The 41596-nt window shown below is 58.7% G+C and carries 41 protein-coding genes and 3 pseudogenes; 28 read left to right on the top strand and 16 right to left on the bottom strand.

Annotated elements, in window-relative coordinates; translation table 11 throughout:
* Nucleotides 1-278: 278 nt before the first annotated feature.
* The 6 genes and pseudogenes from CKW18_RS04570 to CKW18_RS04550 all read left to right on the top strand — a co-directional run.
* Nucleotides 279-586, top strand: a pseudogene (locus tag CKW18_RS04570) (transposase); the annotation flags it as partial.
* 73 nt (nt 587-659) lie between these two features.
* Nucleotides 660-1430 (top strand): annotated as a pseudogene (locus tag CKW18_RS31420) (MCP four helix bundle domain-containing protein); the annotation flags it as partial.
* Complete coding sequence (locus CKW18_RS31415) at nt 1422-2285, top strand: methyl-accepting chemotaxis protein (protein WP_371857611.1); 864 nt, start codon at nt 1422-1424, stop codon at nt 2283-2285. The pseudogene CKW18_RS31420 and the gene CKW18_RS31415, both read left to right, overlap by 9 nt.
* Before the next feature lie 249 nt (nt 2286-2534).
* Nucleotides 2535-3512, top strand: a complete 978-nt coding sequence (locus CKW18_RS04560) for an IS5 family transposase (protein ID WP_095187674.1) — start codon at nt 2535-2537, stop codon at nt 3510-3512.
* 113 nt (nt 3513-3625) lie between these two features.
* Nucleotides 3626-4543: a hypothetical protein gene (locus CKW18_RS29730; protein ID WP_141233069.1), complete on the top strand. Its 918-nt coding sequence runs from the start codon at nt 3626-3628 to the stop codon at nt 4541-4543.
* 43 nt (nt 4544-4586) lie between these two features.
* A complete protein-coding gene (locus CKW18_RS04550; RefSeq protein WP_095187672.1) occupies nt 4587-5210 on the top strand; it encodes a glutathione S-transferase family protein in 624 nt (207 codons plus the stop codon).
* Nucleotides 5211-5249: 39 nt separating this feature from the next.
* Here CKW18_RS04550 and CKW18_RS04545 read toward each other — a convergent pair whose 3' ends face one another.
* On the bottom strand, nt 5250-6128 hold the full coding sequence (locus CKW18_RS04545; RefSeq protein ID WP_095187683.1) for a LysR family transcriptional regulator: 879 nt from the start codon (nt 6126-6128) through the stop codon (nt 5250-5252).
* Between the two features lie 105 nt (nt 6129-6233).
* Between CKW18_RS04545 and CKW18_RS04540 the strand changes: the two genes are divergently transcribed.
* The 3 genes from CKW18_RS04540 to CKW18_RS04530 all read left to right on the top strand — a co-directional run bounded on the left by CKW18_RS04540 (nt 6234) and on the right by CKW18_RS04530 (nt 9061).
* Nucleotides 6234-7625: an aldehyde dehydrogenase family protein gene (locus tag CKW18_RS04540; RefSeq protein WP_095187671.1), complete on the top strand. Its 1392-nt coding sequence runs from the start codon at nt 6234-6236 to the stop codon at nt 7623-7625.
* 153 nt (nt 7626-7778) lie between these two features.
* A complete protein-coding gene (locus CKW18_RS04535) occupies nt 7779-8375 on the top strand; it encodes a paraquat-inducible protein A (RefSeq protein WP_095187670.1) in 597 nt (198 codons plus the stop codon).
* Nucleotides 8372-9061 (top strand): paraquat-inducible protein A, encoded by a 690-nt coding sequence (locus CKW18_RS04530; RefSeq protein ID WP_095187669.1) that lies wholly within the window; start codon nt 8372-8374, stop codon nt 9059-9061. Before CKW18_RS04535 ends, CKW18_RS04530 begins: the two co-directional genes overlap by 4 nt.
* Here the strand turns inward: CKW18_RS04530 and CKW18_RS04525 are convergent.
* The gene (locus CKW18_RS04525) at nt 8994-12020 is read right to left on the bottom strand and encodes an FAD-binding and (Fe-S)-binding domain-containing protein (RefSeq protein ID WP_095187668.1); all 3027 of its coding nucleotides are present in this window, start codon (nt 12018-12020) and stop codon (nt 8994-8996) included. The two genes, CKW18_RS04530 and CKW18_RS04525, sit on opposite strands and share 68 nt — an antisense overlap.
* Before the next feature lie 158 nt (nt 12021-12178).
* On the opposite strand from CKW18_RS04525, the gene CKW18_RS04520 reads away from it, so the two are divergent.
* Nucleotides 12179-13063, top strand: coding sequence for a LysR substrate-binding domain-containing protein (locus CKW18_RS04520; protein ID WP_095187667.1), 885 nt, complete (start codon nt 12179-12181; stop codon nt 13061-13063).
* 128 nt (nt 13064-13191) lie between these two features.
* On the opposite strand, the gene CKW18_RS04515 is transcribed toward CKW18_RS04520, so the two are convergent.
* Both CKW18_RS04515 and CKW18_RS04505 read right to left on the bottom strand, forming a co-directional pair.
* Entirely contained in the window at nt 13192-13797 is a 606-nt protein-coding gene (locus CKW18_RS04515) for a DUF6338 family protein (RefSeq protein WP_095187666.1), read from the bottom strand.
* 353 nt (nt 13798-14150) lie between these two features.
* Nucleotides 14151-14486 (bottom strand): hypothetical protein, encoded by a 336-nt coding sequence (locus CKW18_RS04505; protein WP_095187665.1) that lies wholly within the window; start codon nt 14484-14486, stop codon nt 14151-14153.
* Nucleotides 14487-14669: 183 nt separating this feature from the next.
* Between CKW18_RS04505 and CKW18_RS04500 the strand changes: the two genes are divergently transcribed.
* Both CKW18_RS04500 and CKW18_RS04495 read left to right on the top strand, forming a co-directional pair.
* A complete protein-coding gene (locus CKW18_RS04500; RefSeq protein WP_095187664.1) occupies nt 14670-14909 on the top strand; it encodes a hypothetical protein in 240 nt (79 codons plus the stop codon).
* 228 nt (nt 14910-15137) lie between these two features.
* Nucleotides 15138-15500: an NUDIX hydrolase gene (locus tag CKW18_RS04495; protein WP_095187663.1), complete on the top strand. Its 363-nt coding sequence runs from the start codon at nt 15138-15140 to the stop codon at nt 15498-15500.
* Nucleotides 15501-15503: 3 nt separating this feature from the next.
* On the opposite strand, the gene CKW18_RS04490 is transcribed toward CKW18_RS04495, so the two are convergent.
* The 3 genes from CKW18_RS04490 to CKW18_RS04480 all read right to left on the bottom strand — a co-directional run bounded on the left by CKW18_RS04490 (nt 15504) and on the right by CKW18_RS04480 (nt 17835).
* Nucleotides 15504-15746: a DUF1652 domain-containing protein gene (locus CKW18_RS04490; RefSeq protein ID WP_095187662.1), complete on the bottom strand. Its 243-nt coding sequence runs from the start codon at nt 15744-15746 to the stop codon at nt 15504-15506.
* A gap of 110 nt (nt 15747-15856) precedes the next feature.
* Entirely contained in the window at nt 15857-16756 is a 900-nt protein-coding gene (locus CKW18_RS04485; RefSeq protein ID WP_095187661.1) for a polysaccharide deacetylase family protein, read from the bottom strand.
* Nucleotides 16757-16887: 131 nt separating this feature from the next.
* The gene (locus CKW18_RS04480; RefSeq protein WP_095187660.1) at nt 16888-17835 is read right to left on the bottom strand and encodes an ABC transporter substrate-binding protein; all 948 of its coding nucleotides are present in this window, start codon (nt 17833-17835) and stop codon (nt 16888-16890) included.
* A 293-nt stretch (nt 17836-18128) separates the two neighbouring features.
* On the opposite strand from CKW18_RS04480, the gene CKW18_RS04475 reads away from it, so the two are divergent.
* The 5 genes and pseudogenes from CKW18_RS04475 to CKW18_RS04455 all read left to right on the top strand — a co-directional run.
* A complete protein-coding gene (locus CKW18_RS04475; protein WP_095187659.1) occupies nt 18129-19115 on the top strand; it encodes an aliphatic sulfonate ABC transporter substrate-binding protein in 987 nt (328 codons plus the stop codon).
* Nucleotides 19116-19176: 61 nt separating this feature from the next.
* Entirely contained in the window at nt 19177-20019 is an 843-nt protein-coding gene (locus CKW18_RS04470; protein ID WP_095187658.1) for an ABC transporter permease, read from the top strand.
* Nucleotides 20020-20066: 47 nt separating this feature from the next.
* Nucleotides 20067-20747: an SOS response-associated peptidase gene (locus tag CKW18_RS04465; RefSeq protein WP_095187657.1), complete on the top strand. Its 681-nt coding sequence runs from the start codon at nt 20067-20069 to the stop codon at nt 20745-20747.
* Nucleotides 20748-21083: 336 nt separating this feature from the next.
* Complete coding sequence (locus CKW18_RS04460; protein ID WP_095187656.1) at nt 21084-21356, top strand: hypothetical protein; 273 nt, start codon at nt 21084-21086, stop codon at nt 21354-21356.
* Between the two features lie 106 nt (nt 21357-21462).
* Nucleotides 21463-22365, top strand: a pseudogene (locus tag CKW18_RS04455) (IS4 family transposase); the annotation flags it as partial.
* 97 nt (nt 22366-22462) lie between these two features.
* Here the strand turns inward: CKW18_RS04455 and CKW18_RS04450 are convergent.
* Nucleotides 22463-22777 (bottom strand): AzlD domain-containing protein, encoded by a 315-nt coding sequence (locus CKW18_RS04450; RefSeq protein WP_095187655.1) that lies wholly within the window; start codon nt 22775-22777, stop codon nt 22463-22465.
* Nucleotides 22774-23472 carry an AzlC family ABC transporter permease gene (locus CKW18_RS04445; RefSeq protein ID WP_095187654.1) on the bottom strand — a complete coding sequence of 233 codons (699 nt, stop codon included), beginning with the start codon at nt 23470-23472 and terminating at the stop codon, nt 22774-22776. Before CKW18_RS04445 ends, CKW18_RS04450 begins: the two co-directional genes overlap by 4 nt.
* 133 nt (nt 23473-23605) lie before the next feature.
* Between CKW18_RS04445 and CKW18_RS04440 the strand changes: the two genes are divergently transcribed.
* A complete protein-coding gene (locus tag CKW18_RS04440; protein WP_095187653.1) occupies nt 23606-23992 on the top strand; it encodes a DUF2784 domain-containing protein in 387 nt (128 codons plus the stop codon).
* Here CKW18_RS04440 and CKW18_RS04435 read toward each other — a convergent pair.
* A complete protein-coding gene (locus CKW18_RS04435; RefSeq protein ID WP_095187652.1) occupies nt 23989-24516 on the bottom strand; it encodes a DUF3087 domain-containing protein in 528 nt (175 codons plus the stop codon). The genes CKW18_RS04440 and CKW18_RS04435 overlap by 4 nt on opposite strands.
* A gap of 225 nt (nt 24517-24741) precedes the next feature.
* Here CKW18_RS04435 and ppnN point away from each other — a divergent pair, with 225 nt between their 5' ends.
* Nucleotides 24742-26115, top strand: coding sequence for a nucleotide 5'-monophosphate nucleosidase PpnN (gene ppnN / locus CKW18_RS04430; RefSeq protein ID WP_095187651.1), 1374 nt, complete (start codon nt 24742-24744; stop codon nt 26113-26115).
* A gap of 205 nt (nt 26116-26320) precedes the next feature.
* On the opposite strand, the gene CKW18_RS04425 is transcribed toward ppnN, so the two are convergent.
* From CKW18_RS04425 to CKW18_RS04415, 3 genes are all read right to left on the bottom strand, one after another.
* Entirely contained in the window at nt 26321-27730 is a 1410-nt protein-coding gene (locus tag CKW18_RS04425) for an FAD/NAD(P)-binding protein (protein ID WP_095187682.1), read from the bottom strand.
* 213 nt (nt 27731-27943) lie between these two features.
* On the bottom strand, nt 27944-28279 hold the full coding sequence (locus CKW18_RS04420) for a hypothetical protein (RefSeq protein WP_095187650.1): 336 nt from the start codon (nt 28277-28279) through the stop codon (nt 27944-27946).
* 134 nt (nt 28280-28413) lie between these two features.
* Nucleotides 28414-28977 (bottom strand): helix-turn-helix domain-containing protein, encoded by a 564-nt coding sequence (locus CKW18_RS04415; RefSeq protein WP_095187649.1) that lies wholly within the window; start codon nt 28975-28977, stop codon nt 28414-28416.
* A gap of 85 nt (nt 28978-29062) precedes the next feature.
* Between CKW18_RS04415 and CKW18_RS04410 the strand changes: the two genes are divergently transcribed.
* A complete protein-coding gene (locus CKW18_RS04410; protein ID WP_095187648.1) occupies nt 29063-29998 on the top strand; it encodes a DMT family transporter in 936 nt (311 codons plus the stop codon).
* 297 nt (nt 29999-30295) lie between these two features.
* Here CKW18_RS04410 and CKW18_RS04405 read toward each other — a convergent pair whose 3' ends face one another.
* Nucleotides 30296-30658, bottom strand: a complete 363-nt coding sequence (locus CKW18_RS04405) for a hypothetical protein (protein ID WP_095187647.1) — start codon at nt 30656-30658, stop codon at nt 30296-30298.
* Between the two features lie 349 nt (nt 30659-31007).
* Here CKW18_RS04405 and CKW18_RS04400 point away from each other — a divergent pair, with 349 nt between their 5' ends.
* Genes CKW18_RS04400 through CKW18_RS04375 form a run of 6 tightly spaced genes read left to right on the top strand, consistent with a single transcriptional unit; the run spans nt 31008 to nt 37065 of the window.
* Nucleotides 31008-33926, top strand: coding sequence for a monovalent cation/H+ antiporter subunit A (locus tag CKW18_RS04400; RefSeq protein WP_095187646.1), 2919 nt, complete (start codon nt 31008-31010; stop codon nt 33924-33926).
* A complete protein-coding gene (locus CKW18_RS04395) occupies nt 33926-34270 on the top strand; it encodes a Na+/H+ antiporter subunit C (RefSeq protein ID WP_007910763.1) in 345 nt (114 codons plus the stop codon). The genes CKW18_RS04400 and CKW18_RS04395 overlap by 1 nt, the downstream gene beginning before the upstream one ends.
* The gene (locus tag CKW18_RS04390) at nt 34267-35946 is read left to right on the top strand and encodes a monovalent cation/H+ antiporter subunit D (RefSeq protein ID WP_095187645.1); all 1680 of its coding nucleotides are present in this window, start codon (nt 34267-34269) and stop codon (nt 35944-35946) included. The genes CKW18_RS04395 and CKW18_RS04390 overlap by 4 nt, the downstream gene beginning before the upstream one ends.
* Nucleotides 35943-36431, top strand: a complete 489-nt coding sequence (locus CKW18_RS04385) for a Na+/H+ antiporter subunit E (RefSeq protein ID WP_095187644.1) — start codon at nt 35943-35945, stop codon at nt 36429-36431. The genes CKW18_RS04390 and CKW18_RS04385 overlap by 4 nt, the downstream gene beginning before the upstream one ends.
* A complete protein-coding gene (locus tag CKW18_RS04380; protein WP_007910754.1) occupies nt 36428-36706 on the top strand; it encodes a K+/H+ antiporter subunit F in 279 nt (92 codons plus the stop codon). The genes CKW18_RS04385 and CKW18_RS04380 overlap by 4 nt, the downstream gene beginning before the upstream one ends.
* Nucleotides 36703-37065, top strand: coding sequence for a Na+/H+ antiporter subunit G (locus CKW18_RS04375; RefSeq protein ID WP_095187643.1), 363 nt, complete (start codon nt 36703-36705; stop codon nt 37063-37065). Before CKW18_RS04380 ends, CKW18_RS04375 begins: the two co-directional genes overlap by 4 nt.
* A 159-nt stretch (nt 37066-37224) precedes the next feature.
* Here CKW18_RS04375 and CKW18_RS04370 read toward each other — a convergent pair whose 3' ends face one another.
* Nucleotides 37225-37665 carry a DUF3995 domain-containing protein gene (locus CKW18_RS04370; protein WP_095187642.1) on the bottom strand — a complete coding sequence of 147 codons (441 nt, stop codon included), beginning with the start codon at nt 37663-37665 and terminating at the stop codon, nt 37225-37227.
* Nucleotides 37666-37758: 93 nt separating this feature from the next.
* On the opposite strand from CKW18_RS04370, the gene CKW18_RS04365 reads away from it, so the two are divergent.
* Both CKW18_RS04365 and CKW18_RS04360 read left to right on the top strand, forming a co-directional pair.
* Complete coding sequence (locus tag CKW18_RS04365) at nt 37759-38145, top strand: DUF2946 domain-containing protein (protein ID WP_095187641.1); 387 nt, start codon at nt 37759-37761, stop codon at nt 38143-38145.
* Between the two features lie 92 nt (nt 38146-38237).
* Nucleotides 38238-40370, top strand: coding sequence for a TonB-dependent siderophore receptor (locus CKW18_RS04360; protein WP_095187640.1), 2133 nt, complete (start codon nt 38238-38240; stop codon nt 40368-40370).
* Between the two features lie 89 nt (nt 40371-40459).
* Here CKW18_RS04360 and CKW18_RS04355 read toward each other — a convergent pair whose 3' ends face one another.
* Nucleotides 40460-41476 (bottom strand): ABC transporter substrate-binding protein, encoded by a 1017-nt coding sequence (locus tag CKW18_RS04355; RefSeq protein WP_095187639.1) that lies wholly within the window; start codon nt 41474-41476, stop codon nt 40460-40462.
* Nucleotides 41477-41596: the final 120 nt, after the last annotated feature.

The following is a 41596-nucleotide window of genomic DNA, read 5'->3' as shown; positions in this document are numbered from 1 at the left end:
GGCGAAGTTGCACAGATTTTGGAGGCCGAGGACACTTGGAAATATTGGAGCGGGCTCTGCGTGATGAGGTAAGCCATCAAGCGCAGAGTTTAGGGTAAATTTGTGGGGATCCCTCAGGGTCTGTCCCGTTTTCATCAGTTCCTTAGGGACACTCTGAAGAAGACTTCCTGATTTTGGCAAAACACAGACTCCACCCGCCGAGTTTTCCGATGAAGCAAATGACTTTCGCCGATGCCGAGTACGCTGGCAAACGCAAGCGGACCCTTAAAGAGTAGTTCCTGATCGAGATGGAGCGGGCGGTGCCGTGGAAGAGTTTGATTGCTTTGATCGAGCGGTACTACCCGAAGGGTGATGGTGGTCGTCCGGCCTATCCGCTGATGGCGATGCTACGTGTCCATCTGATACAAAACTGGTTCGGCTACAGCGACCCAACGATGGAAGAGGCACTGTACGAGACTACTATCTGCACCAGTTTGCTGGGCTGAGCTTGGAGCGCGTCCCCGACGAAACCACCATCCTCAACTTCCGTCGCCTGCTGGAAAAGCACGAGCTGGCGGCAGAGATTCTGGGCGTGATCAATGGCTATAGTTCTATGACTTTCAGTCGATAGCGTGGTATGACAGCTACGAAGTACCGATAGTTTTTATAAGAGAGTAAAAATGAACGTCAGGACAATGAACCTCGCTCCAAGGGCTGCGGTATTTTTCTCACTCATTATCCTGGTGGTTTTTGCACTGGGCATTGTCGCTGTGCTGCAAATGGGCAAGCTCCGAGAGTCCGAACAAGATGTAGAAAACAACTGGATGGCGAGTATTCGTGAGATCGGTAAGATGAAGGCGGGTACCTTGCGGCTGCGTTTGGAAAGCATCCGCATTACTGTGACAACCGATGAGCAGAAACGGCAAACCCAAATCGCTGCCTTGAGCGGCTATCGAAACGCTCTCCAGAGCACCCTCACCAATTACGTTCCTTTGATCTCGGGGTCGGCGGAGCGGGAGCTGTACCAGGCGGTCGCAACCGATGCGCAGGAGTACTTCAAACTGCTGGATGGGTTGGAGCCGCTGCTGCGAAGCGGTGATAATGCCGCTGCAATCGCTTTGATCAATACCCGCATCGCCCCTATGACCAACGCCCTGCAGGAGACGATGGACAAACTCTCGGACTTCAACGACGAGGGGGCCAAGCGTGCGGGTATCAATGCCTCGTCTGTCTACGGCGGTGGCGTGACGCTGGTGATTGCCCTGCTGGCGGCTACCGTGCTGCTCACCATCGTGCTGGCCACCGTGCTGACCCGCAGCATCACTTCGCCGATCAGTGATGCTCTGGCAGTGGCTGAACGCATCGCCGGCAGTGACTTGTCCAGGAACATTGAGGCCAGTGGCCGCGATGAAGCCGGTCGCCTGTTGGCAGCACTGTCGAAGATGCAGGCGAATTTGCGGGAAACCATCGCCCACATCGCTGACTCCTCTACCCAACTGGCTTCGGCCTCGGAAGAAATGATGGCGGTGACGGAAGACGCCAGCCGCGGGCTGGTACAGCAGAACGACGAGGTCAATCAGGCGGCCACGGCGGTGACTGAAATGAGCGCCGCAGTGGACGAGGTCGCACGCAATGCCGAAGCCGCCGCGCAATCTTCCCGCGAGTCCATGGAGTTCACCCGCTCCGGTATCGAGAACGTGGCGCAGACCTTGAAAGCCATCGAAGGCCTGGCCGGCAACGTGTCCAGCACCGGTGAGCAGGTCAAGGCCTTGTCCAGCAGGGCGCAGGACATCAGCAAAGTGGTTGAAGTGATTCGGGCCATTGCCGAGCAAACCAACCTGCTGGCACTGAACGCGGCCATCGAAGCCGCGCGCGCTGGCGAACAAGGACGCGGGTTCGCGGTGGTGGCCGATGAAGTACGGGCACTGGCCCACCGAACCCAGCAGTCGACCCAGGAAATCGAGAATATGATCACGGCGATTCAGGCGGACTCGACCCAAGCGGTGAGCGCGATGAACATCAGTACGGAGATGGCCAACAACTCGATCTCAGTGGCGCAGAATGCGGATGTTTCGCTCAAGCAGATCGCTCAGGCCATTACCCAGATCAACGAGCGCAACCTGCTGATCGCCACCGCCTCTGAAGAGCAGGCCCAAGTGGCCCGTGAGGCCGACCAGAACCTGACCAGCATTCGCGAGCTGTCCATCCAGAGCTCGGCGGGCGCTAGCCAGACCGCCAGTGCATGCGGTGAGATGGCCAATCTGGCGATTGAGCTGAATCGCTTGGTTGCGCGTTTCAAGGTTTAACAGCCGCTTCAGTCTTGGCCTGCGGCCGCCCGACGTTAATCACCCTGACGTCGGTCGGGCCGCTGGCCTGTATCCGATCAATGCACAAGACCGTTGGAATCTTGAGCGGTTATTGCCCTTGCCCTGTCCGCCACTGAATGACCTCCAACACCGCACAACTCTCCCGGGCGAGCAGGTGGCCCCAGTCTGAAAAAGACTTCCATCTCTGGTGAAATACCCCTTCTCACACGAATCGAACGGTTGAGTCTGATGAAACAGATGTCCTTCACCGATGCCGAGTACGCCGGTAAACGTAAGCAGACCCGCCGCGAGCGCTTCCTGATCGAGATGGATCAGGTGGTGCCCTGGAAGGGCCTGATTGCCTTGATCGATCCACACTATCCGAAGGGCGAAGGTGGCCGTCCGGCGTATCCGTTGATGGCTATGTTGCGGGTTCATCTGCTGCAGAACTGGTTCGGCTACAGCGATCCTGCGATGGAAGAAACACTTTATGAAACGACGATTCTGCGCCAGTTCGCGGGGTTGAGTATGGATCGGATTCCCGATGAAACGACGATCCTCAACTTCCGGCGTTTGCTGGAAAAACATGAGTTGGCGGGCGGGGTTTTGCAGGTCATCAATGGCTATCTGGGGGATCGTGGTTTGATGCTGCGCCAAGGCACCGTGGTCGATGCGACGATCATTCATGCACCGAGTTCGACCAAGAACAAGGACGGCAAACGCGATCCCGAAATGTATCAGACCAAGAAAGGAAACCAATATTTCTTCGGGATGAAAGCGCACATCGGCGTCGATGCCGAGTCGGGTTTAGTCCATAGCCTGGTGGGCACGGCGGCCAATGTGGCGGACGTGACGCAGGTCGATCAATTGCTGCATGGCGAGGAAACTTATGTCTGCGGCGATGCGGGTTACACCGGAGTCGACAAGCGTCCTGAGCATCAGGATCGCAAGATGATCTGGTCGATTGCCGCGCGTCCGAGCAGCTATAAAAAGCACACCAAAAAGAGTTTGATCGGCCGTATGCGACGCAAGATCGAATACGCGAAAGCGCAGGTACGGGCCAAGGTTGAGCATCCGTTTCGCGTGATCAAGCGCCAATTCGGCTATACGAAAGTGCGTTTTCGTGGTTTGTCGAAAAACATCGCGCAGCAGACGACGTTGTTCGCGTTGTCGAATCTGTGGATGGTGCGAAAACGGTTGATGGGTATGGGCGAGATGCGTCTGTAATGCAGGCTGATCGCCCTGAAGCAGCGCGTTTAGAGGAAAGAACCATGAATTAAGGATAGGAAAGGCCTGTTTTTCGACCGCCTCATGTTTTTTAAACCTCAAGTAGCGAGGGCATGAAAAATCGGTGGGTACTTCAGACCTTCCTTAGACGGTCGTTTATCGATTATAAATTCTCTGTAGACCTTCCTGAGGCGCAACTGTGTACTCGAAAATTCACTCTAAAAACAGCCAAAGCTCTTTACGCTCTATATGACAGTAAAGCACAATGTTTTTCGCACATCGACAATTTCCGAAATAAAGCCAACAAAGCACTGGGATCCTGCCCCTACTGCGGACTCCCGAGCAATGTCACCCTTGATCATTATTTACCGCGGAACATAGAAGCCTTCCCCGAGTTCTCTATACTAACTGAGAATCTTATTCCCGCTTGCAATAAATACCAATCGGCAAAGGGGGAGTTCTTCAGCAAACTAAAACCTTCCCTCAGCACGAGAAAAAACTCCTTCAAAAACAAACTAACACAAAACACCAGAAAAAAATTTATTTCTACCAAATTTCGAAAAATCATTAGAACACGCCCTACTTTCAAACAATATCCTCCACGCCTAATCCACCCATATCTAGACTGCTTTATTGGCGCACCGATAATAAGGGTCAAAAAGGAACCAACCACACTTGACTTTGTAACATCTGCAAGTGGAAAGCTCAGCCGTAGAGATCGTCGAAATCTAATCTTTCATATTAACAAACTTAACATTTCTGACCGAGCAAGCTCCTACGCCGAAAAATATTGGCTAGCCCTGATATCAGACTTCAAAGACCGAGCAATAACTAGTACAGCTTTAGCGAAGGCCGAATTAGACCACCAGCTGAACTCAGCATATGAAAGATCAGGAAAGCCAATTAACTCAATTGAAATATCACTTATAAGGTCAATAAGAGAAGATGAAAAATCAATCTCTCACCTTGTTGATTCATCCATGGCCCAGCCCCCAACTAAAATATTAATTTCCAAAGCTATTCGATTGTGAAGCTTTATATATTTCATGCCGCGTTTTTCTCAACGGACATACTATGTTGCGAGTATTGGGTAAAGCTTCATCGATCAACGTGCGTAAAGTGCTGTGGACGTGCGCCGAATTGCAGATTCCTTTCGCGCGGGAAGACTGGGGCTCGGGCTTCAAATCCACCGATACGCCTGAGTTCCTCGCATTGAACCCCTGCGCCATGGTGCCGGTGATTCAGGACGGTGATTTCACCCTGTGGGAATCCAATTCGATCATCCGTTATCTGGTGGTGCGTTATGACGGCGCGCACCTTTACCCGACTGACGCGCGAGACCGGGCGCGGGTCGATCAGTGGATCGACTGGCAGGCGTCGGAGCTGAACCGCTCGTGGTCGTATGCGTTTGTATCGCTGGTGCGCAAGTCGCCGGACCATCAGGATCGCGCGGCGTTGGCCAACGGTATCGAGCAGTGGTCCAAAACCATGAAAATCCTTGACCAACAGCTGGAGAAAACCGGCGCCTACATCAGCGGCGAGCAGTTTTCGCTCGCGGATATTCCTATCGGGCTGTCGGTCAATCGCTGGTTCGAAACCCCGCTGCAGCATCCGCACCTGCCGGCGGTTAACGCCTATTACGAGCGCTTGAGCCAACGGCCCGGCTATCTGCTGCACGGGCGCAACGGCACGCCGTGAGTCGCGTCATGTCCCCTTATGCCTCGCCGAAGCCTGGCGTCAATCGCCCGCACGCACGACCCCACGCGCCTCAAGCAAGCGCACAAACATGCTCAGACTGCGCGACACCGTGCCCCGCCGCCACACCAGCCAAGTGGTCAGATAGCGAAAATCCGCCGCCAATGGCCAGACACTCACCGTTGCGCTGCCGGGCATGCTCTGCAGCATTTTGCGCGGCATCAGCGCCAGCCCGGCGCCCGCGCTGACGCAGGCGAGCATGCCGTGGTAAGACTCCATCTCGAAGATTTTGCCGGGCACGGCGGCGTCGGTGCTGAACCACTTTTCAAAGTGATGCCGGTAAGAGCAATTGGAGCGGAACGCGTAAATATTCTCGCCATTCACATCCGCCGCGCGCTGGACTGCAGCGTGATTGAGCGGCGCTATGATGACCATTTCTTCTTCGAACGCCGGCACGCCTTCCAGCGCGGGGTGCAACACCGGGCCGTCGACAAATGCGGCAGCAAGGCGCCCGGAAAGTACGCCGTCGATCATCGTCCCGGACGGCCCGGTGGACAGGTCCAGATCGACTTTCGGATGGAGCTGGTTGTACGCCGCGAGCAATTGGGGGATGCGCACCGCCGCCGTGCTTTCCAGTGAGCCCAAGGGAAACGCACCTTGCGGTTCTTCCCCCGCCACAGTGGCCCGGGCTTCCTGCACCAGGTCGAGAATGCGCCGTGCGTACTCGAGAAAACTCCATCCGGCCGGTGACAGACGCAAACGGCTTTTCTCGCGGATGAACAGATCGACGCCCAGATCCTGCTCAAGCTGTTTGATCCGCGTGGTCAGGTTCGACGGCACGCGATGGATCTGCGCCGCAGCGGCGCTGATGCTGCCGTGCTCGGCAACGGCTTTGAAGATTTCCAGCTGCACCAGATCCACAGTCATTCTCCAATCGTGAAAGAAACACTCTTTATTATTCAGTTTCCAGAAAACAAACACCACCCTACTCTAGGCCCATTCACTGAACACGCAGGATGAAAAGCCATGAGCCAGATTTCCAGCCAGACCCACGCCATTTCGATCAACCCCGCCACCGGCGAGCAGATCGCTGCCTACGCGTTTGAATCCGCAGAAGCCCTCGACGCTGCGCTGACCCGTGCCGCGTTCGGCTTTGGCAAGTGGAAACGCAAGCCGCTGCAGGATCGCTCCCGGGCCCTCACTGCGCTGGCCGGCGCTCTGCGTGAAACCGCCGAAGAAATGGCCACCATGATCACCCTGGAAATGGGCAAGCCGATTGCCCAGGCTCGTGGTGAGATCGAAAAATGCGCCAAGCTCTGCGAGTGGTACGCCGAACACGGCCCGGCCATGCTCAACGCCGAACCGACTCAAGTCGAAGGCGGCAAGGCGCGCATCGAATACCGTCCGCTCGGCCCGATTCTGGCGGTGATGCCGTGGAACTTCCCGATCTGGCAAGTGCTGCGCGGTGCAGTCCCGGCGCTGATCGCCGGCAATACTTATGTGCTCAAGCATGCGCCGAACGTGATGGGCAGCGCCTATTTGCTCCGTGACGCGTTTACCCGCGCAGGGTTCGCAGCAGGCGTGTTTGAAGTGCTCAACGTCACTCCGGAAGGTGTTTCCAGCGCCATCGCTGACCCGCGTATCGCCGCCGTCACCTTGACCGGCAGTGTCCGCGCCGGTATGGCCATCGGCGCCCAGGCTGGTGCCGCGTTGAAGAAATGCGTGCTGGAACTCGGCGGCTCCGATCCGTTTATCGTGCTCAACGATGCCGATATCGATGAAGCCGTGCAGGCCGCCGTGATCGGGCGTTACCAGAACTCCGGCCAGGTCTGCGCGGCCGCCAAGCGTCTGATCATCGAAGAAGGCGTAGTCGAAGAGTTCACCCGCAAATTCGTCGAAGCCACACGCAAACTGAAGGTTGGCGATCCGTCGTCCGCCGACACTTACATCGGCCCGATGGCGCGCTTCGATCTGCGTGACGAACTGGATCAACAAGTGCGCGACACCCTTGAAGAAGGCGCGACCCTGCTGCTGGGTGGCGGCAAGGTTGAAGGTGCGGGCAACTACTACGAACCCACCGTGCTGGCCAACGTCACCGACCGCATGACCTCGTTCAAACAGGAACTGTTCGGCCCGGTCGCCTCGATCATCACCGCCCGCGATTGCGCGCATGCCATCGCTTTGGCCAACGACAGCGAGTTCGGCCTGACCGCAACGATCTACACCGCCAACGTGCAACTGGCCCAGCAATTGACCAGCGAACTGGAAACCGGCGGCGTGTTCATCAACGGCTATTCCGCCAGCGACCCACGCGTGACCTTCGGTGGCGTGAAGAAAAGCGGCTTCGGCCGTGAGCTGTCGCACTTCGGTGTGCGCGAGTTCTGCAACGCGCAGACTGTTTGGCTGGATCGCAAATAATCCAAGCCTTTGCACCGTCTCCTGCAGGAGCTGCCGCAGGCAGCGATCTTTTGATTTTGTTTTTCAAGATCAACTGATCGCAGCCTGCGGCAGCGCCTACACAGGCATCAGCGTCTATAGTGAACGGGTTCCTGCCCTGAAGGCCCGTTGTCCATGGTCAACACCGAACACCTGATCATCTGCGAGCACTGCGATTGCGTGTACGAAAAAGTCGCGCTCGCCAAACATCAGAAGACCCTCTGCCAGCGTTGCGGCGGTGTACTGCAGCGCTTCAGCGGGTTGACGGTTGAACAGCGTCTGGCCCTGACATTCACGGCTGCGGTGCTGTGGCTGTTCGCCAACTTCTATCCGGTGATGAGCATCAGCCTCAAAGGCCTGAAAAACAGCGCAACGCTGTGGGATTCGGTGCTGGCGTTGAGTCAGGGACCAATCACCTTCATGGCGATGGTCGCGGCGATCTCGATCATCATCGCTCCGGCCTTTCAACTGGTGCTGCTGATCTGGGTGCTGAGTTACGCCCTCAGCGCCCGGCGCGCGCCGGGATTCAAGGTGTGCATGCGCTGGCTGGAAACGTTGCGCCCGTGGAGCATGCTTGAGGTGTGCTTGCTGGGGGCTATGGTGGCGGTGTTCAAACTGGCCGGACTGCTCGATGTCTTGCCCGGCATTGGCCTGTTTGCGCTGGCCGTGCTGAGCCTGATGATGATCCGCATTGCCGGCCGCGATATCCGTGACCTCTGGGACATCTCATGAAGCGACCACCGACCGCCAGCGAACTCGACCTGTGCCTTTGCCACAGTTGCGGCCTGGCCTGCGACATGAGCGACGAACCGCACGAATGCCCGCGCTGCGACGCCCCGTTGCATCGGCGCAAGATCAATTCCCTGACCCGCACCTGGGCCTACTTGCTCGCGGCGCTGGTGTTCTATATCCCGGCCAATCTGCTGCCGGTGATGAACACCACCATGCTCGGCAGTGGCTCCGACAGCACGATCATGAGCGGCGTGCTCGAGTTCTGGCAGCACGGCGCCTGGGACATCGCGCTGATCATCTTCATCGCCAGTATCGCGGTGCCGGGGGTCAAGTTCGTCGCCCTGACGCTGCTGCTGATCACCGTGCAACGCGACAGCGGCTGGGCACGCCGCGAGCGGTCGAAGCTGTACCGCTTCGTCGAGCTGATCGGCTACTGGTCGATGCTCGACGTGCTGGTGGTGGCTCTGGTCGCGGCGCTGGTGAAATTCCAGGCGCTGGGCGATATCGAACCGCGCCCGGGCATCCTGTTTTTCGGCATGGTGGTGGTGTTCACCATGCTCTCGGCAATGAGCTTCGACCCGCGCCTGATCTGGGACAACGCCCCGGACGACGAACCGCTCAGCGACGCAGAACCGCCAGCAGCACCTGCAACGGATGGCGCAATGCCTGATCCGACTGGCGCTTGACCTGACTGCGGCACGAATAGCCGGTGGCCAATGCCTCGCCCTTCTCTGCGGGCGCATCGATTTGTCGGGCCCAGGATTGCTCGTAGATCACCGCCGACGTTTGGCGATTACGCGCCTCGTGGCCATAGGTGCCAGACATCCCGCAGCAACCGGTGGCCTGAGTCGCCAGTTTCAACCCCACTCGCTCGAACACTTGCTCCCATTGCCGAGTGGCAGCCGGGGCATTGGTTTTCTCGGTGCAATGCGCCAGCAACCGGAACGTCTCGGCACTGCTCTGGCGGGCCTGTTCCGGCATGACCTCGAGCAACCATTCCTGCAGCAAAGCGACTTCCGGGCATTGCTGCATGCCGGGCACTTTCTGATATTCCTGGCGATAAACCAAGGTCATTGCCGGATCCAGTCCCAGCAATGGCACGCCAATGTCCGCCAGCTCACGCAACTGCCGCGCGTTGCGCAACGCCGCACGGTTGAACGCCGACAAAAAGCCTTGCACATGCAGCGGCTTGCCGTTGGCGCTGAACGGCGCCAGATAAACCTGGTAACCCAAACGTGAAATCAGTTCGACCAGATCTGCCAGCAGCGGCGCTTCGAAATAACGGGTAAACGCATCCTGTACCAGCACCACGCTGCGTTCGCGTTGCGCCGGAGTCAGCGCAGACAAGGTCGACACTGTCGCCGGTTGCACCTGCCAACGCCGCATCGCCGCGTGGAAATCGAAACGGCTGAGCAACGGCACATCGACCATGCCGCCGACGCGTTCGAGCATGCCGCGAACCAACGAGGCGCCCATCAAGCCGTTGTACAGCGCCGGAATCCGCGCCATGTGCGGGATGGTGTATTCCAGCGAGGCGATCAGATAGTCCCGCGCCGGACGCAGATAACGGCTGTGATACAGCTCAAGAAACCGCGAACGAAACTCCGGCACGTTGACCTTCACCGGGCATTGCCCCGCGCAGGATTTACACGCCAGGCAACCGGCCATGGCGTCGTAGACCTCATGGGAGAAGTCCGCCGCTTGTGCGCGGCTGTTGCGCCAGCGCTGCCAGAATGTGCTGAAAAATGCCGGTCGGCGAATCGCATCCGACAACACATCAACCCCCGCCTCACCTTGCAGGCGCAGCCACTCGCGGATCAACGACGCGCGGCCCTTGGGCGATTGCGCGCGTTCGCGGGTGGCTTTCCAGGACGGGCACATCGCATCGTCCGGGTCGAAGTTGTAGCAGGCGCCGTTGCCATTGCAGTGCATGGCGGCGCCGTAGCTCTGCCAGACTTTCTCGTCGATCTGCCGATCCAGTTCGCCGCGCAGGGTCACCTCATCGATCTTCAACAACGCCGCGCCGGTGTTGGCTGCTGTGGCGATCTTGCCTGGGTTGAACTGGTTGAACGGGTCAAACGCCGCTTTCAATGCTTGCAGTGCCGGATACAGTTCGCCGAAAAACGCCGGCGCATATTCCGAACGCAGGCCTTTGCCATGCTCGCCCCACAGCAGGCCGCCGTAACGTTGGGTCAACGCCGCGACGCCATCGGAGACCGGGCGCACCAGCGCCGCTTGCTGCGGATCTTTCATGTCGAGAATCGGCCGCACGTGCAGCACGCCGGCATCGACATGGCCGAACATGCCGTACTGCAAACCGTGGCTGTCGAGCAAGTCGCGCAGTTCGGCGATGTACTCGGCCAAGTGCTGCGGCGGCACCGCGGTGTCTTCGACAAACGGCTGCGGCCGCGCTTCACCGGCAACGTTGCCGAGCAGCCCGACCGCGCGTTTGCGCATGCCGTAGACCTTGTTCACCGCCGCATGACCAACGGCCAGGGTGTGGCCGAGTCGCTCGACAGTGCGGTCACTGGCCAGGTGCTCGATGAAGGCTTCGACCCTGCGCTGCAGATCTTCGGGATCATCACCGCAGAACTCGACAAGGTTGATGCCCAGCGTCGGCCGCCCGGCGCTCTCCGGGAAATACTCGGCCACGCCGTGCCAGACGATGTCCTGCATCGCCAGCAGTAACACTTTCGAATCCACGGTTTCGATCGACAGTGGCTTGAGCGCCATCAGTGCGCGGGCATCGCGCAAGGCGTCCATGAACCCTGCGTAACGAATATTGACCAGCATCGTGTGTTTGGGGATCGGCAGCACATTCAGCTTCGCCTCGACCACAAAGCCGAGCGAGCCTTCGGCGCCACACAACACGCTGTTGAGGTTGAAGCGGTTGTCGGCTTCACGCAGGTGCGCCAGGTCGTAACCGGTCAGGCAACGGTTGAGGTCGGGGAAACGCTGTTTGATCAGTTCGCCCTGCTCATCAATGATCTGCCGCGCACAACGATAGACTTCGCCGACCCGATCCTCACGGGCGCACTGTGCGGCCAGCTCGTTTTCCTCAAGCGGCAAACCGTGCAGGCGCTCGCCGCCACGCAGGATCATGTCGAGTTCGAGGACGTGGTCACGGGTCTTGCCGTAGGTGCAACTGCCCTGGCCGCTGGCATCGGTGTTGATCATGCCGCCAACGGTGGCGCGGTTGGAGGTCGACAGCTCCGGGGCGAAAAACAGCCCGGCGGATTTCAATGCGGCGTTGAGCTGATCCTTGACCACCCCGGCCTGCACCCGCACCCAGCGCTCTTCAACGTTGATTTGCAGAATGCGGTTCATGTGCCGCGACAAGTCGACGACGATGCCGTCGGTCAACGATTGGCCATTGGTGCCCGTGCCGCCACCGCGCGGGGTGATGACCACTTGCTGATAGGCCGGTTCAGCGATCAGTCGTGCAACCCGCGCGACGTCATCGGCGTCCATGGGAAACACTGCGGCCTGCGGTAAGCGCTGATAGATCGAGTTGTCGGTGGCCAGCACCACACGACTGGCGTAGTCAGCGCTGATCTCACCGCGAAATCCACTGGCCTTCAGGGCTTTGAGGAACTGCTGATAATCGGTGGTCAGAGCGGTAGCGGGCGACAGCTGGGCAATCATCGGTCAGGGTATCTCGGTCAAAATCGGGCCGTGCGGCGGTGAACAGTTGTACGCAACGAATGATTGCGTCAGGCTCCGCCATCTCATGCCGCCCATGTTCATTGCTGAAGGACAACGGGACAAGCATAAATTCGACCCGCTATTAATGACTTTTACGAATGAATCCGCGAACGCTCACCCCCTCCATGTCGTTATTGCTGGCCTTTGAAGCCGCCGCGCGCCACGAAAGTTACACCCGCGCCGCCCATGAACTGTCGCTGACACAAAGTGCGGTCAGCCGTCAGGTGCAGATTCTGGAGAAGATGCTGGGCATGCGCCTGTTCAATCGGGAGGGACGCAAAGTCGTCCTGACGGATGTCGGGCGCATGTATCAACGCGAACTCGCCGAAGCCCTCGGACAGATCCGCAGCGCGACCCTGCAAGCCATGGCGTTTGGTTCGGGAATCCACAGCTTGCGGCTGGCGACGCTGCCGACTTTCGGTTCGAAGTGGTTGTTGCCGCGACTCAAGGACTTCTACACCGCCCACCCGGGCATGACCGTACACCTGCATTCGCGCATCGAAGCCATCGACTTTGATACCAGCGAAATCGACGCGGCGATTTGTGTCGGGGGCGGTGAATGGCCGGGGCTGACGGCCCTGCCCTTGCATACCGAAGAACTGGTGGTGATCGCCAGTGCGCAGCTATCGGCCGCCGAGCGCAACAATGCCGAGCAACACATCACCGGCCAGTTGCTGCTCAACGTCAGCAGCAACGCCCAGGCCTGGGCCGAGTGGTTCACTTATCACGGCCTGCCGCACCGCAGCATGCGCATCGGCCCGAGCTTTGAAATGACCTCGCACCTGATTCAAGCCGTGCGGGCCAACATTGGTGTCGGCCTGGTGCCGCGGATTCTGGTGGAGGATGAACTGCTTAATGGCGAACTGCTGCAACTGGGTGAGCCGATCACCAGCCGTCGCAGCTACTATCTGGTGTATCCGCCGCGTAACGAAGCGTTGCCGTCACTAAAGGCGTTTCGGGATTGGTTGGTGGATACGCTCTGATACGTATCAGCGCTTTAGCGGTGGAGGCGCACTGGGCCCCTTGAAAAGTGGTTTTTCCAAAGGTTTTCCGTCGGGCCCAAAGAATAGATATTCGTATTTCTTTGGCATTAACTGCATAGCTCTGGCGGTCATGACGAACCCTCTGATGCCGGGCTGAATTCAACCCATTTAACCTTCGCGGAATCTATCAGCAAAAACTCAGCACCAAAAGGCGTCGTTTGGCCACTGGCATCGAGCCAGCGCGGATTATGGATCAGGAACGGCCCATTGGCTGACTCCGGCGGCCACTCGGCCGGCCAGCCAGCGACGCGCCTTTCGTCATGCAAATGCAGGGTGATGAGCCGATCAAATTGCGCAAATGCGCAGAACCATTCACTCGGGTAGGAAGATTGTTTCGTTACGTTTCTGCGACGCAACCAGCCATGCAACCTGTCATTGGTAGCCAGACAACAGGACAGCAATCCAAGTATCAGCGAAGAAAAGAATGCCCATGACGTCTGCGCCTTTCCATCCCATATCCCTACAGAAAGCCCCTTCGCCCCCACCCACAGACAGACCACACCAATACCTGTTACTGCCCCGTGAATCACAAACGTAAATATCAACGCCTGCACAATCTGCCCAAACGTGTCAGGTCGTTTGAATGCAGTGAGCGTATAAAAAATCCAGGTAGAGACAAATCCGGGTATGAGGTACTGCAGCAACGGAATAACGTCTTTGACCAGATCATCCATGATCTGCGGCTCCTTGAAAGACCTGCCGCCCCCGTTTGAGGGCTGGCACTCAAAAGCCTAGTGCACGCTGAAAAAATGCTCGTAGCCAACTGTCACAGGTCATTACCCGAGACCAAGAACCAGAGGCCCTCGCCAAGCCAACCATTCTCGACATCGCAAGAAAGGTCGGGCGCAACGCGCCGCCGCAATTCGGCCAGCAAGTGCAAGACTGGATTCAGGATCACCGCGAGAATAAAGGCAACTTCGCGACCATCGCGCTGACCGACATTTCAGACTGACCACCCCTGAAAAAAGTCAAAAAAAAGCAGAAACCGTGAATCCGGTTTCTGCTTTTTTTGCGTCGACAACGGGGGTTACAAGCAATCGCGTACCGATTTGCGCAACGACCCGGACTTGGCCCACGGCGGCCCCTGATACAACGACACCCGGCTGCCATCCTTGTATTTTACGATGTCGAGGATCTCGTCAGCCGTAACAATGCTTGGCGCAGTAATGCGGTAACCATTGGAAATCGATGTCTGCGTGGTTTTGGCAACATCCTGCTGCCATAGCGGCAAGACACACGCGGCATAGTCTTTGGGCGCTTTGCCGCTGGTCTTGCTGACATTCGGCTCACCCGGCACCAACGAAGTCGGCAACGAGCACCCCGCCAACATGGCCAACGCCAGACCCCCGATCCATATCCGCATAATGTTTTCCTGCTAAAAAAAAGCGAATGTACCGCCTAACCGGGCACACATCCATCGTGGCATCACGCCTGCGGTCAAGACTGGACAATTTTTTACAACCCTTAAGCGCAATGACGACGAGCTACACGCGCCCGGCAAAAATTCCGACTACTCTGTTTTACCGAGAATGCTCCGGAGGTGATCATGCGGCTCAATGAATACGAACACGAACTTCAGCGCGACCTGCAAAGCGTCGCATCGGATCTGCGCTGGTCGGCAGTCGACCTCAAGCGCATCGCCGAACAACTGCGCAAGTCCGGCAACGAAGCGGACGCCCAGGCAGTGCTGAGATCCTGCGAAGTCTTGCAAAGCGATGAAGAACGGCTGCAACTGTATGCCAAGGAAGTGAAGGCACGCGCCATCAGCCGAATAAAAGTCCACTGACACTGACCAGGCCCGCCCACCCACAAGAGCCCCGGTACAAACCGGGGCTCTTTCATTGCACGCCGATTTCGCCAAAGTGCCGACAGGCACCGCTGCCCTCGCCCGCCAAAGACCCGGCACTTTTCTTAAGAGCACAAGCTCCAACCCCCAAGGAACCTTTAAACAAAGGCCCGGCTCGAATATTGCAGTTTTATTTCTATTTTGTGACAAGCAGTAAACAGGTAACAGATGAAAGTACGCGCGACCGTCATTTGCGAACAGGATCGACACATTCTCCTGGTGCGCAAACCCCGATGCCGCTGGACCTTGCCCGGCGGCAAAGTCGAGCCAGGGGAAACCCGAGCGGACGCTGCCGTGCGCGAGTTGCAGGAAGAAACCGGACTGGATGCCGACGGTGTGTTGTATCTGATGGAACTGCAAACCGGCGGCACGCGACATCACGTCTATGAGGCCTCGGTGACCAACATTGATCAAGTACGCCCGCAAAACGAGATAATCGATTGTATGTGGCACCCACTGAACGCCGTACACAATCTGAACACCAGCGAGGCGACCTTGCGCATCGTCCAGGCCTTTCAACGGCGCTTGTAAGATTTAACCGGCAAACGCCCTGCGGCCCGCGCTCATTTCCGTGCGCAGTTCACCGATAAAGTTGGAGATGTCACGGACAGTGACGAGATGTTCCGGGGAAACGCCATTGAGCAGCAACTCGACCCGCCCACTCTCAGGCTCATACACCTTAATGCGCAGCAACCCTTGCTCCACTTGAGTGCAGTCGCACTTAAGTGCCGGGAAGCCGGATTCGACAATGCGGCAAATGTCGGCGATGGCAAGCATGGCGGACGCCTCGCAGGCGATGGGTCGATCAATCCATACAGCATAGATGAGCGATTGGCGCCCCGCTCGCCTCGAAAACGCCAACTCGATCACGTTTTTCGCACGACCTGTCAGTGCGCGCCATGATCCCAGATCCAGTTCCAGATGCCCGGCAACTGCACGTCCTGCGAACTTTGCTGAACGGTTCGGGCCAGGGCGGCCTTCTCCAATGCCGCGTGATCGTCATAGAACGGCTTGTCCGCCAGCCTTACGCCGGTGGCTGCGGCGCTATCGAGCAGGATTTGCAGGTATTCGCGAGTATGCCGAGCGGTATATCGATTGAGGTCATGAAAGGTCACCACCACCGGAATCACGCCATCCACCGTCGGAAATTCGCCGAGGGCAATGCGTTCCCGCACTTGCGAAAGCTGCAGCAGCATATTCGCCCGCCGCCGCGGGCTGGCATTGAAGCCCCAGATCTTGCCGTCATTGGCACTCAGATCCGTCAACAACACGTGCAAGCCATGCTGCTGATAGGCCGCGAAGGTGCGTTTGTCGAAGTTCCAGAATGGCGGGCGCAACAACGTCGGCTGCGCGCCGGTGATGGTGGCAATGTCGGCCGTGCCGTTGCGCAGCGACTCTTCAAGCTCCTGCGGATCGAGCGAGCGATGATTGGTGTGCCAGTGAGTCGCCGTGTGAAAAGCGAGGATATGCCCCTCATCGTGCTCGCGTCGCATGATGCTGCGGCCAATCTCACTGTTGCCGGCTCGCGGCGCACGGGTCTGGACGAAGAACACCGCTTTGATGCCCGGTTGCACGGGGTTGTCCTTGAGGCTGTCGAGCACCGCCGCCGATGGGTTCCAGAAACTCGAGGCGCTGGGGCCATCGTCGAAGGTCAGCAGAAAACGCGCCGGGGCCTGAGCCTTCAGGCGTGTTTCGGTTTGCGCGGTCATTTCGACGGGCGCGGCGATGCAGCCGGCCAGTCCCAACACCATGGCCGCTGCACAAAGAAATCTGAATCCGGATGTCATGTTTTGCCTTGAGCCCGACCACTGCGGTCATGTTGTCGATTGGCAAAACTCCCTCGCCCTTATCCATCCCTGCACCCGGTTCTGCGAGCCGGGGTTGGATAAGGTACACAGGGTTTGGTTCCAGCGCTCGTTCAGTGAGCCAGTGCCTGCTGAAATGAGGTGTCGATAATCCCCGCCGTGGCCAGCGGTGCCGGCAACGCCTTTACCTTAAACAGGAAGTCGGCAGTGCTTTGCAGGTCCGTCGCGGCCTGCTGATCAACCGGTCCGACGGTCATATGTGCCTGGCGCAGCCAGTGCCGCGAAACCTCCTGATCGAGATTGGCTTTTTTCGCCCACAGGTCAGCGTATTCGTCGGTGTGGCTATCGACCCACGCGCGCGCCTGCTTCACACGCGCGAGAAAATCGGCAATCGCTGCACGTTTGCTATCAATCGACGGTGCGGACGCCGCGATCGCGCTGAGTCCCGGCATCAGGTTCTTCGCGGTCAGGATCGGACGCGCACCGGAAAACACGATCTGCTGGGAAATGTACGGTTCCCACACCGGGAAGGCGTCAATGCTGCCCTGGGGCAAAGCGGCGGCCGCATCGATCGGCATCAGTTTGACAAAGTCGACGTAATTCTCAGGCAAACCGCCCTGCTCCAGTGCGCGCAACGTCAGTTGCTGACTCCAGGCGCCCGGCCAGTAAGCGACTTTCTTGCCTTTGAGGTCGGCAATGGTTTTCACCGGCGAATCCTTCGGCACCAGCAACGCGATGGTGTCCGGGTTCTGCCGCGACACCCCGATCAGTTTCACCGGCGCCTGTTTCGCGGCGAGAAACAAAAAACCTGAATCACCAAGGAAGCCCAGATCCAGCGCTCCGGTTTGCAACGCCTCCGCCAGCGGAGCGGCCGCCTGGAAATGTTTCCAGTCCACCGTGTATGGCGCGTCTTTCAACACCCCCGAGGCTTCCACCGAGGCGCGAATGTTGTAGTAGTTCTGGTCGCCAACGTGCAAGACCAAAGACTCGGCAGCATAAGAAAGCGGCGAGGCAAACAGTGCAGCGGTCAACGCATGGCGTAGGAGACGGGAAAGCTTCATGGCGAGTCCTGCGAATGGAGAATGCATAGACCATAACGCTCTTAATTAACCACATTGAAATTCGATTAATGCATAATCTCATCACTGCAGAGATCAAGTGTTTACCAGGCAACAGTGGCGCACCAGACTGTTGGCGGAGCAACACTGAAACCTCTATGAACCTCGCCTTCACCCTTGTAAAACGGGCTTTCGGCGTACATGGCACAGAGCCTGCAATATTCCATTCATGCAGGAAGCATTCGACAAAAATATTTTTTTGGACATAAGAAACTGTGCCTTTGCCGGAGCACCCCATGAAACTGTCACGTCCGTTTTTCCACCTCAAAACGCTGCTGGCCGCCAGTGCGATGGTCTTGATTCTGCAACCACTTGCTCACGCCGCCGAAACCGCCCCGGCACAAGTCCACCTTGACTACGCCTATTACTCACCCGTCAGCCTGGTGCTTAAACACTTTGGTTTCCTCGAAAAAGCCCTGCCGCAAACCAAAGTCAGTTGGGTACTGAGCCAAGGCAGCAACCGCTCGCTGGAGTACCTCAACAGCGGCGGCGTCGATTTCGCCTCCAGTGCCAGCCTCGCCGCGGTGTTGAGCCGTGCCAACGGCAGCCCGATCAAATCGGTTTACGTTTACAGCCGCGCCGAATGGACCGCGCTGGTCGTACGCAAAGACTCGCCGTACCAAAGCATCGCCGACCTCAAAGGCAAGAAGATTGCCGCCACCAAGGGCACCGACCCGTATTTGTTTACCCTGCGCAGCCTGCAACAGGCCGGGCTGAAAAAGGACGACGTGGAACTGGTGCATTTGCAACATCCGGACGGCCGCACCGCGCTGGAAAAAGGCGATGTCGACGCCTGGGCCGGCCTCGATCCGCACATGGCGGCCAGCCAGGTGCAGGCCGGCTCGCGCCTGCTGTACCGCAACCCGGCGTTCAACAGTTATGGGGTGGTCAGCGTGACCGAGCAATATGCCAAGGAGCATCCGCAGACCATCGAAACCGTGATCAAGGCCTACGAGCAGGCCCGCGAATGGGCACTGAAAAACCCGGATGAATTCGCCAACCTGCTGGCCAAGGAATCCGGCCTGCCGCTGGACGTGGCCAAGCTCCAATTGTCGCGCACTGACCTGAGCACCCCGCAACTGACCGCCAGCGATGTCGTCGCCTCCAAAGCGGCCGCGCCGATTCTGGTTTCCGAAGAACTGGTGCGCCGTGGCGTGAATGTCGATCAAGTCATCGATCAATTGCTCGACAGTGGCGTGCAGCAAGCCGTCGCCCACCAGTAATCGAACAGACTCATCCCGAATCCGCGCGCGTCGCGGATTCGTCGTGAGCGGAGCCCAAGCCATGACTACTCACAGCAAAGACCTGCCCGCGCCACTCGCCGTGCCGCGACGGCAGCCGTCTCCTCTCAACCCGACATGGCAACGGCGCTTCAAAGGCGTGGCCCTGCCGCTGCTGATTGTCGTCGCGCTGGAGATCATCGTGCGCATCGGCTGGCTGCCGTCCTATCAAATGCCGGCGCCGAGCGACATCGCCCTGACCCTCACCGACCTCGCCGAAGGCGCCTTGTGGAAACACATCGGCGCCAGCCTGATTCGCGTGCTGCTGGGTTTTGCCATCGGTGCCGGCCTCGCACTGGTGTTTGCCGCGTGGGTCGGTCTGAGCCGCGAAGCCGAGGCTTATCTGGAGCCGACCTTCGCCGCGTTGCGCTCGATCCCGAGCCTGGCCTGGGTGCCGCTGTTGCTGCTGTGGCTGGGCATCGACGAGACCTCGAAAATCGTCCTGATTGCCATCGGCGCGTTCTTTCCGGTGTACGTCAACGTGGTCGCGGCGATTCGCAACATTGATCGAAAACTGGTGGAAGTCGGCCATATCTGCGGCTTCAGCCGCCTGCAACTGGTGCGCCGGATTCTGCTGCCGGCGGCCCTGCCCGGCTTGTTCACCGGCCTGCGCAGCGGCATGAGTCTGGCGTGGATGTTTCTTGTCGCGGCCGAACTGATCGCGGCCACCAAAGGCCTGGGTTACTTGCTCAGTGACGGCCGCGAAACGTCACGACCGGATATCGTGCTGGCGGCGATCATCGTGCTCGCCTTGCTCGGCAAACTCAGCGACGGCTTGCTCGCCGCGCTGGAACGTCGCTGGTTGCGATGGCGCGACACGTTCACTGGTCAGGACGCAAAGGAGTAAGGCAAAGAGCCAACTACGCTGACATTATCCAACCGGAGGTTCAGCCGATGTGCGGAAGACTCTCGCAGTACCGCGGCATTCACGACTTTGTCGCGGTGCTGAGCATTCCCGATGCGCTGATCAATCATGTCGGCGACGCTCCACTGGCGCGCTACAACGCCGCGCCGACCACTGCTCTGGCGGTTCTCCATCAGCACCAACAGCACCTGCATGCGGACAACCTGCGCTGGGGCTGGCGCCCGCACTGGGCAAAAGAGCGCCCTGCACCGATCAATGCGCGCGTGGAGAAAGTCGCCCACGGCGCGTTCTTTCGCGCGATCTGGCGTCACCGCTTGATCGTGCCCGTGGACAACTGGTTCGAATGGGTCGATACCGAGGAGAAAATCCGACAACCGTGGCTGATCCGTCGGGCGGATCGCGGGCCGGTTTTCTGCGCCGGGATCGGACAATTTCCGACACCGGGCACGGATGCCCGAGACCACGATGGTTTCGTGATCATCACTGCCGACAGCGTGGGCGGCATGCTTGATATTCATGATCGACGCCCGGTGGTATTCAACTCAGAGCTCGCAAGCGAATGGCTCGACCCCGCTACCCCCATAGAGCGCGCCGAGCAAATGCTGCTGTTCGAAGGGGAAGGCACTGAGGTGTTCGAATGGCACAAGGTCGACAAAGCGGTTGGCAATGCTCGCAATCAAGGCGCCGACCTGATCGCCAAATTCGCCTGAAAATTCACCTGCACTGCACGTTTATCCCTGTAGGAGCTGCCGCAGGCTGCGATCTTTTGATCTTCAACATGCAAGATCAAAAGATCGCAGCCTGCGGCAGCTCCTACTGGGTGATACGTGATCTTTACAGGAGGTGTTTCAGACCTGAGACAGCGTTGATGAAACAGTCGTTTGAGCGAACTAACCGCCTGTCTGACATTTCAACCGTCATACATACATTTAGATGCACTACGGATAGCATGCGCGCCGCATTTCCATTTGGCATACCAGTTGACCTGCGAGTCAACAAACAAGGAAATTCCCTACAACTCTTTTTAAGCCTTGCAGAGAACTAAGTTGCGCGACGATTTTGCAATCAATCGGGTGAACGGCCTGGAATGTATCTATCTGTCCATGACAGAACGCTTTCAACTCGACTGTTTTATCGGCCACTACATCAAGACCCGAAACCTGCGCTCAGTCCCGGACATCGAACGCATCTTGCGCACCACCCTCGAGGGATATCCCGGCCACGCGCCGGTAATGGTCAACGAGCTCAATGCCTGGATCGACAAAACGTTGGGTTACCGGGCAGCACACCCCGATTTCACCAAGCTGGAAGACCTTTGAAAGGCGAAAAGCCCCGCTTCTGCGGTAATGCTGCTCACTTAAGCATTTGAATCCTCGCCGGGCTTCTTCGAAAATCCGATGTCAGATCTCTGGCATCGGATTTTTTATGTCTGTTCAACAGGACTTGCTCGACCTCGGCGACCTTTTCAACTTCTGTGACTTGAGCACATTCACTCAAAATATTCCCATCGAGTGGGTCGCGTCTGCGCTGGATCTGTCCAGCCAAGCCACTATCCGACGGCGTCGCTTGCCTGCCGACCAAGTGCTCTGGCTGGTGCTCGGCATGGCATTGTTTCGCGACGAGCCCGTTCATGAGGTCGCCCGACGTTTGAACATCTGCGCCCAAGGTCTGGCTTCTGACCATCTATTGGCCCGTAGCGGTGTAACCGAAGCCCGCAAGCGGCTCGGGGCCGACCCGGTTGAGTGGTTGTTTCGCAAGACGGGGACTCAATGGGGCGCAGAGCGCTATCGCGATGATACTTGGCAGGATCTGCAAGTATTTGCGGTGGATGGTGCGCTTTTACGTACGCCCGACACGCCTGAATTGCGAGACCATTTCGGTTCCGGAAACACCTCGACCGACCGCCAGACTCCCTTTCCCATGCTGCGTCTGGTGGCGCTGATGAATGTCCGTTCACACCTGATCCTCGATGCACAACTTAGCCCTTACCGGCGCAGCGAAATGCGTCTGGCCGATGAGTTTTTGCAGCAGATCCCCGACCACTCCGTGACGCTGTTCGATAAAGGGTTCTGGAGCGCCGATCTCATGCTCAGCCTGAGCGGCGACGGCAGTCACCGTCATTGGCTGATTCCGGCAAAAAAGGGATTGGTTTGCGAGGAGGTAGCCCGTTACAACGAGCATGATCGTTTGGTGCGTATGAACGTGTCGCCGCAAGCCAGAAAGCGAAATCCGACTCTTCCTACACACTGGGAGGCGCGTGAAGTCAGTTATGAAATTCAAGGCAAAGTAAAAACAGTCATGACGTCGTTGCCGGCCAAGATCTACACTCTTCCTCGGTAGGCTCATCTACCTCTTCGGTCGTCATGTCCACCTCGCTTTATCGAAAACAATCATCTTTCAAGCGTAGAACATTTTTCTTGCCGGCTTACAACCACCAGCGCAGTAAAAAGAAAACCGCCATGCTCAACAACATGCTTAGCAACGTACTGCGCGTGTACACCACCAGTCCAATCGCCACCAGCGAACTAAGCAAATACGGGTTATCCCACTGCAAGTTCAACTGTTTCTCCGGCAGGAACACGATGGGGCCGCAAATTGCCGTCAACATTCCTGGCACCGCAAAGCCCAGGAACTGCCGGGCATTACTGCTTAACCGCACCGGCAAACGCGGTTCCAGAAAGACATAGCGGTTGAGGAACACCAGAATCCCCATCCCGACAATCACTGCCCAGACCATCATGTGCGCCCCCGATACAGCTTGTTGCAGACAAATCCCGCGGTCATCCCGGCCAGCCCCGCCAGCACCAGCGCCGAGCCCCACTGCCAATAACTGAACAGCACCGAGCAAAACAACGACACCGCCACACAGACCACCGTCGGTACGTTGCGCACCACCGGCGTGATCAGTGCAATGAAGGTTGCCGCGATCGAGAAGTCCAGGCCCAGGTGCTCAAGCCCCAGAATGCTGCTGCCCAGAACAATCCCGGCGAGCGTAAACAGGTTCCACGCGATGTAGAACGTCAGGCCTACCCCCAACGCATACCAACGATTGAACTGCTGACGGTCGTGCTGGCTGGTCAACGCAAACAGTTCATCGGTGAGGAGAAAACCCAAGCCGATGCGCCAGCGGCCCGGCAGCGGCGAAATCACCGAGCGCATGCTCATCCCGTACAACAAATGCTGCGAAGTCAGCAGCACGGTGGTCAGCAGAATCGAGAAAATCCCGGCACCGCCCTTGAGCATGCCGATCGCCACCAGTTGCGCGGCACCGGCAAAGACAATGCTCGACAAGCCCTGGCCTTGCAGCGGCGTGAGATTGGCTTCGATCGCCATGGAACCCGCCAGCAAGCCCCACGGCGCGGTGGCCAGTGACAGCGGCATGATCGCCGCGGCGCCACGAAGAAACGCACTGCGCGGCATAAGTGAGTCAGACATAACGCTCTTCAACCTGGGGAAACGGTCGACGACTGTGCCAGTAGACAGCCGGTTCTGGCTTGAACAATCTTGCGCAATTGTCCATGCCCTGCGCGTAACATAGCGTTCATCACAAACGCGTCAGGGAGACGACATGCTGTACCGAATCGCAGCCGACGGGCTGGTGCTGTTTCATCTGCTGTTTATTCTGTTCGTGCTGTTCGGCGGGCTGCTGGTGCTCAAGTGGCCACGGCTGATGTGGCTGCATTTGCCCGCTGCCGCGTGGGGCGTTGCGGTTGAGGTATTACATCTGACCTGCCCGCTGACCTACTGGGAAAATCTGATGCGCCACGCCGCCGGGCAAACCGAGTACGCCGGCGGCTTCATCGAGCATTACATCTGGCCGGTCATCTACCCGGCGGGTCTGACCCCAGAGATCCAACTGGTGTTGGGCAGTGTGGTGCTGGCGGTCAATCTGTTGGTATACGGACGGTTGATCCGCTCGTGGAAACTGCGCCGGGCGAGCCGCATTCCGTTTTAACGCGAAACGGGTTTCAAGGCTTGCAGCCACGCCGGATCAAGGCGTGGCTGGTCAATGTCCAGACCCAGTGCCTGCATCCGCTCCTTATGCTGCTCGACTTCCCGATGCAATTGCGCATGATCGCTGGAGTTGCCGTCCAACTCATGCATTTGCGTCAAACCCAAGTGATAGAAGCGCAACACCTTCATCGCCGTCGGGTCATTGTTCTCCACCGCCGCCATCACCTGGTGCATCACATTGGTCACGCTCATCAAATTGCGCTTGAGCCGCCAACTATATACCGCCGGAGCCATCCAGGTCTGGTTCCAGAAACGTCCGCGCAACAATGCTGCCGTGAGCAGGAACGCCACAAACACGCCGCCGACATTGAACCGCAGATTATCGCCGCCGGGTTCGCCAAACAGCGCCACCGCCGCTGTTGAAAACAACATCGCCAGCAGCAAAAACAACACCGCAACAATCAGCGTGCTGCGCCGGGTCTGCTGGCGAAAGGTGACGGCGTCCATCGGCTGAATCTCGAACATCTGTAATGACTTCCTTGAGCGAGAAAAAAGGTGCAATGCAAAAACAGGCCTGCGCATTATCGCCTTACCGAGGGATTTAGCTATGCTGGGGCTCCTTTTCATCTTTTCAGCGTCCAACGGGGACATGGCGGTACAGCGCAGATCGTGCCATCTTCATTCATGGATACACACTATTCGGATGCCATCCGCCTGGTTTGGGAATGACATCGTTTTAAGGATCATTGCATGACCCAACGACACGTAATCAACGCCTCGGTCAGCCCCAAAGGCAGCCTGGAAACCCTTTCTCAACGTGAAGTTCAGCAACTGAGCGAAGCCGGATCCGGCAGCACCTACACCCTCTTCCGCCAGTGCGCCTTGGCCATCCTCAATACCGGCGCCCATGTTGATAACGCCAAGACCATCCTTGAAGCCTACAAGGACTTCGAAATCCGCATTCACCAACAGGATCGCGGTGTGCGCCTGGAGCTGTTGAACGCCCCGGCCGATGCCTTCGTCGATGGCGAGATGATTGCCAGCACCCGGGAAATGCTGTTCAGCGCCCTGCGCGACATCGTCTACACCGAAAACGAACTCGACAGCCAGCGCATCGACCTCAGCACTTCGCAAGGCATCAGCGACTACGTTTTTCATCTGCTGCGCAACGCCCGCACCCTGCGTCCGGGCGTCGAGCCGAAAATCGTCGTGTGCTGGGGCGGCCATTCGATCAACACCGAAGAATACAAATACACCAAGAAAGTCGGCCACGAACTGGGCCTGCGCAGCCTCGACATCTGCACCGGCTGTGGCCCCGGCGTAATGAAAGGCCCGATGAAAGGCGCGACCATCGCCCACGCCAAACAGCGCATTCACGGCGGTCGCTACCTGGGCCTGACCGAACCGGGCATCATCGCTGCCGAGGCGCCGAACCCGATCGTCAATGAGCTTGTGATCCTGCCGGATATCGAAAAGCGTCTGGAAGCCTTCGTCCGCGTTGGCCACGGCATTATCATTTTCCCGGGCGGCGCCGGTACCGCTGAAGAGTTCCTCTACCTGCTGGGCATTCTCATGCACCCGGACAACGCCGGCCTGCCGTTCCCGGTGATCCTGACCGGGCCGAAGCACGCGGCGCCGTATCTGGAGCAACTCGACGCTTTTGTCATCGCCACCCTTGGCGAAGCGGCCAAGCAACACTACGAAATCATCATCGACGATCCGGCCGAAGTAGCCCGTCAGATGACGACGGGTCTGAAAGTGGTGAAGCAGTTCCGCCGCGAACGCAACGATGCGTTTCACTTCAACTGGCTGTTGAAAATCGACGAAGGCTTCCAGCGCCCGTTCGATCCGACCCACGAAAACATGGCCGACCTCAAACTGCACCGCGACCAGCCACCCCATGAACTGGCGGCCAACCTGCGCCGGGCGTTCTCCGGAATCGTTGCCGGTAACGTCAAGGACAAGGGCATTCGCCTGATCGAAGAACACGGCCCGTATCAGATCCGCGGTGACGCAGCGATCATGCAACCGCTGGACGCGCTGCTCAAAGCCTTCGTCGCCCAACACCGCATGAAACTGCCGGGCGGCGCGGCGTATGTGCCGTGTTATCGAGTGGTCGCGTAAGCTTTCAGCCACCCCACAATCCCATTGTGGGAGCGGGCTTGCTCGCGAAGAGGCCGTGTCAGCCAATTAACGGTTGACTGACCCACCGCTTTCGCGAGCAAGCCCGCTCCCACAGGTTTCAGCGTTGTCACAAATCACGTATACGACGCAGACACTGTGGGAGCGGGCTTGCCCGCGAAGAGGCCCTGATCAGCAACCTCAATCCTCAGCCCTGCTCAGCACCCAATCGCACCGCCAACGCCTTCGCCTGTAACGCCACATCCGTCACTGCCGTACTCTCCCACCACATTCCGCGCAACGGCGGGCCCATGGCGAACAACCGATTCGCTGCCTGCCCGTGTTCGTTCAGCACTGCACCACCAATCGCAGCCGCGATCCCCAACGCCAACGGCCCCGGTCGCACCAATCCCCGCGCCAGCAACTGCTGCGGCAACGGTCGCGCCACCCGACGCCAGTCATACTCGATGCCACTGGAATTGATCAGCGCAGCGCCATGAACGACACCGGTTTCAGCCTCACCACGGCGCCGAATGCGAATACTCACACCATCCTCAATGCACGTCTCAAGCCCTTTGAAAGAAGCCGCCTGAATCCGCAAGCGCCCTTCGCCCTGCAACCGCTCGACCAACTGCGCACTCAGCGGTGGCGAACGGTGGTGATGACTTTCCCACCACGGCCGCACATGGCGTACGAATTGTCGACGCTGAACGTCAGTCGCCTGACTCCAAAGTCGCCCGATGTGTGCACGCACCGTGTCCAGCGGCGCCTGCCAATCAATGCCCTGAGCGATGGCCTCACGGCAATGCCGACGCACTTCACGCAGCAATTGTCGGGGCGAGCGAATGCTGTGATCCTCAGCAAGGAAGTCCACCCAAAACGGCGGTTGCCGCCGTACATGGGGCAGCAAGCCGTGACGGGAAAACACTTCGATCGGCCCGCGATGCCCGGCCTGCTCCAGCGAAACCACGGCATCCACCATGGTCAGGCCAGAGCCGATGATCAGCACCGTCGATTGCGGATCGAGTTGGCTCATGGCCGCGACATCCCACGGATCGAGGGCGGCGGCATTGAGGCCGCTGGATTGTTTTTGCGGGGTGCGTGCGGCGGGAAACATGCCAGTGGCGAGTACTGCGAATGCGCCACGTAAAAGTTGACCGTCACTTAACGTCAACTGCACCGAATCCGCGTCGGATTGCAGGTCGACGACTTCTGTGCAGAGATGCTCAACGGTCGAACCCCACTGCTCGCCGACCTTCCGCGCTTCGGCTAGACGCTGCTGTACATAGACCCCGAACAATCCGCGGGGCGGGAACAATTCACTGACGGACACCTGCTGCTCGCTAGACTCGGGCCATCCACCCGCTGCAATGTACTCAGTCAGCCATTGCGTCAGATCATCGGGATTATCCGGATCGACACTCATCCGCGCCGCGTTGCCATTGAGCGTATGGCCCAGTTCAACCGCGCTATACGCTTCGCCCCGACCCAGTTCGGCACGCGGCTCAATGATCAGGATTTTTCGCTGACCCGGCAAGCGCAGCAATTGCGCCGCCAGCATCGTGCCGCTGAGGCCGCCGCCGATGATCAGGATGTCTGCTTGTTTTTTTAGAACCATGGAACGTTCTTTTGACGTGCCGTTCATGCCGCTCTCGTTATTCGATTTCTGCCGCTGTCGCGCCAGATTAATCATTTGAGAAGGGAGAATGAAAGCATCAGAAACGTTTACGGCAAACGCAGCAAAAAGATCGCTACCTGCAGGAAACAAACTTTGTAGAAACTAAAATAGGCCCCGGCAGCTGAGGCCTATACCTCTAGAAGACAGTTTGTATCAATGGAAAATATTGTAGAAAACGGATTCCGATTCGTTTTGATTTTCGTGAATGTCATAGATCAGGTAACAAAGCTCCTTGCTCGGGCCGAGCAAGTCCAGCAACTTCGCCTTGGGAATGAGAACCTGGTATTTACTTCCCACTGGCTCAAAAGATTGCTGTTCCGCCAAGAGATGTAGCTTTCCCTGATTTTTGGCATAGACCTCAACTCTAGAGCCATGTTCTATATAAGAAGAAACCTCAATAATCGCCGTTGCACCCTGAGCAGGAACGTCCGACAGTTTGATTTCTCCATTTTCCGCTTCTTTAATTATTAGTGCTTTCAAGCGTGCCATATCCAACTCCTTCTTTATGTTTATGCGTGCACCAGGACGAGGCACGCGATATGGATTTGGCACTCAACGTACTTTTCTGTCTACTGTCAGAAATTACAGGTTCAACCTCTTTCCCGACGAACGGCATTCGGCAATCAAATCACCACATTACGAACAAACCGCGTCGCCACTTCCCCATCATTGCGATAGGCGTGCGGCTGGTTGCTGGCAAACATGAAGAACTCGCCCGCGCTGATGTGCTGCGGTTGCTCGCCAAGCATTAACGTCAGACAACCTTCGAAGACATAGATCTGCTCACTCCAGCCATCGGCATCCGGTTGCGAGGGGTAGACCTCGCCTGGTTGCAGACACCACTCCCATTGCTCGACTTCGCGGGTCGCGCTGGCTTTTGACAGCAATACCGCTTTGCTGCCGGGAATCACGCCGGCCCACGCCACCTCGTTGATCCGGCTCGGATCACGGGCGTCGGACGCCTGAATCAAGTCGCTGAAGGCAACGTCGAGCGCTTCGGCAACGCGATCAAGGGTGGTCAGGCTGACGTTTTTTTCACCCGCCTCGATCGCCACCAGCATGCGCCGACTGACCCCGGACTTTTCCGCCAGTGCGGTCTGGCTCATGTCGGCGGCATGGCGCAGACGCCGGACATTCTGGCTGACGTGTTGGAGGACGGAGGCTCGTTGACTGGAATCTTTGTGCACTATATTGCTCACTCGCTGGGGTTGGGCAGTATACTGCGCAACATTCGGCGCATTGTGCGTCGCTCTTTCTCCAGCGTGCAAGGACATGACGTCAGTGAATCGCCCCGATACCTCCCTTCGTTTCTCCCGCTTCAGCAAAGCCGAGTGTGTGCTGGTGCTGATCACTATGGTCTGGGGCGGCACCTTTCTGCTGGTGCAGCACGCGATGACCGTCAGCGGCCCGATGTTCTTCGTCGGCCTGCGCTTTGCCGCCGCTGCCGCCATCGTTGCCCTGTTTTCCTGGCGCCACCTGCGCGAACTGACCTTGTTTGAACTCAAAGCCGGCGCCTTCATCGGCGTGGCGATCATGCTTGGTTACGGCTTGCAGACGGTGGGACTGCAGACGATTCCAAGCAGTCAGTCGGCGTTCATTACCGCGCTGTACGTGCCGTTTGTACCCTTGCTGCAATGGCTGGTGCTGGGGCGGCGACCAGGTTTGATGCCGAGCATTGGCATCATGCTCGCGTTTACCGGGTTGATGCTGTTGTCTGGGCCGTCCGGGGCGTCGCTGAATTTCAGTCCCGGTGAAATCGCTACCCTGATCAGCGCCATCGCCATTGCCGCCGAGATCATTCTGATCAGCACCTACGCCGGCCAGGTTGATGTACGCCGGGTGACCGTGGTGCAACTGGCCACGACGTCGGTGTTGTCATTCTTGATGGTGGTGCCGACTGGAGAGGCGATTCCCGATTTTTCCTGGTTGCTGCTGTCGACTGCGCTGGGCCTCGGCGCGGCGAGTGCGGCGATTCAGGTGGCGATGAACTGGGCGCAGAAGAGTGTTTCGCCGACTCGGGCGACGTTGATCTATGCCGGGGAGCCGGTCTGGGCCGGGATTGTCGGGCGACTTGCCGGGGAACGGTTGCCGGCGATTGCGCTGGTGGGCGCCGGGTTGATTGTGGCGGCGGTGATTGTCAGTGAGTTGAAGACCAAGCGTCGAGAATCGCAACGCGAAGTGCATCTGGCTCAGGAACCTGAAGGTTAGGACGAGGGAAAGATCGGCCCCATGACACTGACTATTTTAAAAGAGCAGCGCTGAGCGCCTTTAAAGTGCGCACACCGCTGCCCTCATCCACTGCAGGACTGGATCTGCCAAAGCGAAAAAGGACGGTCACCACTCTGGCAGCACCACACTCAGTCCTTCACCTGATAAGTTTTCTTGGCAGAGAGTAACATTCCATCTTTTTTCTTTAATGTGTAATACACATCCGTCCAATCCGTTGAATCAAAGTGAACGTGTACCTTCTCCTTGAATCGGCATCTATTAATCTCCTCATATCAATTATGCGCGGTCAATCAACTTATAGATCGCGGAGGCAGAGGGAGTAGGATTGTCTCCTTGGACCAAGCTGTAATGTGCGACTACGGTATCGCCTTGCGAAAAAACGATGCCTAAAACAGAAAAACGCAGCGGCTTGCCGAGATGCGCCGCCGTCAGTGGCAAGTAGTTGAAGGAGGTACCGTAGCCCTCAACAAAGACCTGCAGAGTATCGCCGACCCTCGCCTGCGCGATTGGGGGAACCTCAATCGTGGCGCCCTGCGAGACCGTTGACCTCACAATCTCATTACCGTCCGCCTGAAGAATGACAGGTGGCGACATTTGTTCTGAGGCTTTGAAAAGTTTTACCTCGGATTGAACATTCATGTTTTCTACTCTCCTTGTACCTGTAAGGGTGGCCTGCGCCCGTCAGACGCTGACCGATCAGCGCACCACTCGGTGCTGCCGCTTCAGTAGATCGACCTATGCAAAGAGCGTCTACTGTCAGAAGTTACAGGTACAGGCCTTTTCCAGACGAACGGTAGCGGCACTGAGACGCTCCGATTCGGCTTCCAGACCCACCTCACAGGTATTCAACAATGACTTTCCCAGCACTGGAAACAATGCCAAACAGAAAATTCCAGACTACTTTGTAGGATTCTGAGACATCCTGGCGTTTGGTGATCGGGGAGCTGGCACGTATGATGCTTCACAAACTTCCGCAGATTAGAAGCCTATGTCCCTGATAGTTCTACTGCTTCTGCCATTCATTGGCAGCTGTCTGGCAGCGGTGCTGCCACACAACGCGCGTAATACCGAATCCCTGTTGGCAGGCCTGGTCGCTCTGATCGGCACCGTTCAGGTGGCAATGTTGTACCCGCAAATCGCCCACGGCGGCGTGATCCGCGAAGAGTTCATGTGGCTGCCCAGCCTCGGCTTGAACTTCGTTCTGCGCATGGACGGCTTCGCCTGGCTGTTCTCGATGCTGGTCCTCGGCATCGGCACCCTCGTCTCTTTATATGCCCGTTATTACATGTCGCCGGACGATCCGGTGCCGCGTTTCTTCGCGTTTTTCCTGGCGTTCATGGGGGCCATGCTCGGCTTGGTGATCTCCGGCAACCTGATCCAGATGGTGTTCTTCTGGGAACTGACCAGCCTCTTCTCGTTCCTGCTGATCGGCTACTGGCACCACCGCGCCGACGCCCGTCGCGGCGCCTATATGGCGTTGATGGTCACAGGGGCTGGCGGACTATGCCTGCTGGCGGGGGTCATGATCCTCGGCCATGTCGTCGGCAGCTATGACCTGGACAAGGTCCTGGCCGCCGGCGATCAGATTCGCGCACATGCCCTCTACCCCATCCTCTTACCCCTCATTCTTATCGGCGCACTCAGCAAAAGTGCTCAGTTCCCCTTCCACTTCTGGCTGCCCCATGCCATGGCGGCGCCAACGCCAGTCTCCGCGTACCTGCATTCGGCAACCATGGTCAAGGCTGGGGTTTTCCTGCTCGCGCGTCTGTGGCCATCGCTGTCCGGCAGTGAAGAATGGTTCTACATCGTCAGCGGCGCCGGCGCGTGTACCTTGTTACTTGGCGCTTATTGCGCGATGTTCCAGAACGATCTCAAGGGCCTGCTCGCCTACTCGACCATCAGCCATCTCGGCCTGATCACGCTGCTGCTGGGCCTGAACAGTCCGCTGGCCGCCGTCGCTGCGGTGTTCCACATCCTCAACCACGCCACGTTCAAAGCCTCGCTGTTCATGGCCGCCGGCATCATCGACCACGAAAGCGGCACCCGCGACATCCGCAAACTCAGCGGGCTGATCAAACTGATCCCGTTCACCGCGACGCTGGCCATGGTCGCCAGCGCCTCGATGGCGGGCGTACCGCTGCTCAACGGTTTCCTGTCGAAAGAAATGTTCTTCGCCGAGACCGTGTTCATCAACGCCACGGCGTGGGTCGAAGCTGCGTTGCCGATGGTCGCGACCATCGCCGGCACCTTCAGCGTCGCCTATTCGCTGCGTTTCACCGTTGACGTGTTCTTCGGCCCGCCGGCCACCGACTTGCCGCACACCCCGCACGAACCGCCGCGCTGGATGCGCGCGCCGGTCGAACTGCTGGTATTCGCCTGCCTGCTGGTGGGGATTTTCCCGGCACAAATCGTCGGCCCCTTACTGGCCGCTGCAGCGTTGCCGGTAGTCGGCGGCACCTTGCCCGAATACAGCCTGGCAATCTGGCACGGTTTGAACGCGCCGATGATCATGAGCCTGATCGCCATGTCTGGCGGCATCGCGCTCTACCTGTTGCTGCGCAATCAGTTCAGACAGGGCCGCTTCAAATATCCGCCACTGGTAGGTCGCTTCAACGGCAAGCGCCTGTTCGAACGCAGTCTGGTGGTAATGATGCGCCTGGCACGACGGGTAGAGCGCCGACTTGGCACTCGGCGTCTGCAGATGCAGCTGTTCCTCGTGGTGCTGGCAGCGGTGCTCGCCGGCCTGATCCCGATGCTGCACAGCACCCTGAGCTGGGGTGACCGACCGAAGATTCCGGGCTCCATCGTCTTCGTCACCCTGTGGCTGCTGGCGATTGCATGCGCCCTCGGCGCCGCGTGGCAAGCCAAGTATCACCGTCTCGCGGCACTGACGATGGTCAGCGTCTGCGGATTGATGACCTGCGTGACCTTTGTCTGGTTCTCCGCACCGGATCTGGCGCTGACGCAACTGGCGGTCGAAGTGGTGACCACCGTGCTGATCCTGTTGGGTTTGCGCTGGTTGCCACGGCGGATCGAAGAAGTCACGCCACTGCCGAGCAGCCTGCGCAAAGCGCGAATTCGTCGTCTGCGCGACTTGCTGCTGTCGATTGCGGTCGGTGGCGGCATGGCGCTGCTGTCCTACGCCATGCTCACGCGGCAGACGCCAAATGACATTTCCTCGTTCTACCTCAGCCGCGCCATGCCCGAGGGCGGTGGCAGCAACGTAGTCAACGTGATGCTGGTGGACTTCCGGGGCTTCGATACCCTCGGCGAAATCACCGTACTGGTCGCCGTGGCGCTGACCGTTTTCGCGCTGCTGCGCCGCTTCCGCCCACCGAAAGAAAGCCTGCAACTGCCAGCCCAGCAACGTCTGTTGGCGCCCGACGTGGTCACCGATCTGGTCAACCCGCGTTCGGCCAGTGACACCGCACTCGGCTTCATGATGGTGCCGGCGGTGCTGGTGCGCCTGCTGCTGCCGATTGCGCTGGTGGTGTCGTTCTACCTGTTCATGCGTGGCCACAATCAACCGGGCGGCGGTTTCGTCGCCGGACTGGTGATGTCGGTGGCGTTCATCCTGCAATACATGGTGGCCGGTACGCAGTGGGTCGAGGCGCAAATGAGCCTGCGGCCACTGCGCTGGATGGGCACCGGGTTGCTGTTCGCCACCGCCACCGGGCTCGGGGCGATGGTGGTCGGCTATCCGTTCCTCACCACCCACACCTGGCATTTCAGCTTGCCGTTGCTGGGTGACATCCATGTCGCCAGCGCGCTGTTCTTTGATATCGGTGTGTATGCCGTGGTCGTGGGCTCGACACTGTTGATCCTGACTGCCCTCGCCCACCAATCGGTGCGTGGCCACAAGACCGCGTCTCTGCCCAAGTCCGTCGCCAGCAAAGGAGCCGTCTGATGGAAGAAGTCATCGCAATCGCCATCGGCGTGCTCGCCGCATCCGGCGTCTGGCTGATCCTGCGGCCCCGGACCTTCCAGGTGGTCATGGGCCTGTGCCTGCTGTCGTACGGCGTCAACCTGTTCATCTTCAGCATGGGCAGCCTGTTCATCGGCAAGGAGCCGGTGATCAAGGATGGCGTGACCCAAGACCTGCTGCATTACACCGACCCGCTGCCACAGGCACTGGTCCTCACCGCGATCGTCATCAGCTTCGCCATGACCGCGTTGTTCCTCGTCGTTCTGCTTGCCTCGCGCGGTCTGACCGGCACCGACCACGTTGACGGCCGGGAGCCTAAAGAATGATGGCGATGACTCACCTGATCGCCTCACCGATTCTGCTGCCGCTGCTGACCGCCGCCATCATGCTGATGCTCGGCGAGAAGCACCGGCCGCTCAAGGCGAAAATCAACCTGTTCTCCAGCCTCGTCGGCCTGTTCATCTCGGTGATGCTGCTGCAATGGACGCAGACCACCGGCGTGCCGGGCTCCATCGGCGTGTATCTGCCGGGTAACTGGCAGGCGCCGTTCGGCATCGTGCTGGTGGTTGATCGCCTGTCGGCGTTGATGCTGGTACTCACCGGAATCATCGGCGTCAGCGCCCTGCTCTTTGCGATGGCACGCTGGGACGGGGCGGGATCGAGCTTCCACGCATTGTTCCAGATCCAGCTGATGGGCCTGTATGGCGCATTCCTCACGGCCGATCTGTTCAACCTGTTCGTGTTCTTCGAAGTGTTGCTCGCCGCTTCATATGGCTTGTTGCTGCACGGCTCGGGTCGGGCGCGGGTGTCGTCGGGGCTGCATTACATTTCGATCAACCTGCTCGCCTCCTCACTGTTCCTGATCGGCGCGGCATTGATCTATGGCGTCACCGGTACTCTGAACATGGCCGATCTGGCGCTGAAAATCCCGCTGGTGCCGGAAGCCGACCGTGGCTTGCTGCACGCTGGCGCGGGGATTCTCGCGGTAGCGTTCCTGGCCAAGGCCGGTATGTGGCCGCTGAACTTCTGGCTGGTGCCGGCCTACTCCTCGGCCAGTGCCCCGGTGGCGGCGATGTTCGCGATCATGACCAAGGTCGGCGTCTACACCCTTCTGCGCCTGTGGACGCTGCTGTTCTCCGGCCAGGCCGGGGCTTCGGCATTCTTCGGTGGCGACTGGCTGATCTACGGCGGCATGGCGACCATCGCCTGCGCGGCGCTGGCGGTTATTGCCGCACAACGCCTGGAGCGCATGGCCAGCCTGAGCATTCTGGTGTCGGCGGGGATCTTGCTGTCGGCCATCGGTTTCGCCCAGCCGAACCTGATTGGTGCGGCGCTGTTCTATCTGGTCAGCTCGACACTGGCGTTGAGTGCACTGTTCCTGCTGGCCGAATTGATCGAGCGTTCGCGCTCGGCCAACGAAATCCCGCTGGAAGATGAAAGCGAATTGCTGCCACGACCGCAGGAATCCCTGCAACCGCCCAAGGGCATCAACCTCGACGACGAACAGAAAGCCGTGGTCGGTCAGGTCATCCCATGGACCATGGCGTTCCTCGGCCTGAGCTTCATTGCCTGCGCCCTGCTGATCATTGGCATGCCGCCGTTGTCCGGCTTCATCGGCAAGCTCAGTCTGATCGGCGCGCTCCTCAATCCACTGGGGCTGGGCAGCGGGGCGCCAATTTCCAACGCCGCATGGGAGTTGCTGGCGCTGCTGATCCTGTCCGGGCTGGCCTCTTTGATGGCGTTCTCGCGCCTGGGCATCCAGCGCTTCTGGACGCCAGAGGAGCGCCCTTCACCGCTGTTGCGCAAACTTGAATGCGCGCCGATTTTCCTGCTGTTGGGATTGAGCATCGCTCTGACCTTCAAGGCCGAACCGCTGCTGCGCTACACCCAGGCCACTGCCGACGCGCTGAACAATCCGCAGCAATACGTGATGGCGGTGCTCGGCACCCGCGCCGTACCGAGCCCGGAAGCCCGGACAGCCTTGCAGGAGGTGCAGCCATGAAGCGTGTATTTCCTGCCCCGTTGCTGTCCATCGCACTGTGCGTCTTGTGGTTGACGCTGAACCTGTCGATCAGCCCCGGCAATCTGCTGCTCGGCGTCATACTGGGTTTCGCGGCACCGTTGATGATGCGCAAACTGCGTCCTAAACAGGTGCGCATTCGCCGTCCGGGAACGATTCTGCGCCTGTTCATGATCGTAGGGCGTGACGTGGTGATGTCCAACCTGATCGTCGCCTGGGGCGTACTCAACGCCGGTCGCCGCCCGCCTCGTTCGTGCTTCGTCAAAGTGCCGCTCGAGCTGCGCGATGCCCACGGCCTGGCGACGCTGGCGATGATCTGCACCGTGGTGCCCGGTACGGTGTGGTCAGAACTGGCGCTGGATCGCAGCATTCTGTTATTGCATGTCTGGGATCTGGATGACGAGGCGCAATTCATCGAGCACTTCAAGAGCACTTACGAGCGGCCGCTGATGGAGATTTTCGAATGAGCCCATTACTGTCGAACGCGATTCTGCTGACGCTGTTCCTGTTTTCATTGGCCATGGTGCTGACCCTGGTCCGCCTGTTCAAAGGGCCTTCGGCGCAGGATCGGGTACTGGCGCTGGACTATCTGTACATCGTCGCGATGCTGATGATGCTTACCCTGGGCATTCGTTACTCCAGTGACACTTACTTCGAAGCGGCGCTGCTGATCGCGCTGTTCGGCTTCGTCGGCTCATTTGCCCTGGCGAAATTCCTGCTGCGTGGCGAGGTGATCGAATGAACGCAGAGATGTCTGTTTGGGTTGAGATTCCGGTGGCGATCCTGCTGGTGCTCAGCGGCGTGTTCGCCCTGATTGGCGCGACCGGATTATTGCGGATGAAGAATTATTTCCAGCGCATGCACCCACCGGCACTGGCGTCGACGCTGGGGGCGTGGTGTGTGGCACTGGCGTCGATCATTTGCTTTTCAGCGTTGAAATCCGGGCCGGTGCTGCATGCCTGGCTGATCCCGATTCTATTGGCGATCACAGTGCCGGTGACCACGTTGCTGCTGGCGCGGGCGGCGTTGTTCCGCAAGCGCATGGCCGGGGATGATGTGCCGGCAGAAGTCAGCAGTCGCCGTACGGAAAGCGGTAGCTAGTCCGCAATCATCAGTGTCAGCGGGGGCCTCTTCGCGGGCAAGCCCGCTCCCACAGGGTTCATTGTCGGATGCAGCATTTGTGTACGACACGGGCCACTGTGGGAGCGGGCTTGCCCGCGAAGAGGCCTGCCCTGCCAACCACACACATCCCTATCAGACTCAGACCCAAGCCACCGCCAACAACCCCGCCCCCAAGCCCAGACACAACGGCGAATACACCCAGGTATCCAGCCGCGCAAACCGTGACCCTTTCACTTCCTTGAAAAACCCCACCAGATGCGAATCGCCAATCGCCCGGGCAAACATCAACAATGCAATCGCACTGATCACCCATTGCAGCGCTTTGTGATGCATTGCCGGCATTCCCCAGCCGACCCGCAAACACACCAGCGCGGCAATCACCAATAACGCCCCCGCCACCAGCAACGTGATCCAGCCCGACGGCTTGAACGCCGGGCGCATCGTTTTGACAAAACCTTCCACCGGCACTTGCGGCACCGCCGCCACCGCCGCCCACTGCCCACCCAGCGCCCAGTACACATGCACCAGGGCGATTACCGCGAACGTTGTCACCAGCCATTGAGCCAACACAAAGGTCATGGTTGAAATCCTTGAAAGGGATTTGAACAAATCATCCTAGTCGGCTTTTTTTCAAGTGCACGACCGATCAGCGGTACGGTAAAGTGCCGCCCCATGAAATTCTCCCGTTCCGATCGCTCACTGTTGGCCTGGATGCTTTATTGCTGCGTCCTGTTCAACGTGTTCGCCTGCAGCATCGGTCACGGACAAATGGTCGGCATGCAGCTCAACGGTATCGGCGGCCAGTTCTGTACGGTGGACCCGGCGACACAAGCGCCGCTCACCTCCAATCCTTCCGAAGAAAAACTGCCAACCCTGTCCAAAGCGTTCGGTTGCCCGTTGTGCTCCACCGGTGGCATGGGCCCGGCGTTCAACTCCAGCGTGACCCTGGCGATCCTGCCGGAACAACACAGCCCGCCGCTGGCGCCCATCGTCAGTGCCGACCTCCCTGCCCGCTTTACCTGGCCCTCGGCCAACCCTCGCGCGCCCCCGCTCGCCTGAATGTTCTTGCCTTTTTGATTTGTCAGCCCACTGCGCCAACGCGCCGCGTTTGCCTGTGCGCTGATTCCTAGACAAGCATTCAGGATTCAATCATGAAACAACTCACTTTGCTGGCGAGCCTGTGTGGCTGCCTGTCCGTTAACGTCTGGGCGCAATCCACCGTGGATCTGGCGCCAATCACCATTGACGGCGAGTCCGGCACCGAGCCGGGCCTGAGTCTGGAGCAATCCAGCGGCATGGCCTCGCGCCTCGGTTTGAGCGTGCGCGACACGCCCGCCTCGGTCGCCATCGCCAATCGCAACGACATCGAACGCCACGGCGCGCAAAACTTCCAGGATGCCGCCAACACGCTGCCCGGGGTCAACGCCAGCGCACCGCCAGGCTTTGGCGGCTTCGTCTCCTATCGTGGCTTCACCAGCAGCCAGATCACGCAGATGTTTAACGGCATCAACGTGTCCGGCGGCCTCGCCCGTCCGGTGGATGCTTGGATTTACGATCGAGTTGAACTGGTCGGCGGCCCGTCGTCGCTGATCAACGGTGCTGGCTCTGTCGGTGGGTCGTTGAACTACGTGACCAAACTGGCAACCCGCGACGAACGGGCGGTTGAGGGCCGTGTCAGCTACGGCAGCCATGACACCACCGAAACCGCCTTCGGCCTCAACCATGCGTTGACCGACCCAAGCAGCGAGGTGCAGCACTACGCGCGACTCGACGTCAGCCACAACACCAGCAACGGCTACATCGACCGGCAAGAGCGTGATGCCTGGAGCGTGGCGTTTTCGCTACTCAGCGACCTGACGCCGGACCTGTCGCACACCCTTGCCCTGGAATATCAGGATGAGCACGAGGACAGTCCGTATTGGGGCACGCCTGTACTCAATCCCAAGGCCGGCGAGTTGAAGATTGATAAACACAACCGTTTCAACAACTACAACGTTGAGGACGGTCGCTATGAACAGCGGACGATCTGGGTGCGTTCGATCATCGACTACCGGATCAACGACAGCACCACCCTGCGCAACACGCTGTACCACCTCGACAGCCAGCGTGACTACCGCAACCTCGAAACCTATCAGTACAACGCCGACAACTCGGCGGTAAACCGCTCGACAGCGTATCAGGTGCGACATCAGGGCGAGCAGAACGGCAACCAGTTCGAACTGCGTCATGACAACACGCTGTTCGGTCTGGATACGACGTGGTCGGGTGGCTTTGAGTACAAGGTCAATCAGACCACCAACTATCCGTTGAACATCAAAAACGCGAATACGGTGAACCCGAACAACTATCGGCCGGGGCGCTTCTACGACATTCCCGGCACCCACCCGGCCCTGATCAGCGACAAGACTAACGAGGTCACCACCAAAGCGCTGTTCGTGGAAAACCGTCTGGCATTGACCGACAAACTGTCGCTGCTCACCGGTCTGCGCTACGACGACATCGGCCTCGACGTAACCAACCACCGCGCCGTGACCGCGAGCAATCCGCGTCACCTCAAGCGCCGTTGGGAACCGGTCACTGGTCGCGCCGGCCTGACGTATCAGTTCATTCCATCAGCCAACGTCTACGTGCAATACAGCACCGCTGCCGAGCAACCGAACGGCACGCAGGACTTTGACGTTTCGACCGGCAAGCAATGGGAGATTGGCAGCAAGTTCGACTATCTGAACGGCCGTGGCTCGGCAACGGTGGCGGCCTACACCATCGAGCGCAAGGACTTCGCCGTCACCGATCCCCTGGACCCGACCAGCAGCATCCCGGTCGGTCAGCAGACATCAAAAGGCATCGAGATTGCCAGCTCATTGCGCATCACCGACAAACTGCTGGCCGAGGGCAATTTCGCCTGGGTCGACGCGCAATACGATGACTTCACTGAAAAGAATGCCGCAGGTGCAGTGGTATCGCGCAAAGGCAACACACCGACCAACGTGCCGGATCGGGTCGGCAACCTGTGGCTGACCTATGATTTTTCGCCGCAATGGCAAGGTGGGGTTGATGCGCGTTACGTGGCGTCGGTGTTTGCCGATAACGCCAACACCATGACCGTGCCGTCTTACACGTTGTTTGGCAGTTTCCTCAGCTACAAGGTTGATTCACACACCACCGTCACCGGGCGGGTACGCAACCTGACCAACGAGGTGTACGCCGAGTTTGCACATGTTTCGCCGGCGTACTATTTGGGTACGCCGCGCACCTTCGAGTTAGCGGTGCAAACGAAATTCTAGAAGCTTCGCGAGCAAGCCCGCTCCCACATTTGGAATGCAATCCCCTGTGGGAGCGGGCTTGCTCGCGAATAGGCCGGTAGCCTCAACCCTTATTTCAAATCAGCCGACACCTTATCCGCCACATCCTTCGGCAACCATGCCTGCCACACATCCGGGTGCGCTTTCATGAAAGCTTCTGCTGCCTGACGCGGCGCCGTGTGCTTCTCGCTCATCTCGGCCAACGCCTTGTTCAGCGGCTCGATCGGAAAATCGACCTTGCTGAAGAACTCGGAAATTTCCGGATACTGCTTCTGAAACGGCGTAGACACCCCGATCGACAGCTTCGACGCCAGCGAGCGGGTCGGTTTCGGATCGGGATTATCGGCATCGGTCAGCGTCTTCCAGGCCTCGGCATCAAACGGCGGCTCTTCCAGCTGCACCAGTTTGAACTTGCCCAGCAACGGCGTGGGTGACCAGTAATAAAACAGCACCGGTTTACCGCGACGGATCGACGAACTGATTTCGGCATCCAGCGCCGCGCCCGAGCCGCTGCGGAAGTTGGTGTAGTCGTTCTGCAAACCGTAAGCTGTCAGCTTCTGTTTGTTGACCACCTCCGACGTCCAGCCGATCGGGCTATTGAGGAAGCGCCCCTTGCTCGGGTTTTCCGGGTCCTTGAACACGTCCTTGTACTTTTTCAGGTCACTGACACTGCGCAAGTCCGGTGCCAGCGGCTTGATGCCCTTGGCCGGATCACCCTTGATCACGTATTCCGGCACCCACCAGCCTTCGGTGGCGCCCTTGACCGTATCGCCCAGGCTCACCACCTTGCCTTCGGCTTCCGCCTTGACCCACACCGGGCTGCGCCCGGCCCACTCCTCGCCAATCACCTGGATGTCATTGTTGGCCAGCGCGGTTTCCAGGGTGATGGTGGTTCCGGGCAAGGTGTCGGTTGGCAATCCATAACCCTTCTCGACGATGATCCGCAGAACATCGGTGATCAGGCTGCCGCTTTCCCAGTTCAGGTCGGCAAAATGGATCGGTGTCTGTGCCGCCATGGCCGATTGCGCTGATGTCAGCAAAGCCAATGTGGCCAGGCCCGCGGCCAGCAACCGTCGAAATCCGTTCATGCTTTTGCACCTCGTGCTGTTCACAGCAATAGCAGGTTGGCCTGACAGAAGACCGCAAGCCTCTGAATACTCAGTCAACTGACTGTAGCCGAGGTTCCTGCTTTTTCCGGGCCCAATCCC

It is taken from the genome of Pseudomonas sp. Irchel 3E19 (genome assembly GCF_900187585.1).
Taxonomy (GTDB): Bacteria; Pseudomonadota; Gammaproteobacteria; order Pseudomonadales; family Pseudomonadaceae; genus Aquipseudomonas; species Aquipseudomonas baetica.
Note: the sequence above shows the minus strand (reverse complement) of the source record. Positions and strands in the feature narration are given on the sequence as shown.

Coding starts and splice junctions, on each gene's coding strand:
- CKW18_RS04515 (WP_095187666.1), bottom strand. CDS start 13,797: ATGGATGATCTGGTCAAAGACGTTATTCCGTTGCTGCAGTACCTCATA.
- CKW18_RS04445 (WP_095187654.1), bottom strand. CDS start 23,472: ATGTCTGACTCACTTATGCCGCGCAGTGCGTTTCTTCGTGGCGCCGCG.
- CKW18_RS31415 (WP_371857611.1), top strand. CDS start 1,422: ATGCAGGCGAATTTGCGGGAAACCATCGCCCACATCGCTGACTCCTCT.
- CKW18_RS04550 (WP_095187672.1), top strand. CDS start 4,587: ATGTTGCGAGTATTGGGTAAAGCTTCATCGATCAACGTGCGTAAAGTG.
- CKW18_RS04440 (WP_095187653.1), top strand. CDS start 23,606: ATGCTGTACCGAATCGCAGCCGACGGGCTGGTGCTGTTTCATCTGCTG.
- CKW18_RS04390 (WP_095187645.1), top strand. CDS start 34,267: ATGATGGCGATGACTCACCTGATCGCCTCACCGATTCTGCTGCCGCTG.
- CKW18_RS04400 (WP_095187646.1), top strand. CDS start 31,008: ATGTCCCTGATAGTTCTACTGCTTCTGCCATTCATTGGCAGCTGTCTG.
- CKW18_RS04425 (WP_095187682.1), bottom strand. CDS start 27,730: ATGGTTCTAAAAAAACAAGCAGACATCCTGATCATCGGCGGCGGCCTC.
- CKW18_RS04375 (WP_095187643.1), top strand. CDS start 36,703: ATGAACGCAGAGATGTCTGTTTGGGTTGAGATTCCGGTGGCGATCCTG.
- CKW18_RS04525 (WP_095187668.1), bottom strand. CDS start 12,020: ATGATTGCCCAGCTGTCGCCCGCTACCGCTCTGACCACCGATTATCAG.
- CKW18_RS04535 (WP_095187670.1), top strand. CDS start 7,779: ATGGTCAACACCGAACACCTGATCATCTGCGAGCACTGCGATTGCGTG.
- CKW18_RS04560 (WP_095187674.1), top strand. CDS start 2,535: ATGAAACAGATGTCCTTCACCGATGCCGAGTACGCCGGTAAACGTAAG.
- CKW18_RS04465 (WP_095187657.1), top strand. CDS start 20,067: ATGTGCGGAAGACTCTCGCAGTACCGCGGCATTCACGACTTTGTCGCG.
- CKW18_RS04450 (WP_095187655.1), bottom strand. CDS start 22,777: ATGATGGTCTGGGCAGTGATTGTCGGGATGGGGATTCTGGTGTTCCTC.
- CKW18_RS04355 (WP_095187639.1), bottom strand. CDS start 41,476: ATGAACGGATTTCGACGGTTGCTGGCCGCGGGCCTGGCCACATTGGCT.
- CKW18_RS04480 (WP_095187660.1), bottom strand. CDS start 17,835: ATGAAGCTTTCCCGTCTCCTACGCCATGCGTTGACCGCTGCACTGTTT.
- CKW18_RS04360 (WP_095187640.1), top strand. CDS start 38,238: ATGAAACAACTCACTTTGCTGGCGAGCCTGTGTGGCTGCCTGTCCGTT.
- CKW18_RS04520 (WP_095187667.1), top strand. CDS start 12,179: ATGAATCCGCGAACGCTCACCCCCTCCATGTCGTTATTGCTGGCCTTT.
- CKW18_RS04500 (WP_095187664.1), top strand. CDS start 14,670: ATGCGGCTCAATGAATACGAACACGAACTTCAGCGCGACCTGCAAAGC.
- CKW18_RS04395 (WP_007910763.1), top strand. CDS start 33,926: ATGGAAGAAGTCATCGCAATCGCCATCGGCGTGCTCGCCGCATCCGGC.
- CKW18_RS04380 (WP_007910754.1), top strand. CDS start 36,428: ATGAGCCCATTACTGTCGAACGCGATTCTGCTGACGCTGTTCCTGTTT.
- CKW18_RS04495 (WP_095187663.1), top strand. CDS start 15,138: ATGAAAGTACGCGCGACCGTCATTTGCGAACAGGATCGACACATTCTC.
- CKW18_RS29730 (WP_141233069.1), top strand. CDS start 3,626: ATGAAAAATCGGTGGGTACTTCAGACCTTCCTTAGACGGTCGTTTATC.
- CKW18_RS04365 (WP_095187641.1), top strand. CDS start 37,759: ATGAAATTCTCCCGTTCCGATCGCTCACTGTTGGCCTGGATGCTTTAT.
- CKW18_RS04485 (WP_095187661.1), bottom strand. CDS start 16,756: ATGACATCCGGATTCAGATTTCTTTGTGCAGCGGCCATGGTGTTGGGA.
- CKW18_RS04420 (WP_095187650.1), bottom strand. CDS start 28,279: ATGGCACGCTTGAAAGCACTAATAATTAAAGAAGCGGAAAATGGAGAA.
- CKW18_RS04505 (WP_095187665.1), bottom strand. CDS start 14,486: ATGCGGATATGGATCGGGGGTCTGGCGTTGGCCATGTTGGCGGGGTGC.
- CKW18_RS04370 (WP_095187642.1), bottom strand. CDS start 37,665: ATGACCTTTGTGTTGGCTCAATGGCTGGTGACAACGTTCGCGGTAATC.
- CKW18_RS04475 (WP_095187659.1), top strand. CDS start 18,129: ATGAAACTGTCACGTCCGTTTTTCCACCTCAAAACGCTGCTGGCCGCC.
- CKW18_RS04385 (WP_095187644.1), top strand. CDS start 35,943: ATGAAGCGTGTATTTCCTGCCCCGTTGCTGTCCATCGCACTGTGCGTC.
- CKW18_RS04405 (WP_095187647.1), bottom strand. CDS start 30,658: ATGAATGTTCAATCCGAGGTAAAACTTTTCAAAGCCTCAGAACAAATG.
- CKW18_RS04435 (WP_095187652.1), bottom strand. CDS start 24,516: ATGTTCGAGATTCAGCCGATGGACGCCGTCACCTTTCGCCAGCAGACC.
- CKW18_RS04530 (WP_095187669.1), top strand. CDS start 8,372: ATGAAGCGACCACCGACCGCCAGCGAACTCGACCTGTGCCTTTGCCAC.
- CKW18_RS04540 (WP_095187671.1), top strand. CDS start 6,234: ATGAGCCAGATTTCCAGCCAGACCCACGCCATTTCGATCAACCCCGCC.
- CKW18_RS04470 (WP_095187658.1), top strand. CDS start 19,177: ATGACTACTCACAGCAAAGACCTGCCCGCGCCACTCGCCGTGCCGCGA.
- CKW18_RS04410 (WP_095187648.1), top strand. CDS start 29,063: ATGACGTCAGTGAATCGCCCCGATACCTCCCTTCGTTTCTCCCGCTTC.
- ppnN (WP_095187651.1), top strand. CDS start 24,742: ATGACCCAACGACACGTAATCAACGCCTCGGTCAGCCCCAAAGGCAGC.
- CKW18_RS04490 (WP_095187662.1), bottom strand. CDS start 15,746: ATGCTTGCCATCGCCGACATTTGCCGCATTGTCGAATCCGGCTTCCCG.